48 protein-coding genes, 1 tRNA gene and 1 riboswitch are annotated in these 53741 nt (G+C 70.1%); of the genes, 35 read left to right on the top strand and 14 right to left on the bottom strand.

From position 1 onward, the window contains the following. The first annotated feature begins 529 nt into the window (after positions 1–529). Complete coding sequence (locus FPZ12_RS30770; protein WP_144749214.1) at positions 530–1150, top strand: bifunctional DNA primase/polymerase; 621 nt, start codon at positions 530–532, stop codon at positions 1148–1150. On the opposite strand, the gene FPZ12_RS30775 is transcribed toward FPZ12_RS30770, so the two are convergent. Then, entirely contained in the window at positions 1114–3591 is a 2478-nt protein-coding gene (locus FPZ12_RS30775) for a DEAD/DEAH box helicase (RefSeq protein WP_166462968.1), read from the bottom strand. The genes FPZ12_RS30770 and FPZ12_RS30775 overlap by 37 nt on opposite strands. A 227-nt stretch (positions 3592–3818) precedes the next feature. On the opposite strand from FPZ12_RS30775, the gene FPZ12_RS30780 reads away from it, so the two are divergent. The 3 genes from FPZ12_RS30780 (at position 3819) to FPZ12_RS30790 (ending at position 7702) form a co-directional block, all read left to right on the top strand. Next, a complete protein-coding gene (locus FPZ12_RS30780; RefSeq protein WP_144749215.1) occupies positions 3819–6113 on the top strand; it encodes a sodium-translocating pyrophosphatase in 2295 nt (764 codons plus the stop codon). A gap of 133 nt (positions 6114–6246) precedes the next feature. Next, positions 6247–6918 (top strand): hypothetical protein, encoded by a 672-nt coding sequence (locus tag FPZ12_RS30785; RefSeq protein WP_208026083.1) that lies wholly within the window; start codon positions 6247–6249, stop codon positions 6916–6918. 175 nt (positions 6919–7093) lie between these two features. Beyond that, positions 7094–7702: a hypothetical protein gene (locus FPZ12_RS30790; RefSeq protein WP_144749216.1), complete on the top strand. Its 609-nt coding sequence runs from the start codon at positions 7094–7096 to the stop codon at positions 7700–7702. Here FPZ12_RS30790 and FPZ12_RS30795 read toward each other — a convergent pair. After that, positions 7674–8513, bottom strand: coding sequence for a trypsin-like serine peptidase (locus tag FPZ12_RS30795; RefSeq protein WP_144749217.1), 840 nt, complete (start codon positions 8511–8513; stop codon positions 7674–7676). The genes FPZ12_RS30790 and FPZ12_RS30795 overlap by 29 nt on opposite strands. A 214-nt stretch (positions 8514–8727) precedes the next feature. Here FPZ12_RS30795 and topA point away from each other — a divergent pair, with 214 nt between their 5' ends. From topA to FPZ12_RS30815, 4 genes are all read left to right on the top strand, one after another. Further along, positions 8728–11532: a type I DNA topoisomerase gene (gene topA, locus FPZ12_RS30800; protein ID WP_144749218.1), complete on the top strand. Its 2805-nt coding sequence runs from the start codon at positions 8728–8730 to the stop codon at positions 11530–11532. 118 nt (positions 11533–11650) lie between these two features. Continuing rightward, positions 11651–12160 (top strand): hypothetical protein, encoded by a 510-nt coding sequence (locus FPZ12_RS30805; RefSeq protein WP_144749219.1) that lies wholly within the window; start codon positions 11651–11653, stop codon positions 12158–12160. A 97-nt stretch (positions 12161–12257) separates the two neighbouring features. Further along, positions 12258–14348, top strand: coding sequence for a bifunctional MFS transporter/dTMP kinase (locus FPZ12_RS30810; protein WP_144749220.1), 2091 nt, complete (start codon positions 12258–12260; stop codon positions 14346–14348). Further along, a complete protein-coding gene (locus tag FPZ12_RS30815; protein WP_144749221.1) occupies positions 14349–15536 on the top strand; it encodes a DNA polymerase III subunit delta' in 1188 nt (395 codons plus the stop codon). A 37-nt stretch (positions 15537–15573) separates the two neighbouring features. On the opposite strand, the gene FPZ12_RS30820 is transcribed toward FPZ12_RS30815, so the two are convergent. Continuing rightward, positions 15574–17211, bottom strand: coding sequence for a hypothetical protein (locus FPZ12_RS30820; protein ID WP_208026084.1), 1638 nt, complete (start codon positions 17209–17211; stop codon positions 15574–15576). 117 nt (positions 17212–17328) lie between these two features. Here FPZ12_RS30820 and FPZ12_RS30825 point away from each other — a divergent pair. Beyond that, positions 17329–17402: transfer RNA gene (locus FPZ12_RS30825), tRNA-Thr, on the top strand. A gap of 59 nt (positions 17403–17461) precedes the next feature. On the opposite strand, the gene FPZ12_RS30830 is transcribed toward FPZ12_RS30825, so the two are convergent. Together FPZ12_RS30830 and FPZ12_RS30835 are read right to left on the bottom strand one after the other, a co-directional pair. After that, positions 17462–18754, bottom strand: coding sequence for a cytochrome P450 (locus FPZ12_RS30830; RefSeq protein ID WP_144749222.1), 1293 nt, complete (start codon positions 18752–18754; stop codon positions 17462–17464). Next, positions 18751–19119: a hypothetical protein gene (locus tag FPZ12_RS30835; protein ID WP_144749223.1), complete on the bottom strand. Its 369-nt coding sequence runs from the start codon at positions 19117–19119 to the stop codon at positions 18751–18753. The genes FPZ12_RS30830 and FPZ12_RS30835 overlap by 4 nt, the downstream gene beginning before the upstream one ends. 136 nt (positions 19120–19255) lie before the next feature. Between FPZ12_RS30835 and FPZ12_RS30840 the strand changes: the two genes are divergently transcribed. Both FPZ12_RS30840 and FPZ12_RS30845 read left to right on the top strand, forming a co-directional pair. Then, positions 19256–20443 (top strand): sensor histidine kinase, encoded by a 1188-nt coding sequence (locus FPZ12_RS30840; protein WP_243770111.1) that lies wholly within the window; start codon positions 19256–19258, stop codon positions 20441–20443. After that, on the top strand, positions 20440–21111 hold the full coding sequence (locus FPZ12_RS30845) for a response regulator (RefSeq protein WP_144749225.1): 672 nt from the start codon (positions 20440–20442) through the stop codon (positions 21109–21111). Before FPZ12_RS30840 ends, FPZ12_RS30845 begins: the two co-directional genes overlap by 4 nt. Before the next feature lie 53 nt (positions 21112–21164). Here FPZ12_RS30845 and FPZ12_RS30850 read toward each other — a convergent pair whose 3' ends face one another. The 4 genes from FPZ12_RS30850 to FPZ12_RS30865 form a co-directional block, all read right to left on the bottom strand. Beyond that, positions 21165–21506, bottom strand: a complete 342-nt coding sequence (locus tag FPZ12_RS30850) for a VOC family protein (RefSeq protein WP_144749226.1) — start codon at positions 21504–21506, stop codon at positions 21165–21167. Between the two features lie 71 nt (positions 21507–21577). Beyond that, positions 21578–22450, bottom strand: coding sequence for a carboxymuconolactone decarboxylase family protein (locus FPZ12_RS30855; protein WP_144749227.1), 873 nt, complete (start codon positions 22448–22450; stop codon positions 21578–21580). Beyond that, positions 22447–23676 (bottom strand): RNA polymerase sigma factor, encoded by a 1230-nt coding sequence (locus tag FPZ12_RS30860; protein ID WP_144749228.1) that lies wholly within the window; start codon positions 23674–23676, stop codon positions 22447–22449. The genes FPZ12_RS30855 and FPZ12_RS30860 overlap by 4 nt, the downstream gene beginning before the upstream one ends. Next, on the bottom strand, positions 23673–24074 hold the full coding sequence (locus FPZ12_RS30865) for a YciI family protein (RefSeq protein WP_424923656.1): 402 nt from the start codon (positions 24072–24074) through the stop codon (positions 23673–23675). The genes FPZ12_RS30860 and FPZ12_RS30865 overlap by 4 nt, the downstream gene beginning before the upstream one ends. A 118-nt stretch (positions 24075–24192) precedes the next feature. Between FPZ12_RS30865 and FPZ12_RS30870 the strand changes: the two genes are divergently transcribed. The 4 genes from FPZ12_RS30870 (at position 24193) to FPZ12_RS30885 (ending at position 28216) form a co-directional block, all read left to right on the top strand. Beyond that, a complete protein-coding gene (locus tag FPZ12_RS30870) occupies positions 24193–25659 on the top strand; it encodes a carboxylesterase/lipase family protein (protein WP_144749229.1) in 1467 nt (488 codons plus the stop codon). Between the two features lie 64 nt (positions 25660–25723). Beyond that, complete coding sequence (locus FPZ12_RS30875; RefSeq protein WP_144749230.1) at positions 25724–26305, top strand: TetR/AcrR family transcriptional regulator; 582 nt, start codon at positions 25724–25726, stop codon at positions 26303–26305. A gap of 10 nt (positions 26306–26315) precedes the next feature. Next, the gene (locus FPZ12_RS30880) at positions 26316–26837 is read left to right on the top strand and encodes a gamma carbonic anhydrase family protein (protein WP_144749231.1); all 522 of its coding nucleotides are present in this window, start codon (positions 26316–26318) and stop codon (positions 26835–26837) included. Positions 26838–26844: 7 nt separating this feature from the next. Further along, a riboswitch (ZMP/ZTP riboswitch) is annotated at positions 26845–26930 on the top strand. A 17-nt stretch (positions 26931–26947) separates the two neighbouring features. Next, complete coding sequence (locus FPZ12_RS30885) at positions 26948–28216, top strand: serine hydroxymethyltransferase (protein ID WP_144749232.1); 1269 nt, start codon at positions 26948–26950, stop codon at positions 28214–28216. 64 nt (positions 28217–28280) lie between these two features. Here the strand turns inward: FPZ12_RS30885 and FPZ12_RS30890 are convergent, their stop codons facing one another. Beyond that, positions 28281–28796 (bottom strand): inorganic diphosphatase, encoded by a 516-nt coding sequence (locus tag FPZ12_RS30890; RefSeq protein WP_144749233.1) that lies wholly within the window; start codon positions 28794–28796, stop codon positions 28281–28283. A 164-nt stretch (positions 28797–28960) separates the two neighbouring features. Between FPZ12_RS30890 and dacB the strand changes: the two genes are divergently transcribed. The 12 genes from dacB to folK all read left to right on the top strand — a co-directional run bounded on the left by dacB (position 28961) and on the right by folK (position 41503). Then, entirely contained in the window at positions 28961–31054 is a 2094-nt protein-coding gene (dacB, locus tag FPZ12_RS30895) for a D-alanyl-D-alanine carboxypeptidase/D-alanyl-D-alanine endopeptidase (protein ID WP_341771241.1), read from the top strand. Between the two features lie 20 nt (positions 31055–31074). After that, positions 31075–32130: a zinc-dependent metalloprotease gene (locus FPZ12_RS30900; protein ID WP_424923657.1), complete on the top strand. Its 1056-nt coding sequence runs from the start codon at positions 31075–31077 to the stop codon at positions 32128–32130. Beyond that, on the top strand, positions 32127–33077 hold the full coding sequence (gene tilS, locus FPZ12_RS30905) for a tRNA lysidine(34) synthetase TilS (RefSeq protein ID WP_424923658.1): 951 nt from the start codon (positions 32127–32129) through the stop codon (positions 33075–33077). The genes FPZ12_RS30900 and tilS overlap by 4 nt, the downstream gene beginning before the upstream one ends. A gap of 28 nt (positions 33078–33105) precedes the next feature. Beyond that, positions 33106–33660: a hypoxanthine phosphoribosyltransferase gene (gene hpt, locus FPZ12_RS30910; protein WP_144749257.1), complete on the top strand. Its 555-nt coding sequence runs from the start codon at positions 33106–33108 to the stop codon at positions 33658–33660. A gap of 129 nt (positions 33661–33789) precedes the next feature. Further along, the gene (locus FPZ12_RS30915; protein WP_144749235.1) at positions 33790–34149 is read left to right on the top strand and encodes a hypothetical protein; all 360 of its coding nucleotides are present in this window, start codon (positions 33790–33792) and stop codon (positions 34147–34149) included. Between the two features lie 24 nt (positions 34150–34173). Further along, a complete protein-coding gene (locus FPZ12_RS30920; RefSeq protein ID WP_144749236.1) occupies positions 34174–35526 on the top strand; it encodes a hypothetical protein in 1353 nt (450 codons plus the stop codon). Positions 35527–35597: 71 nt separating this feature from the next. Beyond that, positions 35598–36401, top strand: a complete 804-nt coding sequence (locus FPZ12_RS30925) for an ESX secretion-associated protein EspG (RefSeq protein WP_144749237.1) — start codon at positions 35598–35600, stop codon at positions 36399–36401. Continuing rightward, complete coding sequence (locus tag FPZ12_RS30930) at positions 36395–37216, top strand: ESX secretion-associated protein EspG (protein WP_166462967.1); 822 nt, start codon at positions 36395–36397, stop codon at positions 37214–37216. The genes FPZ12_RS30925 and FPZ12_RS30930 overlap by 7 nt, the downstream gene beginning before the upstream one ends. Positions 37217–37405: 189 nt before the next feature. Further along, entirely contained in the window at positions 37406–39787 is a 2382-nt protein-coding gene (gene ftsH, locus FPZ12_RS30935) for an ATP-dependent zinc metalloprotease FtsH (RefSeq protein WP_144749238.1), read from the top strand. Positions 39788–39811: 24 nt separating this feature from the next. Continuing rightward, positions 39812–40651, top strand: coding sequence for a dihydropteroate synthase (gene folP, locus FPZ12_RS30940; RefSeq protein WP_144749259.1), 840 nt, complete (start codon positions 39812–39814; stop codon positions 40649–40651). Beyond that, complete coding sequence (gene folB / locus FPZ12_RS30945; protein ID WP_144749239.1) at positions 40644–41003, top strand: dihydroneopterin aldolase; 360 nt, start codon at positions 40644–40646, stop codon at positions 41001–41003. Before folP ends, folB begins: the two co-directional genes overlap by 8 nt. Further along, a complete protein-coding gene (gene folK, locus FPZ12_RS30950; RefSeq protein WP_144749240.1) occupies positions 41000–41503 on the top strand; it encodes a 2-amino-4-hydroxy-6-hydroxymethyldihydropteridine diphosphokinase in 504 nt (167 codons plus the stop codon). Before folB ends, folK begins: the two co-directional genes overlap by 4 nt. A 777-nt stretch (positions 41504–42280) precedes the next feature. On the opposite strand, the gene FPZ12_RS30955 is transcribed toward folK, so the two are convergent. The 3 genes from FPZ12_RS30955 to FPZ12_RS30965 are packed head-to-tail and all read right to left on the bottom strand — an operon-like array spanning position 42281 to position 44595. Continuing rightward, positions 42281–43324: a LacI family DNA-binding transcriptional regulator gene (locus tag FPZ12_RS30955; protein ID WP_144749241.1), complete on the bottom strand. Its 1044-nt coding sequence runs from the start codon at positions 43322–43324 to the stop codon at positions 42281–42283. An 18-nt stretch (positions 43325–43342) separates the two neighbouring features. Continuing rightward, a complete protein-coding gene (locus FPZ12_RS30960) occupies positions 43343–43666 on the bottom strand; it encodes a hypothetical protein (RefSeq protein WP_144749242.1) in 324 nt (107 codons plus the stop codon). A gap of 5 nt (positions 43667–43671) precedes the next feature. Further along, the gene (locus FPZ12_RS30965; protein WP_144749243.1) at positions 43672–44595 is read right to left on the bottom strand and encodes a DUF6772 family protein; all 924 of its coding nucleotides are present in this window, start codon (positions 44593–44595) and stop codon (positions 43672–43674) included. A gap of 139 nt (positions 44596–44734) precedes the next feature. Between FPZ12_RS30965 and FPZ12_RS30970 the strand changes: the two genes are divergently transcribed. Continuing rightward, positions 44735–46033, top strand: coding sequence for an MFS transporter (locus FPZ12_RS30970; RefSeq protein ID WP_144749244.1), 1299 nt, complete (start codon positions 44735–44737; stop codon positions 46031–46033). Here the strand turns inward: FPZ12_RS30970 and FPZ12_RS30975 are convergent. After that, complete coding sequence (locus FPZ12_RS30975; RefSeq protein ID WP_144749245.1) at positions 46030–46944, bottom strand: MerR family transcriptional regulator; 915 nt, start codon at positions 46942–46944, stop codon at positions 46030–46032. The genes FPZ12_RS30970 and FPZ12_RS30975 overlap by 4 nt on opposite strands. 52 nt (positions 46945–46996) lie before the next feature. Here FPZ12_RS30975 and FPZ12_RS30980 point away from each other — a divergent pair, with 52 nt between their 5' ends. From FPZ12_RS30980 to FPZ12_RS31010, 7 genes are all read left to right on the top strand, one after another. After that, on the top strand, positions 46997–47458 hold the full coding sequence (locus FPZ12_RS30980; RefSeq protein ID WP_144749246.1) for a DUF3180 domain-containing protein: 462 nt from the start codon (positions 46997–46999) through the stop codon (positions 47456–47458). Positions 47459–47527: 69 nt separating this feature from the next. Further along, positions 47528–49102 (top strand): DUF6779 domain-containing protein, encoded by a 1575-nt coding sequence (locus tag FPZ12_RS30985; RefSeq protein WP_144749247.1) that lies wholly within the window; start codon positions 47528–47530, stop codon positions 49100–49102. An 81-nt stretch (positions 49103–49183) separates the two neighbouring features. Next, complete coding sequence (locus FPZ12_RS30990) at positions 49184–50290, top strand: PrsW family intramembrane metalloprotease (RefSeq protein ID WP_144749260.1); 1107 nt, start codon at positions 49184–49186, stop codon at positions 50288–50290. A 144-nt stretch (positions 50291–50434) separates the two neighbouring features. After that, a complete protein-coding gene (locus tag FPZ12_RS30995) occupies positions 50435–51322 on the top strand; it encodes a Rossmann-like and DUF2520 domain-containing protein (protein ID WP_144749248.1) in 888 nt (295 codons plus the stop codon). Further along, on the top strand, positions 51319–52200 hold the full coding sequence (gene panC / locus FPZ12_RS31000; RefSeq protein ID WP_144749249.1) for a pantoate--beta-alanine ligase: 882 nt from the start codon (positions 51319–51321) through the stop codon (positions 52198–52200). The genes FPZ12_RS30995 and panC overlap by 4 nt, the downstream gene beginning before the upstream one ends. 12 nt (positions 52201–52212) lie before the next feature. Then, positions 52213–52710, top strand: a complete 498-nt coding sequence (gene panD / locus FPZ12_RS31005; RefSeq protein WP_144749250.1) for an aspartate 1-decarboxylase — start codon at positions 52213–52215, stop codon at positions 52708–52710. A 32-nt stretch (positions 52711–52742) separates the two neighbouring features. Next, positions 52743–53513 carry a type III pantothenate kinase gene (locus FPZ12_RS31010; RefSeq protein WP_144749251.1) on the top strand — a complete coding sequence of 257 codons (771 nt, stop codon included), beginning with the start codon at positions 52743–52745 and terminating at the stop codon, positions 53511–53513. The last annotated feature ends 228 nt before the right edge of the window (positions 53514–53741 follow it).

Raw genomic sequence — 53741 nt, forward strand, 5'->3', positions numbered from 1 at the left:
CCCTTCCCCACCCCCTTGCCCGGTGCGTGGTCCTATCCCGCGCCCGTGGTGCTGATCAGTGCTGCCGAACTGGCGCCGACGGGGTCCACAAGGCCCTGCCGTCCACCCCCGGTGACCAGCCGATACCACGGGCGCGCCGACTGGTGGCACCGATCGCGATCGTCCGGTGGGTGTGCCCACTGGGAGTTGGCCGCCGACCGGTGGGCGCTCCCGGCACCGGATGGACGGTCGTCCGCGCGCGCCGAACGGTCGGCCGCGGCTACTCGCAACCGGCGGCCTCACGCAGTGAAAGCCTTGTGTGCCAAGGGAAAACTGTGCCGGAGGTCACTGCGGGGTCATCCGGTCGGGTGCCGCTGGTCGTCGTCCGGTGATCGACAAGTGGCCTTCGGCCCGGGCGGTGCGGGCTGGCGCGCTCGTCGTCCCATAACGGCCGGTTGTCGAGCGCCCACTTCCGGCAGTCTGCAAATTGCCGTTTATTGAAATCGGAAAGCCACCCCGGGCGGTGGAACTAGCAAGGAGTTGTTGAGGGATGTTGGACACGGATTGGTCGGATGGCTGGCGCGGCGCGTTCCGCATCGAGCTGCGTGCGGAAGCGATCGGGCTTGCCTGGCACGGTTGGCCGGTGCTGCCGGGCACCTTTCCGGCTGCCGAAGCCGGTGCGCAGGCGTGGTCCGGGCCGGTGCCCGTGCACGACGACTGGGCGGACCGGCTCGGCGCGCACCCGAACCAGGTCGCGGACTGGTGGACCGGGCAGCCGTACAGCCTGCTGGTCGCGACCGGCCGCGTCGTCGACGCCGTCGAGGTCGACACGGAACTGGGCAAGCGGGCCGCGCGGCTGCTGCGGGCGACCGGGCACCCGGCGCCGATCGTCGCGACCCCGGACGGCCGCTGGCTGTTCCTGACGACCGTCGCGGAGAACCTTCCCGAAGAGCTCGCCACCAGTGGCGCGGTCCGCTGGCACGGCGAAGGCAGCTGGGTTCCGCTGCCGCCCACCCCGTTCCAGCACGGCGTGGTGCACTGGCGGGTCAAGCCCGATGTCTGGGGCTGGACCCTTCCCGCCGCGGACGCGGTGCACGAAGTCCTCGCCAGGGCGCTGGAGCAGGAAGACCGTCATCAGCAGCTCGTCGCGGCAGCCTCCGTCGCGGCCTGATCCACCACGTGGCCGTGCCGGCCGCCGTGCAGACGCACCGCCCCGAGCACAGTGTCCAGTACGGCCACAGCCCCCGCCTTGTCCAGTGGCTCGTTACCGTTCCCGCACTTCGGTGACTGCACACAGGACGGGCAACCCGCCGGGCACTCGCAGGAGACGATGGCCTCCCGCGTAGCGGCCAGCCAAGGGACCAGAGCGGCAAAACCGCGATCGGCGAATCCCGCGCCTCCGGGATGGCCGTCATGCACGAACACCGTCGCCTCCCCGGTGTCAGCGTGCAAAGCGGTAGACACCCCGCCGATGTCCCAGCGGTCGCACGTAGCGAACAGCGGTAGCAGGCCGATCGCCGCGTGCTCGGCGGCATGCAGGGCGCCGGGGATGCGCGCGGGCACCAGCCCAGCGCCCCCCGGCGCCCTGCCACCTTCACCCACGTCCGCCCTGCCACCCACGTCCGCCCTGCCACCTTCATCCACTCCCGTGGCGGCGGCCGCGGGCGCGCCCGCCAGTAGTTCCTCCGAGACCGTGTACCAGACGGCGCGGGTTTCGAGCTTCTGCTCCGGCAGGTCCAGCGCCACCTGGTCCAGGATCTCCCCCGACGGGCGGCGCCGCAGGTAGCCCACCACCTGCGAAGTCACCGCCACCTCACCGAGGAACACGCTCACACCGCCGTAATCCACCCGCTCCTGCGTGGACAGCACGGCGATGTCCGAGACCTCCCGCGCCGACGTGGTCCACTCCGGATCCTCCGTGTGCACGAGCGCGATCCCGGACTCGAGATCCAGCTCGTCGACCACATACGACGAACCCTGGTGCAGATACACCGCGCCCGGATACACCGTGACGCAGGCGGAACCAGGGTCGACGGTGCCGAGCAGGCGCGAAGTTTCCGCCTCAACCACCGCGATCTGCTCGCCGCCCGAGCCGCGGATGTCCACCTCGTACTGCGGCCTGTCCCGCGAAGTCCAGTACCACCCGCTCGCCCTGCGGCGCAGGATCCCTTGCGCCACCAGGGAATCCAGCACCTGCCGCGCCGCCTCGCCGCCGAACGTGGGCAGCTCCGCGGACGTCAGCGGCAACTCGGCGGCGGCGCAAGCGAGCTGCGGAGCCAGCACATACGGGTTCGCCGGGTCCAGCACCGCCGTCTCCACCGGGCGGTCCAGAATCGCCGCCGGATGGTGCACGAGATACGTGTCCAGCGGATCGTCCCGCGCCACGAACACCACCAGCGCCTCATCCCCTGACCGACCGGCCCGGCCCGCCTGCTGCCAGAACGACGCCAGCGTGCCCGGATAACCGGCCAGCACCACGGCATCCAGCCCCGCGATGTCCACACCCAGCTCGAGCGCGTTCGTGGTGGCCACCCCGAGCAGCTCACCGGACAGCAAGGCCCGCTCCAGCTTGCGGCGCTCCTCGGGCAGGAAACCCGCCCGGTAGGCCGCCACCTGCTCCGCCAGCTTTGTGTCCACTTCGGACAGAATGCGCTTCGCGCCGAGCGACGTGAGCTCGGCGCCGCGCCGCGAGCGGACGAACGCCAACGTCCGTGCGCCTTCGATGACCAGCTCCGCCAGAATCCGCCCGGCCTCGGCGCCGGCCGAACGTCGCACCGGGGCCCCGTTCTCCCCGGAGAAATCCTCCAGCAGCGGCGGCTCCCACAGCGCCACCGTCCGTGCGCCGCGGGGCGACGCGTCCTCCGTGACGGCGACGCACTTCTGCCCGATCAGCCGCCCCGCGAACTCCGCCGGGGCCGAGGTGGTGGCCGAGGCGAGCACAAACGTCGGCGAGCTGCCGTACCGCTGCGCGACCCGCTGAAGCCGGCGCAGCAACAGGGCGACGTGCGAGCCGAAGACACCCCGGTACCCGTGGCACTCGTCGACGATCACGTACTCGAGCTTGCGAAACAGCCGCGCCCACCGCGCATGCGAGGCGAGGATGCCGCGATGCAGCATGTCCGGGTTCGTGAACACCCACCGCGCATGCGCGCGTACCCAATCCCGCTCCGCCATCGGGGTGTCCCCGTCGTACGCCGCCGCGCGCACCCCCGGAATGTCCAAAGAGGACACCGAGCGCAACTGGTCGGCGCTCAGGGCCTTCGTCGGCGCCAGGTACAACGCGCAGGCCCGCTCGTCCTCGGAAAGGCCCGACAGCACCGGCAGCTGGTAGGCCAGTGACTTACCGGAAGCCGTCCCCGTCGAGATCACCACGTGCTGCCCCGCGTACGCCTGCGAAGCCGCCTCGACCTGGTGTGTCCACGGTGTTTCGACCCCTGACTTCCGCAGTGCGGCCACGACGTCCGGATCCGCCCAGGACGGCCAATCGGTGAAACCGGCCTCACGAGCCGGTTGCTCCGCCACGTGTGTCACGGGGTTCGCCGACGCCGGGATGCCGGCCGTGACCCGGCGCAAAAGCCGTTGCGCGCGCTCGGTCTCTGCCACGCGCCCCAGGATCGCACAGGTGTACGACAACTCGTGAAAACCGCGTGATGATCATGAACAGTGAGCAGACTCACATGTACGGAGAGTGTTCGTTGTGGGACGCCATGACCGTGGCCGGAGCACTACCAATACACTCCGGCAAACCGGCACCACTTGTGGTGTAGATCCCATGCCAACGTCGGCAAGGCTGTCCGCAGGCGACCCGTCGTTGGTACGCGACGTTTCCAGGAGGACGGATGTCCCGGCAATTCCTCGCGGAGGGTATAGAGCTCTCCGGGGGTGACTACGGCATCGTTGCCGTAGTCGCCGTGGTCGCCCTTGCCGCGCTGGCCATCGGCTACGTCTTGCTCAAGGAAGTGCTGGCCGCTGGCCAAGGCACCGCCAAGATGCAGGACATCGCCAAGGCAGTGCAGGAAGGTGCGACCGCATATCTCAACCGGCAGCGCAACACCCTCTCCATCTTCGGGGTGCTGGTGTTCCTGCTGCTCTTCGCGCTTCCGGCGGACGGGTGGAGCGAGCGTATCGGCCGCTCCGTGTTCTTCCTCTTCGGTGCGTTGTTCTCGTTCACCATCGGCTACCTCGGCATGTGGCTCGCCACCCGCGCGAACCTGCGCGTGGCCTCGGCGTCCCGTGAGCAGGGCGGCCGCGAGAAGGCCACGCGGATCGCGTTCCGCACCGGTGGCGCGGTCGGCATGTTCACCGTCGGGCTCGGCCTGTTCGGCGCCGCGATCGTCGTGCTGGCCTACGCGGGCCAGGCGCCGAAGGTGCTGGAGGGCTTCGGTTTCGGTGCCGCGCTGATCGCGATGTTCATGCGTGTCGGCGGCGGTATCTTCACCAAGGCCGCCGACGTGGGCGCCGACCTGGTCGGCAAGGTGGAGCAGAACATCCCGGAGGACGACCCCCGCAACGCGGCGACGATCGCCGACAACGTGGGCGACAACGTCGGTGACTGCGCCGGCATGGCGGCGGACCTGTTCGAGTCCTACGCGGTGACCCTGGTGGCCGCGCTGATCCTCGGCAGCACCGCCTTCGGTGGCGACGGCCTGCTGTTCCCGCTGATCGTGCCCGCCATCGGCGTGATCACCGCGGTGATCGGTGTCTACATCACCAAGTCGCGCGCGAACGAGAGCGGACTGGTCACCATCAACCGCTCCTTCTACATCTCGGCGGTCATCTCCGCGGTGCTGTGCACGATCGCGGCCTTCGTGTTCCTGCCGAACTCGTTCTCCGGCTTCGGGCAGGAGTTCGCGAGCACCGAGGGCAACCCGGCGGTCATCGCGACCGTCGCCGTGATCATCGGCATCGTGCTGGCCGGGGTCATCCTGAAGCTGACCGGCTACTACACCGGCACCGAGCACGGCCCGGTCAAGAACGTCGGCAAGACCTCGGAAACCGGTGCGGCCACGGTGATCCTGTCCGGTATCTCGGTGGGCTTCGAGTCCGCCGTGTACACCGCGCTGGTCATCGGCGCCGCGGTGTTCGGCGCCTACCTGCTCGGTGGCACGGTCGCACTGTTCGCCGTCGCGCTCGCCGGCACGGGCCTGCTGACCACCGTCGGCGTCATCGTCGCGATGGACACCTTCGGCCCGGTTTCGGACAACGCGCAGGGCATCGCCGAGATGTCCGGTGACGTGGACGAGACCGCCGCGCAGACGCTGACCGAGCTGGACGCGGTCGGCAACACCACCAAGGCGATCACCAAGGGCATCGCGATCGCGACCGCCGTGCTCGCCGCGACGGCGCTGTTCGGGTCCTACCAGGACGCGATCAGCAAGGCGCTGGCCGGCATCGGGGCGACCGCGGACGGCGTGAAGTCGTTCGTCGACACCATCGTCAGCCCGAACACCCTCGTCGGCGTCATGATCGGCGCCGCGGTCGTGTTCATGTTCTCCGGACTCGCCGTCAACGCGGTGTCCCGCGCCGCCGGCGCGGTGGTCTACGAGGTGCGCCGCCAGTTCCGCGAGATCGCCGGGATCATGGAGGGCACGACGCGGCCCGAGTACGGCAAGGTCGTGGACATCGTCACCCGCGACTCGCTGCGCGAGCTGGCCACTCCGGGCCTGCTGGCGGTGTTCGCGCCGATCGCCGTCGGGTTCGGCCTCGGCACCGGCGCGCTGGCCGGTTACCTGGCAGGCGCGATCGCGACCGGCACGCTGATGGCGATCTTCCTGGCCAACTCCGGTGGTGCCTGGGACAACGCCAAGAAGCTCGTCGAGGACGGCAACCACGGCGGCAAGGGCTCCGAGGCCCACGCCGCGACGGTCATCGGTGACACGGTCGGCGACCCGTTCAAGGACACCGCCGGTCCCGCGATCAACCCGCTGATCAAGGTGATGAACCTGGTCTCGGTGCTGATCGCCCCGGCGGTCGTGCAGTTCTCCATCGGGCCGGACGCCTCACTCGGCATCCGGCTGGCGATCTCGCTGGTCGCGGTGGTCATCATCGTGGTGGCGATCGTCGTGTCGAAGCGGCGTAGCACCGTCATCGCGGACACCCCCGCGGAACAGCAGGAACCCGCCAAGACAGCCTGATACAGGCCGGAACGGGCTCGTCGCACATCTCGTGCGGCGGGCCCGTTTTTCGCGTTGTGACCAGCCCACGGTTTGCACAGTGCAACCGGGTCGGTACCGTCGAGAGTGGTTCACATCTTCGGGAGGTGTTCGCGTGCGGCCCGGGAAGGTCCGGTTCCTGGCGATTGTCGCGGGTCTGTGCGTAACCCTTGCCGGGTGCGGGCAGCCACCCGCCGACCCGGCGACCGTCCAGCCCGGTGGTCCGGGCATGTCCAAGGAGCAGGTCGACGCGCAGGACGCGACCTCCAGATGGGCCAACGACTACTGCATCGCCGTGAGCTCGCTCGTGGCCGGGCTGGCCACGATGCCCTCGATCGATCCGAGCACGCCGCGGCGCGTCGTGCAGACCTCCAGCGACCTCCTCGGCTCGATGATCGGCGGGCTGGACAAGACCGTGCAGCAGTTGCGGACGCTGCCGGTGGCTCCGGTCCAGGAGGCCGCCACGGCCAGGGACAGGGCCGTCGCCCAGTTCAGCGGGATCCGCGAGCGCGCCCTCACGGCGAAGCAGCACCTCGATGCCGCAGGGACCGCGCCGACGGTCGACCAGACGACGATGCGTGAGGCGCAGGGCCCGCTGACCGAGGTGTCCGGTGTGGACGTGCTGGCGCAGCTGAACGCCGTGCCCTCGCTGGCGACGGCGGCCGGGCACGCGCCCGCGTGCCAGCAGTTGACGGCGCACGAAGGCCCGGCCTCGCAGACGCCTTCAGTGCCGTCCGCGCCCGCGATGCCGACCACGTCCGTGGGCTCGGAGCCGCCCTTCTCCTAGGGGAGGGCGAAGTTTCGAACGTCCGTTCAGGCGATATTCCCGCAGGTCGTCGGTGTCGTGGTGGGCGGCGCCTTGTTCAGCGTGTGTTGCTGAGCGAAACCGCACGGTAAGCGCTTACTCAGCGTCAACTCCGCGCCTTTGCGTGGAATCGAACTTCTGTTCTACCCTGATCGCCGTGGATCAGCTCTCGTTCTACTCCGCGGAGGCGAACGGCCCCGAACTCGCCGATCTCGCCGGGGTGCTGTGCGGCCGCGGCAGGATCGTCAGCTTCGGGCGCACGGCCGCCCGGCTGTCGGTCACCGTCGGCGAGCCGTGGCGGGCGCGGGCGCTGGTCACCGAGTTCGGCCGCCGCGGGGTCCAGGCCGACGTGTCGCGCGCCGAGGAGGGGCTGCTGGTGCGCACCGCGTTCCGGATCGACCTGATCCGGCTGGCGAACGCCTGGCAGTGCGAGGAGTTGCCGGAGGGCTTCCGGCTCACCGGCAGCGCGCTGCGCCTGTGGGCGCTCGCGGACGGCTTGCCGGCGGAGAACCACTACCTCTTCGCGGTGGACGAGGAAATGCCGGCCAGGCACGAAAAACTGGCGGAGGCCTGCACCCAGCTCGGCGTGCCCGCACGGCTGGTCGGCCCGCGCCACGGCGGCCCCGCCATCCGCGTGACGGGCCGGAAAAGGCTTGCCGCGCTTGAAGAACTGCTGGGTGCCCCGCCACCGGCGGCGGCCGCGGTCTGGCCGCGCACCGCGCCGGTGAAGGACGAGGTCAGGCCGGAAGCGGGATCGGCAGCTTGAGCCCGGCGGGCTTGGGCAGCAGGCAGCCCGGGCGGTCCAGCTCCAGCTGGTTCCCGTAGCCGACGCAGGAGGTGAGCCCGTAGGTCTGCTGACCGTAACTGCGGCCCTGCCGGACGGTGACCACGCCGTTTTCGTCCACCTCGCACGGGTTGTCGAAGGTGCAGGAATAGCCGTTGTCGTTCCCGGTGTTGTTGATTCCGACGATCTGGCCGGTGCCGCGGTCGACGATCGGCGAGCCGGAGGTGCCGTGGCCGGTGTCGCACTCCGGGGTGTACCGGATCGACGCGTGCCACGTCCAGTCGGCCTCCCGCAGCGAGTAGACGATCCGGTCGACGTCGCAGCTCCAGGTGCGGGCGAAGTACCCGGAGCGGATGTCGATGGGGGTGCCGGCGTCGGCGGGCGAGGCGGCCAGCGTGAGCGGTTTCCCGCCGGTGCGGTGGGCGATCTGCCGGTAGCTGGAGTCCAGCCGGTAGAGCAGCACGTCGGTGTCGGTCATCGTGCCGTACACGATCTGCGTCGCCCGGAGCTTGCCGATGCGCGCGCCGTCGGAGCCGAGCAGGTCCATGGTGCGACGGCTCGGCTGGGCGGTGATCACTTCGCCGGGAGCGGGCATGCCGTTCTCGTCGCAGTGACCGTTGGTGAGCACGAGCGCGGGGTCGGAATCGCGGGAACCGGGTAGCCGGACGAGCGAGCCGGAGCAGTTGTCGAGGGCGACGATTCCGGTGAAGCCGGTGGCCGGAGCGGCCGCGGCGGGCGTAACTCCGATGGCGAGCAGCCCGACGGACAGGACGAGGAGGAGGCGGCGCAGCATGACGCCGGAGCGTAGCGGAACGGCTACGCTCCAGCCCCGGCCACCACGTGGCGGCGGTCACGTGCTAGGTGTGGAAAAAGAAACGCCGACCGGGTCGGCGCCGATGCGCTTCACACGAGGTTGGACGGCGTGTTGCGTCACCTGAGCGGACATAACCGGCCAGGGACGTGCACACTGGCTGGTTGAACAAAGCGTCGCCGCCCCGGCGACGGGAATGAGCAGGAGAGCGGACAGCGTGGCAGCACGGACGAAGAAGACGGACGCCGGAGCGAACGGTGCCGGCCGTCGGCGGCTCGTGATCGTCGAGTCGCCCACCAAGGCCCGCAAGATTGCTCCGTATCTCGGCGGCGGGTACGTCGTCGAGTCGTCGGTGGGGCACATCCGTGACCTGCCGCGCGGCGCCGCGGACGTGCCGGCCAAGTACAAGGGCGAGGCCTGGGCCAGGCTCGGCGTGAACGTCGACCACGACTTCGAGCCGCTCTACGTGGTGAGCCCGGACAAGAAGGCGAAGGTCACCGAGCTCAAGAGCCTGCTCAAGGACGCGGACGAACTGTTCCTCGCGACGGACCCCGACCGCGAGGGCGAGGCCATCGCCTGGCATCTGCTGGAGACCCTCAAGCCCAAGGTCCCGGTGCGGCGCATGGTGTTCCACGAGGTCACCGAGCAGGCCATCCAGGCCGCCGCGGCCGACACCCGCGAGCTCGACGCCGACCTGGTGGACGCGCAGGAGACCCGCCGCATCCTCGACCGGCTCTACGGCTACGAGGTTTCGCCGGTGCTGTGGAAGAAGGTCATGCCGAAGCTCTCGGCAGGCCGCGTGCAGTCGGTGGCGACCCGCGTCATCGTCGAGCGCGAACGCGAGCGGATGCGCTTCACGTCGGCCTCGTACTGGGACATCGCCGCGACGATGGACGCCGGTGCCGACGCCACGCCCCGCTCCTTCCCGGCGCGGCTGATCGCGGTCGACGGTTCCCGGCTCGCCACCGGCCGTGACTTCGGTCCGGACGGGCAGCTCAAGTCATCCGCGAAGGACGTCAGGGTGCTCGCCGAGGCGGACGCGAACCGGCTCGCCGGCGCGCTGCGCAACCAGGACTTCAAGGTCGCCAGCGTCGAGGAGAAGCCGTACACGCGGCGCCCGTACGCCCCCTTCATGACCTCCACGCTGCAGCAGGAGGCAGGCCGCAAGCTGGGGCTCTCTTCGGAGAACACCATGCGGACGGCGCAGCGCCTGTACGAAAACGGCTACATCACCTACATGCGTACGGACTCCACGACGCTGTCGGAGACGGCGCTGACGGCCGCGCGTAACCAGGCCACCGACCTGTACGGCAAGGAGTACGTGTCGCCGAGCCCGCGGCAGTACACCCGCAAGGTCAAGAATTCGCAGGAAGCGCACGAGGCGATCCGGCCCGCCGGTGAGGTGTTCCGCACCCCCGGCCAGGTCGCGAGTGAGCTGCGGGCCGACGAGTTCCGGCTCTACGAGATGATCTGGCAGCGCACGATCGCCTCGCAGATGGCCGACGCGAAGGGCACCACGATGTCGGTGCGCATCGTCGGCAGGGCGACCTCCGGCGAGGAGGTCACCTTCTCCGCCTCGGGCCGCACCATCACTTTCGCCGGCTTCCTCAAGGCGTACGTCGAGGCGGTCGACACCGAGAGCGGCGGCGAGGCCGACGACAAGCAGAACAGGCTGCCGCGGCTGGTCGAGGACCAGGAGCTGACGGCGACCGAGCTGAACCCGGACGGCCACACGACCAGCCCGCCGCCGCGCTACAACGAGCCGAGCCTGGTCAACAAACTGGAAGAGCTGGGCATCGGCCGTCCGTCGACGTACGCGTCGATCATCAAGACGATCCAGGACCGCGGCTACGTCTGGAAGAAGGGCTCCGCGCTAGTCCCGTCGTGGGTGGCGTTCGCCGTGGTCGGCCTGCTGGAGCGGCATTTCGAGCGGCTCGTGGACTACGACTTCACCGCCGCGATGGAGGACGAGCTGGACCGCATCGCCTCCGGTGACGAGCAGCGCACGAACTGGCTGTCGCGGTTCTACTTCGGCGGCGAGATGGGCGTGGACGGCTCGATCGGCCGCCTCGGCGGGCTGAAGAAGCTGGTCGGCACCGGCGTCGAGGACATCGACGCCAGGGAGATCAACTCGATCCCGCTGTTCACCGACAGCCAGGGCCGCACGGTGTACGTGCGCGTCGGCCGCTACGGCCCGTACCTCGAGCGCGAGGTGGACGGGCAGTCGCAGCGCGCGAACCTGCGCGAGAACATGCCGCCGGACGAGCTGACCCCGGAGATCGCCGAGGAGCTGTTCGCGACGCCGCAGGAGGGCCGGTCGCTGGGCGTCGACCCGGTGAGCGGGCACGAGATCAAGGCGAAGGAAGGCCGGTTCGGCCCGTACGTCACCGAGGTCCTGCCCGAGCCGGAGGAGCCCGCGGACGGCAAGAAGACCAGCAAGGCCAAGAAGCCGAAGCCGCGCACGGGTTCGCTGTTCAAGTCGATGTCGATCGAGTCGGTCACGCTGGACGACGCGCTCAAGCTGCTGTCGCTGCCGCGGGTGGTCGGCAAGGACCCGGAGTCCGGGGACGAGATCACCGCGCAGAACGGCCGCTACGGCCCGTACCTGAAGAAGGGCACGGACTCGCGTTCGCTGGAGACCGAGGCCCAGATCTTCGACATCACGCTGGACGAGGCGTTGAAGATCTACTCGCAGCCCAAGCAGCGCGGGCGCCGCGGCGCGGCGAAGCCGCCGCTCAAGGAGCTCGGCAACGACCCGGCCACGGACAAGCCCATGGTGGTCAAGGACGGCCGGTTCGGCCCGTATGTCACCGACGGTGAGTACAACGCCACCCTGCGCAAGACCGACAGCATCGAGGACCTGACCCCCGAACGGGCGGCCGAGTTGCTGGCGGACAAGCGGGCGAAGGGGCCGGCGCCGAAGAAGAAGGCTCCGGCCAAGAAGGCCCCGGCGAAGACGGCCACGAAGACCACCGCGAAGAAGGCGCCCGCGAAGAAGTAGCGTCTCGCGGACGGTAACCGGGCCCTTACCCGGATGGGCCAGTCGGATCGGCCGGTCGCCCACTACCCTGGGAGGGAAGCCTGCCTGGAGTGGAGGCCGGCCGACTACGAGGAGTGGTATGAGTCCGTCCAAGGGCGACGCCGATTTTCATGACGGTACGCACGCCGGGACGTTCAGCGACGCGTTGTCCGGCTCGGCGAGTGGAGACGACTCCGACGACTTCCAGCTGACCAGGGTCGCCTCCCCGGTCCGGCCCGGCGGGTCGGCGATCCCGGCGCAGGAAGAGCAGGGCACCGGTGGTTTCGGCGACTTCCTCGACGTCGACGCCCCGGAGCCGGACAGCACGCCGCCCGCGTCGCCGGCGCAGGGGGTTCCGCCCGCGCCGCCGCTGGGCATCCTGCCCCGCCAGCGCAGCCGCCCAGGGCTGCGTTCGATCAAACGCCCCTCGCTGCGGATGCCGCGGCTGCCGACGCCGAGGCTGGGCAGCACCGCGGGCCTCCGGCCCACGCGCCCGTCGAGCGGGTCCACCGGCGTCATCGTCGCGGTCGTGCTGATGATCGTCTTCGCGTTCGTCGCCATCGAATTCCTGTCGAGCCTGATCAGCAGCATTTCGGGGCTGTTCAACTAACCCATACGAGCAACTCTCAGGAGTCCGGAGCTACCCTGGCGACACCGGTCCGGGGACCCGATGGCAGATGCCCTGACGGATGGCCGGTGCCACAGCGATGAGCGGGGTGGGTCGGATCAGCGAGGGCGTACAGACGAAACCCGACGTGGAGGCTCAGGCCGCCCGTGACGGGTCGACGATCTACCGTGCCCGCAGGGTGCTGGCGATCCGGCCGTTCCGGCGCCTGTGGGGCGTCACCTACCTGTGCAGTGTCGCCGACTGGCTGACCCTGCTGGGCGTCACGAGCCTCGCCACGAAGCTGACGTCGAACTACACGGCGCAGAACTTCGCGTTCACCGGTGTGCTGCTGGCGAACCTGCTGCCGGGCCTGATCTTCGCCCCGTTCGGCGGGCTGCTCGCGGACCGGTTCGACCGGCGCAAGGTCATGTTCGTCGCGGACCTGCTGCGCTGCGGGTTCATCGTGTCCATCGCGTTCGTCGGCACCGGCTGGTGGCTCTACATCGCCAGCTTCCTGGCCAGCGCCAGCGCGATGATGTGGATCCCGTCGAAGGACGCCGCGGTGCCGAACCTGCTGCGCAGACCGGACCAGGTGGAGACGGCGAACCAGCTCGGCATGGTGATGACCTACGGGCTGGCCGTGCTCTCCGCGGGTGCGCTCTATTCGGTGCTCACCGGCGTCAGCACCACGCTGCACCTGCCGCCGAACCTGTTCGGCGAGCTGGGTTTCGCCAAGGTCATCGTGGTGCTGATCGGCTGTCTGTACCTGACCAGCGCGATCCTCATCATCACCCGGATCCCGGAGCTGTCGCGGCGGGTGAGCTCGGCCGAAGCCGCCACCGAGGCGAAGAAGAAGGAAGAGGCGGAGGAGCCGAAGCCGGGCTTCTCGGCCCTGGTCCGTGACGGCGTGAAGTTCGTGCGCAGCACTCCGCTCGTGCGGGGGCTGCTGATCGGCGCGGCCGGCGCGTTCGCCGCCGGTGGCGCCGTTGTCGGCTCAGCCAAGCCGTATTCGTCCAGTTTGCTCGCCGGTGACTCGGCCTGGGGTCTGCTGCTGGTGGCCGTGTTCGTCGGGCTGGCCACCGGGATGGCGGGCGCGCCGAAGCTGTCCCGGCGGCTGCCGCACGACAGGTTGTTCGGCATCTCGATCGTGCTCGCCGGACTGGCGCTGATGCTGGTCGCGGTGTCCCCGCATCTGGCCGTCTCGCTGGTGGCCGTCGCCATCGTCGGCGCCTGTGCGGGCGCGGCGTTCCTGACCGGCGTGACGATCATCGGCTCGCAGGTGGACGACTCGATCCGCGGCCGGATCAACGCGATCTACCAGTCGATGATGAAGATCATCGTGTTCGGCTCCACCGCGGTGGTGCCGCTGCTGATCGGTCTCACCAAACCGCGCACGGTCACCGTGTGGGGCAGCCCGATCATCATCGACGGCACCCGCCCGGTGATGCTCGGCGGCGGCATCCTGGCCGCGGTCGTCGGCATCATCGCGTACCGGCAGATGGACTCGCGGCATCCCGAGACGATCATGGCGGACCTGCGGAACGTCATTCGCCGTCGGCCGCGCCGGGCGAACGGCCTGCTCATCGCGCTGGAGGGCACGACGGCGGCGGACACCGCGAACCAGGCCGCGAGGTTGTCGGCTTGGCTCCGCGAGGTGGGTTCGCGGCCGGTGGTGCTGGCCGCGGACCCGGCATTGGACGACAAGCGGCTGACCAAACTGGTCAGCGGCGCTTCGCTGAACGGAGCGCGCGCGCAGGCGTTGGCCGCGGCGGCGGTCCGAGCCGACATCGTCGAGCGGGACGTGCAGCCGGCGCTGGACGGCGGGTCGATCGTGGTGATGGAACGGTTCGTGGACTCGCCGCTGGCGCATCTGTCCGCGGTCGCGGGGCTGGACGCGAAGGAACTGGAAGGGCTGGCGGACTGGGCCACCGGCCGGTTGCGCCCGGACGTCACGGTGCTGCTCGACGCCGACCCCGGCGGAGCGCCGCCTGGGCCGGTCTCGATCGAGGACCAGTGGCGGGTGCAGAACCTGCTCAGCGAAATGGCCGCGGCCGACCCGGACCACTACGTGGTGGTCGACGGCGACGGCAGCGAGGACGAAGTCGCCGAGCGCGTGCAGACGGCGGTGCGGGCCGTACTGGTGGGGCGCCGATCCGGACTGGCGCCGATCGAAGAGGTCGTGGAGGCCTGAGTGAGCGTCTGGGCTGAGCTGGTCGGGCAGGAGCCTGCAGTCGAAGTCCTCTCCGCGGCGAGTGCCGCCGCGGCGAAAATCGTTGCGGGAGAACAGGTTTCCTCCGCCGCGATGACCCACGCGTGGCTGCTCACCGGACCGCCGGGCTCGGGGCGTTCGGTCGCGGCGAGGACGTTCGCGGCGGCGTTGCAGTGTTCGACGGGCACCGGGTGCGGCCAGTGCACGGGGTGTCGCACGGCGTTGCACGGCACCCACGCCGACGTGCGGATGGTGGTCCCCGAAGGACTGTCCATTTCGGTCGCCGAGATGCGCGCGCTGGTGCAGGCCGCGGCCCGCCGTCCGTCCACCGGGAACTGGCGCGTGGTGGTCATTTCCGACGCCGACAGGCTGACCGAGGGAGCGTCGAACGCGCTCCTCAAGGCGGTCGAGGAGCCGCCGGAGCGCACGGTTTTCCTGCTGTGCGCGCCTTCGGACCACCCCGAGGACGTGTCGGTCACGATCCGCTCGCGGTGCCGCCTGGTGAACCTGCGGACGCCGCCGCCGGAAGCGATCGCGCGCGTGCTCGTCGAGCGCGACGGCATCGATCCGGAGCTGGCGCAGTGGTCGGCGGCGGTGTGCGGCGGGCACGTCGGGCGCGCCCGGCGGCTGGCCACGGACGAAAACTCGCGCAAGCGCCGGGAAACCGTGCTGCGGATCCCGCTCGGGCTGCGCCGTCCCGCCGACGTTTTCGCTTGTGCCGACGAGCTGATCGCCGCGGCGGAGGGCGACGCGAGCGAAGAGAGCAAGGCGCGCGACGAGGACGAGAAGGCGGAGCTGCGCAACGCGATGGGCGGCGACGCCACCGGGAAGGGCGTGGCCGGCGCGAAGCGTGCGGCCGAGGCCGCGGTGAAAGCGTTGGAGAAGAAGCAGAAGTCGCGCGCCACGCGTACGCAGCGGGACACTTTGGACCTCGCGCTGGTGGACCTCGCGGGCTTCTACCGCGACGTGCTGGTCACCGGCAGCGGCGCGCGGGCCGTGCTGAACCACCCCGACTACGAGTCGGATGTCCGCGAAGCAGCCCGGCACTGGACGGCGGAAGCCACCTTGCGGCGCCTCGAAGCCGTGCTCGCCTGTCGTGAAGCGATCCTCTGGAACGTGAAGCCGCGCATCGCCGTGGAAGCGATGGTCACGGCTTTGCGCCACGGCTGAAGCCGGGACGCTCTCGAAGGAGCGCCCCGGCCCGCCCTCACTTCTCGCGTGGGAACGGCGAAGGCTTCACGGCGGCCGGCCTGCGGCGACGGTTCGGCATACCCGCCACCAGGATCACGCCGAGCAGCAGCATTCCCGTGCCCGTCCAGAAGAGTGGCACAGCGGAGTACGCGCCGGCCGTGTACGCCAGCTTCTGCGGGACGCCGGGCGCGGCGTTGCCCACGGGCGTCACGGGGTTGGCCGTGCCGCAGACGACGCCGCCCGTCGGCGCGTACGCCCGGCCGATCTGCTCACCCAGCGAAAGCTGGGCGAGCGACGAAGGCAGCGAGTCGGCCGTGCCGGCGGGCAGCATGCTCTTCAGGCCGGAGGTGGGCAGCACCTGCAGGTCGAGCAGGCGGGCCGAAGCGCCGAGCTGGTAGCCGTCGAACGGGTTGGTCAGCTGCTGCGAGTTCTGGTTCAGCTCGCCGATGCTCAACCGCAGCACGCCGAGGTCCAGCACGTTCCCGGTGGTGTTGTTGACCTGCTGCAGGCCCTTGTCCGCGGTCGCGACCAGGCCGCCGACGACGGGCAGGTTCTCCACCGGGCCGAACAGTTTGGTCAGCCCGTCCAGCGGCAGCCCGATCGGGATGTCCTTGGTGGGGTGCGCGGCGTCGAGGGTGTAGAGCACCTGGCCCTGCCGCTCGATGGTGATCACCGGGGCGGAGTACTCGACCTTCGAAGTGGCCTTGTCGCCGGTCGAGGTGACCTTCAGGGTGGGCTGGCTGGCGACCTTGAGCGTCAGCTCCAGCGGGGTGCCCTTGAGAAGTTCGATGTCGGCGGCTTGCAGCGTGGACACCGACTGCACGGCCTTCTTGTCCGAGCCGGGGATGTCCACCAGCTGCATCACCGAACGCGAAGACAGCGTGTTGTTCAGGCTCAGCAGCGAGTTCGTGCCGTCGGCCGACGTCTGCCCGCCGCCGCTGAGCAGGCCGCCGAGTGACTGCAGGCCCTTGGTCGCGTCGAAGCCGCTCGCCAGTGCCGGCAGGTTGGTCAGGCTGTCGAGCGGGAGGTTCGGCAGCGAGGGGATGACGTTGAGCAGTGAAAGGTTCGCCACCGACGTGCTCGCGTCGGAGATCGTGCCGACACACGGGCCGAGCGTGTCGCTCCAGCGCGCGTGCACCTGCCCGTTGAGCAGGCCCACGTTCAGCAGCGGGTTCTGCGGCGCGGTGATCCCGCCGGAGAGGCCGTTCTTGTTGTCCGGCGGCGCTGTCTGCACCAGGCTGCCCGGCGCCTGCGGCGAGTTCCCCTCGACGGCGAGGCCGAGCGGCGAGGACTGCGCGATCGACTTCTCGTAGCTGAGGTACGCCTCGGAGTTCGCCTGCGCGCTGGAGAGCCCCATGCCCGCTTCGAGCGCCGACTGCTTGGGCAGGTTCTCGCCGTAGCCGGGCAGGATCGTGTTCGTGGTGACCGCGTTGGGCAGCAGGCGAAGCACGCCGAGCGCGGCCGCCGCGTCACCGACCGCGTGGCCGAGCGGCTGCGGGCCGATCGGGGCCGAGATCGGCGCTTGACCCGTGCCGGCTGGCTGCGGGATCGGTGTCGTGGGGATCGTCGAATCCGCGACCGCCGGTGTCGCCGACAGCACGACGAAGGCAGCGGTCACCGGCAGAGCCAGCGCACGAGACAGACGTTGACGCATGCGTGAAGTCCTCCACGAACGAGCAGGGCCGGGCCGCTGTGACCGGCGTCAAACAGACTAACGAGGACGGGGGTGGATGGTGACGTGGGCCATGCCGCTACACTTGATTCTGCGTTCGCCGCCTTAGCTCAGTCGGCCAGAGCGGCTCACTCGTAATGAGCAGGTCAGGGGTTCGATTCCCCTAGGCGGCTCCGGCGAACACCAGGGCCTCCCCGGATTTGCGGGGAGGCCCTGGTTCGTTTTCCGGGTCCTATGAGGACAGTGGCAGGGCTTGGTAGCCGCGCAGGACGCGGGTGCCACGCCGGGTGGGGGCGCCGGCCGCCGAGAGGCCGGGGAAGCGTTCGAACAGCGCGCGGAGTGCGATGCCGGCTTCCAGCCGGGCCAGCGAGGCGCCGAGGCAGTAGTGGATACCCGCGGAGAACGCGAGGTGGTCCCGGGCATTGCCGCGGGTGACGTCGAAAGTGTGCGGATCTTCGAAAACGGCCGGGTCGCGGTTGGCGCCGCCGAGCATGACCAGGACGTTGCTGCCCTCTCGCACCCGAACCCCGGCCACTTCGGTCGTGCTGCGCGCCGTGCGCACCGTGACCTGCACCGGCGAGTCGTAGCGCAGCACTTCCTCGACGGCGTTGTCCCAGCCCGAGGGATCCTCCCGGAGGCGGGCGAGCTGTTCGGGATGCTCCAGCAGCAGCGCCACGGCGTTGCCGATCAGGTTGACCGTCGTCTCGAAACCGGCGCCGAGCAGGAGTAGCGCGGTGGCGCGCAGTTCGGTGTCGGTGAGGCGGTCGCCGTCGTCGACGAGGTGCACGAGATCGCCGAGCATTTCGTTCGACGGAGAGCGGCGCAACGACGCGATGTGTTCGGCCAGCCAGCGATGGCTGGCCCGCAGCGCCCGCTCGGCGCTCCGGTAGTCCCGCCAGGACAGTCCGGGGTCCAGCGTCAGCGCCGCCTCGTTGCCCCACGCGAGGAACTGGCGCCGCATCGCAGCCGGGACGCCGATGATCTCGGCGATCACCGTCACCGGCACCAGCGCCGCATAGGACTCGATCAGGTCGAACGTGGGGGCCGTCCGGCCTGCGATGTCGTCGAGCAGTCCGTCGGCGATCTCCCGGATGCGCTCGGTGAACCCGCTGACCGCCCGCGCGGTGAACGCCCGGCTGACCAGCCTGCGCAGGCGGGTGTGGTCCGGCGGCTGGATGGCCAGGAGCGACGGCGGATCGGTCGGCCCGAGCGCGCGCGGATCGAGGGCGGCGGCGGAGAGAACGCCCAGCCAACTGGTCGGCGCGGCGCTCGGTGCGACGAGGAATTCCTCGCTGCGCAGCACGGCGCTGGCGACCGAGTGGGTCGCGGTCGCGTTGACGACCCGGTTGCGCACCAACGGCCCCCGTGCGCGGATCGCGTCGTAAGCGGGGAACGGGTCAGCCCGCACCGCCGGGTCGGCTGTGGTGCCGGCGATCAGGTCGCCCCGGCGGGCGGCGGTGCGCAACGCGAGGCCGGGCACGCCGTAGCGGATGGCCCAGACCAGTGCCGAACGAGCCGCGTTCATGCCGCACCTCCTGGCAGGACGCACAAAGCCTTTTCCCCGGGCGTCAGGCCCGCGGTGCCGTCGAGATCGTCGATCGCGGCCAGCATCTTGCGGTGCCGCATGGCCAGCTCGCGCAGTTCCGCGCTGGGCCGATGCCCGTAGTCGAGCGGCCGCTCGACCTGTGCCTCGACCAGCAGCCGCCACCGTCGGCGCAATGCGAGCAGCAGCCCGGCCCGGTCGCCGAAGATCTCGGCGTACTCCTCGCGCCAGGGCAGGGTGTCGACGCCGTCGTCGAGTTCGGCGACCACCGCGCCGAGCGCCGCGTAGTAGCGGTGCGTCTCGTGCCAGCCCACCGGGACTCCCCTCGTCGACGGTCTGTCGATCATGCGCCCGACGCTATTACCGGCCGGCCCCGCCGCGCTTCGTGCCGTGGTACCGGAAATGGCCTCCTACCGTGGTAGGAGACGGCCCACCTTCCGTCGGCGGATGGCGTGGGGCGCGTTCCTCCTTATCCTTGTCCGCATGGTGCTGGCCAGGGTCAAGGCGCGGATCGAGGAGTCGTGCGCCGAGATCGGCCTGCCGTATCCGTGGTGGATCCCGCTGTTCTCGACCTCCGCGACAGTGGTGATCACGATCGGCGCCCTCGTGCAGCGGCACGCCCTGTTCCCACCCACGCCCATGGCGCTGGGCGGGCTGGTGGCGATCGCGCCCTTGCTGTTGTGGGTGATCAGGCGCCGGATGATGCTGCCGCTGATCGAGGCGCTCATCGTCTCGGCCGCCGCGGCGATCCTGCTGCTCCAGCCCGCTTCGGTCGACTTCGCGCCGTTCCTGCTCATGGTGATGGTGGCCGAGATCGCGGCGGTGAGCCCGCTGTCGACCGCGTTCGCCGTGACCGCGCTCGGGGTCGTCATTCTCGTGGCCGCCACGGTGCACGGAACGTTGATCGGCTTGTCGCTTTACGTGGTCGGCCTCTTGCTCGGGCTGGTGGTCGGGATCGGGTTGCGCTGGCAGGCTCGCGCGCTGGAAGCGGAGCGCGCCAACCAGGACATCCGGCAGCAGCAGGCGGTTTCCGAGGAACGGCAGCACATCGCGCGTGAGGTGCACGACGTCATCGGGCATTCGCTGAGCATCACGCTCTTGCACGTCACCGGCGCCCGGCACGCGCTCCAGCACGACCGCGACATTGCCGAGGCCGTCGAGGCGCTGGAAGAAGCGGAGCGAGTGGGGCGGACGGCGATGGGCGACATCCGCCGCTCGGTCGGGCTGCTGGCAGACGGCCCGGCGGCGACCGCGCCGGTACCCGGCATCGAGGACGTCGCCACGCTCGTCGAGCGCACCCGTGCGGCCGGAGTCGATGTGCGCTACCGGCAGGCCGGCGATCTGTCCTTTGTGGACATGACGCACGGGCTGAGCCTGTACCGCATCGCGCAGGAGTCGCTGGCCAACATCGCCAAGCACGCGGCGACCGCGGCCGCCGAGGTACACCTGGACGCCGGGCCGGACGGAACGAGGCTGACCGTCCGCAACACGCTCCTGTCCCATCAGGCCGAGTACACGCCGGGGGCGGGGCTGAACAGCATGACGACACGGGCAGGCCAGCTCGGCGCCGTGCTGCACGCGGGTCCGCGCGGCGAGGATTGGGTCGTCGACGTGACCGTTCCGCTCGCCACCCCGCGGTCCGGCTGCCCGATCCGGCCGGTGGTGTCATGACCGAGACCTGTGCCGACGAGATCAGGGTGCTGCTCGTTGACGACCAGGACCTGATCCGGTCCGGCCTGCGCCGGATCCTGCGGCGCCGCGCCGGTTTCCTCGTCGTGGACGAATGTTCCGACGGCTCCGGGGTGATCCCGGCCGTGACCGCGAACGAGGTCGACGTCGTCGTGCTGGACCTGCGGATGAAGACGGTCGACGGGATCGAAGCGACCCGGCTCCTGCGGCAGCGCGGCGATCACCCGCCGGTACTCGCCCTGACCACATTCGACGACGACGAACTGCTTTCCGGCGCCCTGCACGCGGGCGCGGCGGGGTTCATCCTCAAGGACTCGCCCGCCGAGGACCTGATCCGCGCCGTGCGCACCGTCGCGGCCGGCGGCAGCTGGCTCGACCCGACGGTGACCGCGCGAGTGCTCGCCACCTACCGTCGCGCCCCCGACATCGCGCCGGCCGCCGCGCCCAAGGAGCTCACGGGCCGCGAGCACGACGTGTTGCGGGCGATCGGCCGTGGCCTCACCAACGCCGAAATCGCCGAGACGCTGTACATCTCGGAAGTGACGGTGAAAAGCCATGTCGGCCGGATCTTCGCGAAACTCGGCCTCCGCGACCGAGCGGCGGCGATCGTCTACGCCTTCGATCACGACATCGTGCAGCCCGGTGGGTGATCGGCGCAGGTGAATCCGAGGGCCTCCCTGTGAAGGCCCTCGGATCCCGTGATTCAGCTCCGCGGCGCGGGTTCGAAGAGGCTGAACGGCACGCCTTGGTCGTCGTGGCAGTGCGCGATCCGGCCGACGCCGGGCACGGGCTGCACTTCTTCGCTGGTGCCGCCCAGTTCGTGCACACGCTTGACGGCCGCGTCGACGTCGTCGGCGGCGAAATACACGCGCGGGTGCGTGAACCCGTCCCCGCCAGGCGCGATCGCGCCTGCCGGGCCGTTGTCGATGACGTGGTAGTTCTCGCTGAATTCGCTGGTGCTCCAGCCGAACAGGCCGCCGTAGAACGTGCGGGCCCTGGCGGTGTCGGCGGCGGGCAGTTCGAGCCAGTTGATCTCTCCGGACATTTCGCGATCCCTTTCGGTGGGGCGGTGCGGACATACCGGAGGACGAACGGCGGCCGTGGTTCTCGACAGCGTCAGGCGGCTCCGAGCGCGCGACTCCCGGCGTCGAAGCTGTGCAGCGCGGCGCCGACGGCCGCCGCCACCGTGATCTCGAAGATCTCGCCCTCGCCCAAGCCCGCGGTGACGAGGCGGCCGAGGTCGGCGTCGGTGATCTTGTACGACGCGTCGCGGACGGTGCTCGCGTAGGGGCCCCACGGTTCGGGAAGCGGGTCGCCCGCCGCGGCGGCGGCGCGCAGGGCGGGGTCGGTGATCGCGGGCGCCACCAGCACCGCGTGACGCAGGTTGGCCACCGCGTCACCGTGGTCGGTGAACTCGCCCTCGGCGAGCAGGAAAGCCGGGAAGCGGTAGCCGAACCGGTGCAGCGCACGGGTTCCGCTGTGCAGCTGGCCGTCACGGAGGACGAAACCGAACGCGTTGGCCAGGCGGTTGACGATGTTCCACACGAGGTTGACGCGGAGCGCTTCGGCGACCGCCTCCCCGGGCAGGTTCGCGATGTCGGTCGTTGCCACGTGGTCCGGGTTCCGGGTGACCTCGTCGAGGAACTCGCGGACCGCGCGCAGTTCGGACCTGGCCGAGGCGGGATCGTCGGGCGAGATTTCGCCGTTTCCCGCGATGCGCGTGAGTTCGGCGTGCGAGTCGATGCAGAACGGGCACCGGTGCAGTTGCGCCGTGCACATGGCGAGGTATTCGCGTTCCCCGGCTGTCCAGTACGACGGCCCGCGCATCGCGTCGGCTGTCAGGTCGAGCAGCGCGCGGGTGAGGAAACCCGGGCGGTACAACAACATCTTCACGATGTCCGGACTGTCCACACGCGACATCGTGGACGTCGCCGTCAGGAACAGCTTCGCGCGAAAACGCTGCCCGTCATCCAAAATAGACAGTCTCATCGGGACTCCTCGGCGTCGAGTCGGTGCAGGCGGCCGGCGAGGAACCGGCGGTCGGCGGGGTTCGTGGCGAGTTCGTGGGCACGCCGGTACGCCGCCGCGGCCTCGGCGTTGCGATCGAGGCGGCGCAACAGGTCGGCGCGCGCGGCGTGGAGGAGGTGGTAGCGGTCGAGCCCGTCGATCTCGTCGATGAGCGCCAGCCCCTCGTCCGGGGTGGTGGCCATGGCGACCGCGACGGCGTGGTTCAGCGCCACGACGGGCGACGGGGCCACCGCGAGCAGCTCGGCGTAGAGGGCCGCGATGCCTGCCCAGTCCGTGTGTTCGGCCGACACGGCTTGTGCATGCAGCGCGGCGATTCCGGCCTGTAGCTGGTACGGGCCCGGCCGCCCGACGCGCAGCGCCCGGTCCAGCACCCCGATCGCCTCGGCGATTTCGGCGCTGTCCCAACGAGAACGGTCCTGGTCGTCGAGGAGCACCACATCGCCGGACGCGTTGTAGCGCGCGGCGCTGCGCGAATCGTGCAGCAGCAACAACGCGACGAGCCCGAGTGCTTCGGGCTCGTCGGGCATCAGCGTGGCGATCAGCTTGCCGAGCCGGATGGCCTCCTGGCGCAACTCGGGTTGGTCGTGCGCGGCGGTGTAGCCACGCGTGAAGATCAGGTACACCACGGCGAGTACGCCGGAGAGCCGTTCGGGCAGGCGGTGGTCGGGCGGCACTTCCAGTGCGATACCGGCGTCGCGGATCTTCCGTTTCGCGCGCACCAGTCGTTGCGCCAGCGTCGCTTCGCTGACGAGGAACATCCCTGCGATCTGCCCCGCGGTCAGGCCGGCCACGGCCTGCAGGGTCAGCGCGACGCGTGCCTCCTCGGCCAGCGCTGGGTGGCAGCAGGTGAAGATCAGGCTCAGCCGTTCGTCGCCCATGCCGCGCAGGCTTTCTTCGCCGTAGTCCGTCATCGTCACCGCCTCCGGCGGCCCGCCGAGCCGGGCGAGTTTTTCCCGGCCGAGCCGGGCTCGGCGAAGCCGGTCGACAGCGCTGTTCCTGGCCGCGGTCAGCAGCCACGCCACCGGATCTTCCGGTGCTCCACCGGCCCAGCTGCGGAGCGCGCGGGCGCACGCGTCCTGCAGCGCGTCCTCCGCGAGCTCGAAGTCGCCGAGGACGCGGATCAGCGCGGCGAGCATCCGGGCGCGATGCTCCCCGTAAACCCGCTGCAGGAGCGGCGCGGGGTTCATCCGTCGGTGGCCGCCAGGCGCGACGGGCTGTGGGCGAGGCCCGGCACCCCGGCGATCGGCCGCACCTCGATCGAACCCTGTTCGGCCATCGGGCAGAGCGCGGCCAGTTCGAGCGCCTCGTCGAGATCGCGGCAGTCGAGGACATAGACGCCGCCGAGGTGCTCGTGGGTTTCGGCGAACGGGCCGTCCGTCACCAGCGTGCGGCCCTCGCGGACGCTGACCGTGGTGGCGGTGTGCTCGCCTTGCAGCGGATGACCGCTGACGAACGCGCCACGGCGGCGGCACTCGTCGGCGAAGGCGTTCACCCTGGCCAGCGCTTCGGGGAAGGCCGGATCATCCGGTTCCGGCCGTTGGCAGTCGAAGATCAGCAGCATGTACAGCACGGGTCCTCCAGGCATCGGACGTGGTCTCTCGAAGAGGAAGACGAACGAACCGACCGTAACTCGACAACCCGTTGTCCGCCGTACACCGGGATCGCCGGTTTTCGGTGGCGCGTCACCGGCTATCTTTGCGCCGATGGGGAAACGACGGCTGGCCGCGGCACTTTCCGCGCTGCTGCTGGTGACCGCCTGCGGGGCGGGCGCCGCGGCATCGCAGACCGAGGACGTCGTGCGCACCTCGGACGGCCTGGTGCGCGGCATCGTGGCCGGCGGGCACCGGTCGTTTTCCGGGATCCCGTACGCCGCGCCGCCGGTCGGTCAGCTCCGCTGGCGTGCGCCGCAGCCCGTCCAGCCGTGGGAAGGGGTTCTCGACGCCTCCCATCCCGCCGCCGCGTGCGCCCAGCCCGGGAAACCCACCAGCAGCGAGGACTGCCTGTACCTCAACGTCACCGCGCCCGAACATCCCGCCGCGAACCTGCCGGTCATGGTGTGGGTCCCCGGCGGCGGGTTCATCGAAGGCGCGGGCAGCGACTACGACCCGTCCGCGATGGCCACGCAGGGCAACGTCATCGTGGTGACGCTCAACTACCGGCTCGGCGCGCTCGGGTTCCTGCTCGCCGGTGACGATCCGGCGGCTGGCAACTTCGGGCTGGCCGACCAGCAGGCGGCGTTGCGCTGGGTCCGCGACAACATCGCCGCGTTCGGCGGAGACGCGGGCAACGTCACGCTCTTCGGGCAGTCCGCCGGCGCGTACAGCGTCTGCGGCCAGCTCACGTCGCCCGCCGCGAAAGGGCTGTTCGGCAAGGCGATCATCCAAAGTGGACCCTGCGGCAACTCGTTCATGACCGTCGACGACGCGCGAGCCCGTGCGGAGAAGGTCGAAGCCGAGCTCGGCTGCGCCGACGTGGCCTGTCTCCGCGCGAAGCCGGTAAGCGCTTTCACCGGACTCGACGACGCCGAGGTGTACAGCCCCACCGGCCGCCTCCAGGACATGGCATGGGGGCCGGTCGCGCAGACGGCGGTGGTGCCGCGGCAGCCGCTCGAAGCGCTCGAGAACGGTGCGGCGAAAGGCATCCCGCTGATCCAGGGCACCACGCGTGACGAGCTGCGCTCTTTCGTCGCGCTCGGCTATCCCGAGCCGGTGACGGCCGACGGGTACGTGGCCGCCGTGCGCCGGGTCTTCGGCGACCGGGCCGACGCGGTGCTCGCCGAGTATCCGGTCGACCGCTATCCGAGCCCGGGGATCGCACTGTCCACTGTGCTCGGTGACTGGGGCGAGAAGCTCGGCGCCTGCACGGCGTTGCCCGCCGACGACGCCGCCGCGCGCAGCACTCCCGTGTATGCCTACGAGTTCGCGCAGGACGACGGCAAGAGCCTCGCCGGGCTCCCGCTCGGCGCAACGCATTCCGCGGAGCTGCCCTATCTGTTCGGTTCCGGTGGGCAGCTCGGGCAGACGATGATTCGCTACTGGACCGATTTCGCCAAGACCGGTAACCCCGGCTGGCCCGCGTACCGGCAGGGCGGCCCGGTGCTGTCGATCTCCGCGGGCAAGATCGCCGAAACCGATTTCGCGGGCGGGCACCACTGCGGCTTCTGGCGGTGAATGTGCGGGACGGGTGTCCTGATAGCTAGGCTGACCGTCCGGACTACTTCTGGAAGGAAAGACCTTGCCCGTCACGCCGCCGAGTCACCGCGACCGGCTGTCGCCGAACCAGCTCGCCAAGCAGGAACAGATCGTCGAAGCCGCGCGCGCGGTGCTGGCGACCGAGGGCCTCGCCGGCTGCACGGCCCGCGCCATCGCCGACGCCAGCCCGCTCACCAAAAGCGCCATCCACTACTACTTCGCCGACATCGACCTGCTGATCGACCGCGCGATGGCCGGGCACGTCAACGCGTTCCTCGACCACCTCCGCGAGGTCGCGTCCCGGTACGAGGAACCGGCGCCACGGCTGTGGGCGGTGCTCGAGGCGTACCTCGACGTCTTCGCCAGCAACCCGAACTCGGCCTTCGTGTGGTTCGAGTACTGGGTGGCCGTCGGCAGGGCGGGGCACCCGCAGGCCGCGGAGGCGATGCTCCGCTCGATCACCGAGTTCCTCACCGACCTGCTCGCCGACCTCGGCATCGACGACCCGCGCGCCAGGGCGAGGGCACTGCAGTCGTACTTGCTCGGCGCCATCGTGCAGCAGCGTGTTCGGCGCCGCGCGTTCGCGACCCTGCGCGAGGAGATCGAGCTGCTCTGCCTGGCTTAGGGTGCGGAGCATGCCTCTGTACTCGTTCGAGGGCGTCAGCCCGACTGTGCACCCCGAAGCCTGGATCGCCCCCACCGCGACGCTGATCGGAGACGTCGTAGTCGAGAAGGGCGCCTCGGTCTGGTATGGCGCGGTCATCCGCGCGGACTACGGCCGGATCGTCATCGGTGAGGGCGCCAACATCCAGGACAACTCGGTGATCCACTCCGGCACGGAGCCCACCGAGATCGGCCGCAACGTGACCGTGGGCCATCTGTGCCTCGTGCACGACTGCACGGTCGGCGAGCAGGCGCTCATCGGCAACGGCTCGACGGTGCTGGACCGCTCGGACATCGGTGCGCGCGCGATGATCGCGGCCGGTTCCACCGTGACCCCGAACACCCAGGTGCCCGCCGAGCACATGGCGATGGGCAGCCCCGCGAAGAAGATCGTCCCGCTGTCCGATTCGGCCCGCGGCTGGGTGGACTACAACGCGGCCCTGTACCAGGAACTTTCCCAGCGGCACGCCAAGGGCACCAAACCCGTCGACTAGGATTGACCACGCCAAATGCGACTGGCGCCGTAGAGGTGGAGCACCACCGGGAAGCGACCGACGAGGCCGGCACCGCGCGCCTGGGTGTGGCCGGAGTCAGGAGTAGGGACATGACTCACCAGCCAGCCATTCCGACCCTCACCGCCGCCGATCCGCAGATCGCCGGGATCGTCGAGGACGAGGCGCGTCGCCAGGCCGAGAAGATCCGCCTGATCGCGTCGGAGAACTACGTGTCGCAGGCGGTGCTCGAAGCCACCGGCACGGTGCTCACCAACAAGTACTCCGAGGGCTACGCCGGCAAGCGCTACTACGAGGGCCAGCAGTTCATCGACCCGCTCGAGGAGCTGGCCATCGAGCGGGCCAAGGCGGTGTTCGGCGTTGACCACGCCAACGTGCAGCCCTACTCCGGTTCCCCGGCGAACCTCGCCGCGTACATGGCGGTCGTGAAGCCGGGTGACACGGTGCTCGGCATGGGCCTGCCCGCCGGCGGCCACCTGACGCACGGCGCGAGCGTCTCGGCCACCGGCAAGTGGTTCAACGCCGTGCACTACGGCGTGCGCAAGGAGACCGGCCGCATCGACTTCGACCAGGTCCGCGACCTGGCCAAGGAGCACCGGCCGAAGCTGATCATCGCCGGTGGCACGGCGATCCCGCGCACCATCGACTTCCCGGCCTTCGCCGAGATCGCCCGCGAGGTGGGCGCGGTGCTGGTCGCCGACATCGCGCACATCGCGGGCCTGATCGCCGGTGGCGCGCACCCGTCACCGGTCGGGCACGCCCAGATCATCACCACCACCACGCACAAGACCCTGCGCGGCCCGCGCGGCGCGATGATCCTGTCGGACGCCGAGCACGCCAAGGCCGTGGACAAGGCCGTGTTCCCCGGCCTGCAGGGTGGCCCGCACAACCACACGACGGCCGCCATCGCCGTCGCGCTGGGTGAGGCGAGCAAGCCGGAGTTCCGCGACTACGCGCACGCCATCGTCGCGAACGCCAAGGCGCTGGGTGACGCGCTCACCGCGCGCGGTTTCGACCTCGTCTCCGGCGGCACCGACAACCACCTGCTGCTGGTGGACCTGACCAGCAAGCAGATCGGCGGCAAGCCAGCCGCGAAGGCGCTGGACAAGGCCGGTATCGAGCTCAACTTCAACGCGGTCCCGTTCGACCCGCGCAAGCCGTTCGACCCCTCGGGCATCCGGCTGGGCACCGCGGCGATCACCACCCGCGGGCTGACCCCCGAGCACCAGCCGCAGATCGCCGAGTGGATGGACCGCACGATCGCCGCGGCCGCGAGCGAGGACGAGGCGGCGCTGGACAAGATCGCGGGCGAGGTGCGTGACCTGCTCACGGCGTACCCGATCCCGGGTTACCGCGCCTGACCTGACCGAACGACGAAGGCCCCCGGCTCAAGCCGAGCCGGGGGCCTTCGTGTGTGCTGAGGAATCAGTGCTCGCCGGCGTCGGCGGCTTCCTTGGCGAGGCGGTCCTTCTCACGCTCGTAGGAGCGCTTGATCTCGGCTTCGGCCTCGACGCGGCCGACCCAGTCCGAGCCCTCGACGCTCTTGGCGGGCTCGAGGTCCTTGTACACCTGGAAGAAGTGCTCGATCTCCAGCTTGTGGAACTCGTTCAGGTGGTGGATGTCGCGCAGGTGCTCCAGCCGCGGGTCGTCCGACGGCACGGCGAGCACCTTGTCGTCCGGGCCCTTCTCGTCGGTCATCCGGAACATGCCGATCGCGCGGCAGCGGATCAGGCAGCCGGGGAACGTCGGCTCCTGCACCAGCACCAGCACGTCCAGCGGGTCGCCGTCCTGGCCGAGGGTGTCGTCGATGAACCCGTAGTCGGCGGGGTACTGGGTGGCCGTGAACAGAGTGCGGTCCAGCCGGATACGCCCCGTCTTGTGGTCCACTTCGTACTTGTTGCGCTCCCCCTTGGGGATTTCGATGGTGGCGTCGAACTCCACGGCCGTCCTCGCTGAACTCGTCTTTTGAAGCCGCACTGGCGGCTTACGGTCTCACTAACTTGTCTTCACTAGTGTGGACCACGCGCCGTTGGGAAGTCGCACTGATGTTGTCTTGACGACAGTGAGTGTGTCCCCTCGGCTACCGGAGCGACGAGGAGGGGTGCGTGCCGCCGCACGAAGAGGAGCCGATGTGGCCGTCCGACGACTCGGACACCACCGGCGCGAAGGGCGACGGAAACGACAGTGCGTCGGGTCAGCTGCCGACTCCTCCGGAGGAGCAGCCCAAGCAGGCGTCCCTGGCCAACCAGGAGACGGTCTGGGTGCGGCACCCGAAGGGCGAAGGGGAGGCCTCGCCCGAACGCGAGGAGTCGCAGGCGTCCGAGCAGACGGTGAACGTCGAGGCGCGGCGACAGCCTTCTGAACAAACGGTGAACGTTCAGGCTTCGCAGCAGCAGACGCCCAAGCCGCCGCCCTCCGAGCAGACCGTGCACGTCCAGGCTCCGAAGCAACAGCAGCCGCCCTCCGAACAGACGGTGCACGTCCAGGCGCCTCGGCAACAACAGCCCAAGCCGCCGCCGTCCGAGCAGACCGTCCAGGTCCGGCGCCCGCCCCAACCGCCCGAGCCCTCGGCGGCCGAGCAGACGCAGATCGTGCCCCTGCAGCCGATCGCGCCCCCGCCGCAGCAGCAGTACCAGCAACAGCAACAAATGCCGTGGCAGAACACGCCGCCGCCGCAGCCGATCCCGCCGGCCGGAAACATGGTCGCGCAGCCGATGCGGATCGAGCCTTCCGGCGAGGTCCACCCCGTCGAGGCACCGAGCGAGGAGCAGCCCCCGCCGGAGGCGCCGGACGCTCCGCCCAAGACCGGGCGCAAACGACGTGGCCTTGTCTTCGGCGGTGTCGCGGTGGTGCTGGTGATCGCCGTCGGGGTCGCGCTGGCCGTGCCGTACGTGTCCAACAGGCTCGGGCTGCCCTGGGCGCCGAACGTGCCCAAGGGCGACGAGCCCGAACCCGCCGCGGTCACGCTCTCGCTGCAGCCGCCCAGCGATTCGGCGCCGACGCCGAGCAGTTCGGGGGTGAACTCGGCGCTTTCCGGCCCGGCGAGCAACCCGGCGCTCGGCACGGTCGCCGGAACGGTGATCGACCCGGCGACGGGAAGCACGCTGTGGAACCACAATGCGACCCAGCTGCTCACCCCGGCCTCGGCGACGAAGCTGCTCATCTCCGCCGCCGCGCTGCTCAAGCTGGACCACGCGATGCAGCTGACGACGAAGGTCGTGCAGGGCGCTTCGCCGGACACCGCGATCATCGTCGCGGGCGGTGACCCGACGCTGTCCTCGCTGCCCGCGGGCAAGGACTCGGTGTACCCGGGCGCGGCCCACCTCGACGACCTCGTCGCGCAGGTCAAGGCGGCCAGCGGTGGGAAGATCACGAAGGTCCAGATCGACCTGTCGATGTACACCGGCCCGACGTCCGCCCAGGGCTGGGCTCCGGACGACGCGCCGTCCATCTCCGCGGCGCCGGTTGTCCCGGCGATGCTCGACGGTGGCCGTCAGGACCCGACAGTGGACTACTCGATGCGTTCGGCCAACCCGGCGCTGAGCCTGCTGCAGGAGTTCTCGTCGCGGCTCGGCGCTTCGGTCGCCCCGACCACCACGGCCACCGCCACGCAGGGCGCGAAGGTGCTCGGCGAGGTCAAGTCGGCCCCGCTCACCGAGCTGATCAACAACCTGCTCAGCATCTCCGACGACAACCTCGCGGAGGCCGTTGCGCGGCAGCTCGCGATCGGTGCCGGTGCGCCAGCCTCGTTCGAGGGTGGCGCGCAGACCGCGCTGAACGTGTTGGCGCAGAACGGTTTCGACACCTCCGGCGCGGTGCTCAACGACGGCAGCGGACTGTCCACTTTGAACAAGGTGTCGCCGAAGCTGCTCGCGCAGCTGCTGTCGGTGGCGGCCGCGCCGACCGGTAAGGACCCGCGCACGGAGAAGCTGCGCCCGTTGCTGGAAGGCCTCCCTGTCGCGGGCGGCAGCGGCACGCTGTCCGACCGGTTCGACGCCCCGAACGCGAAGGACGGGCGTGGCTGGGTGCGCGCCAAGACGGGCACGCTTTCCGGCGTGAACACGTTGGCCGGGGTGGTGCTCGACAAGGACGGGCGGGTGCTCGTGTTCGCGGTGATGTCCAACGGTTCCGACGCGAACAGCGCGCGCCCGGCGCTCGACGCCGTCGCCGCCACGCTACGTGGCTGCGGATGTGGTTGACGCCAGGTAGCTTCGAAGAGGTGAGCACTGTGAGCGCGGAGAAAACCCGTCCCGTCGTCGATTGGTCGCTCGCCGCTTCGACGGGCGCGTTCCTGGTGCGCGGCGGCCCTGCCGTTCCCAAGGAGGAGGCGCAGCTCGCCGTCACCGAGCTGCGTGAGCTCACGGTCGACGCGGAGGCGCACGTCCGCGAGCTGACCGGCCTCGGCGCCGGGCTGCCGCTGTTGCCGGGCGAGGTCGTGGACCGGCCCGGCTGGGTCCGTTCCGCCGCCGCGGGGCTGGATGCGTTGACTGCCAAGGCTTTGCGCACACTTCCCAGCAACCCGCTCAGCCCGGTGCTGGCAGGCGGCGCGGGCGTGCAGACCGGCGTGGTGCTCGCCTTCCTGGCCTCGCGCGTGCTCGGGCAGTACGACCCGTTCGGCGGGGGCGAAGGAAGACTCGTGCTCGTCGCGCCGAACGTGGTCACCGCGCAGCGCGCGATGGACGTGGACGGCCGGGACTTCCGGATGTGGGTCTGCCTGCACGAGAGCACCCACCGCCTGCAGTTCACCGCGGTGGACTGGCTGCGCGACTACTTCGCCGACGAGGTGGAGCGGCTGGTCAGCGGCCTCGCCGACGACGAGGACGGCATTACCGACCTGTTCGGCAGGTTGCCGGAGGCGTTCCGCGAAGCCAAGCGCAACAAGGCGGACGGCGTGCTCGCGCTCGGCCAGCTGCTGCGTTCCCCGAAGCAGCGCGAGGTCTTCGACAAGCTGCTGGCGCTGTCCACGTTGCTCGAGGGCCACGCCGATTACGTGATGGACGCCGTCGGGCCCGCTGTGGTCCCTTCGGTCGAGACGATCCGCGCCCGGTTCACCGCGCGCCGCGAGGGCGGCGGGCTGCTGGACAGGGTGCTGCGCGCGCTGCTCGGCATCGACGCGAAGATCCGCCAGTACGCGCAGGGCTCGGCGTTCACCACCAGGGTCGTGGAGCGGGTCGGTATGCCGGGGTTCAATGCCGTGTGGACGTCGCCGAACACCCTGCCGAGCCGGGCGGAGATCGCGGACCCGGACGCCTGGGTCCGCCGCGTGCACGGGTGAGCCTGGAGCTGGTGCGCCGCGCGGTCCGGCGGTTCCTGGCCGGGCAGCCCCGCCAGGATTTCGCGGTCGCCGTCTCCGGCGGTGCCGATTCGCTCGCGCTCGCCGAGGCTTCTGCTTACGCCGCAAGGAAAACGGGCGTCCGCGTGCGCGCGCTCGTCGTCGACCACGGGCTGCAGGACGGCTCCGCCGAGGTCGCCGCCGAAGCCGCGGAAAAGGCGCGCGGGCTCGGCGTCGACGAAGCGGAGGTGCTGGCCGTAGAGGTCACCGGCTCCGGCGGGATGGAGGCCGCGGCGCGGCGCGCGCGGTACGCGGCGCTGTCCCGTTCGGGCAGCGGTCTGGTCCTGCTCGGGCACACTCGCGACGACCAGGCGGAGACGGTGCTGCTCGGCCTCGGTCGTGGTTCCGGGCCGCGGTCGATCGCCGGGATGAAGCCGCTGGACCCGCCGTGGGGGCGGCCGTTGCTGGATGTCCCGCGTTCGGCCACCAGGCAGGCGTGCGTCGAGCTGGGCGTGCGCCCATGGGAGGACCCGCACAACGCCGACCCCCGGTTCCGGCGCAGCCGGCTGCGGGCGGAAGTGTTGCCGTTGCTGGAAGACGTGCTGTCGGGCGGCGTCGCCGCCGCACTGGCGCGCACGGCGGCGCAGGTTCGCGAAGACCTCGAAACGCTCGACGCGCTCGCAGCGGAATTACGCGGCGAAGGGGACACGCTCGACGCGAAGGCGTTGGCGGATGTGCCCGCGGCGTTGCGCCGCAGGGTGCTTCGCAGCTGGCTGCTGGACGCCGGCGCGTGTGATCTCACTGACGCGCATCTGCGTTCGGTGGACGATCTCGTCGGGAAATGGCGCGGTCAGGGTGGTGTCTGGCTGCCGGGCAGCTTGGTGGTCGAGCGGTCGCATGGCAGGCTGGCCATGAGTCGTCGCGAGCGGCGCGAAGCCCGCGGCGAATGAGTGTGTCCCGGCCTAGAGGGGAATGACCGTGTACGAAGGCGAGATCGCCTCCGTGCTCGTTACCGAGCAGCAGATCCAAGACAAGATCACCGAACTCGCCAAGCAGATCGCGGCGGACTACGAGAAGGAAGGTGTCGCCGGAGATCTCCTCCTCGTCGGGGTGCTCAAGGGCGCGGTCATGTTCATGACCGATTTCGCCCGTGCCCTGCCGATGCCGGCGCAGCTGGAGTTCATGGCCGTGTCGTCCTACGGTTCGGCCACCTCGTCTTCGGGCGTCGTGCGCATCCTCAAAGACCTCGACCGCGACATCGCGGGCAAGCACGTGCTGATCGTCGAGGACATCGTCGACTCCGGGCTCACGCTTTCCTGGCTGCTGAAGAACCTCGCGAGCCGGAACCCGGCCTCGCTCGAGGTGTGCTCGCTGCTGCGCAAGCCGGAGGCGGTCAAGGTGGACGTCCCGGTCCGGTATGTCGGGTTCGACATCCCCAACGAGTTCGTCGTGGGGTACGGGCTCGACTACGCGGAGCGTTACCGCGACCTGCCGTACATCGGGACACTCGACCCCAAGGTGTACGGGTCCTGACGGATCCGGAAATTGCGGAACCCGGTGTCCCGAGAAGGCGTCATAGAGCACGTCCGAGTGCGTTAACCTAAGCGAACGAGGGTAGCCGCGCCGCCACGCACGGCATCGACTTGGGGCAGGAGAATACCGATGGGGAACACGGATGCCGCCGCGTTCAAGAACGCGGCGGTGAACGGCCAGCTCGGCGTCGACCCCGACGCCGCGCAGAACGTGCTCAAGAAGATCCGCACGGGCAAGGACTCGGTGGAGAACCTGCTGCGCAACGCGGGCTCGCTGGCCGAGGCGCCCAAGCTCGGCGCGAACCCGGTCGGCGACGCCATCGCGGCGAAGTTCTCCCAGCGCGCGGACGGTGGCGGCGACTCCTACGCGCAGGCGCTGCAGAACCTCTACGGCCAGTACCAGCAGGCCGAGGACGCGATCGTCGCGGCGATGAGCCACTACCACCAGATCGAGCAGGACGCCTCGGACGCGCTGTCCGGCCGGGCCTGAGCAACCAGGGGGGCATGAGCAGTCATGGGTAACCAGAGCGAGTCGCCGCAGAGCGCTCCGTCCAGCGTGCGGCTCGGTGACAACGGTGAGTCTGCGGCCATCGTGCAGCAGGCCCGCAACTCCGCCGGCGGCTTCGACTACGGGTCCGACCGCGCCATCGCCAGCCCGCCGAACTGGGCCTCGCAGGAGAGCACCCAGCTCTACCAGGGCGCCACGGTGAACAACGACCCGGCGACGGCGGAGGCCACCGGCCAGCTGTGGGGCAGCCACGGGGACGAGCTGCACCAGGCTGCCAACGACCTGTACAACGCGGTCAGCGAACTGGGCAACGCCTGGGTCGGCAAGGGTGCCTCTTCCGCGCAGGGCGCGCTGGTGGGCATCGCGAACTCCAGCCAGCAGGCCGGGGACGCGGCGCACACCATGTCGAGCCGGATGGCGCAGCAGGCCGTGGCGGCGGCCGAGGTCAAGAAGATGCCGCAGCCCAAGGAGTTCGACCCCGCCAAGCAGACGGCGGCGATGCTCGCCGGCGGCCCGGCCGCGATGGTCACGGACATGAAGCAGCAGTCCGATGAGGCCAAGGCGGTGCACGCCCAGCAGGTCCAGTACTTCAACGCCTATACGCAGGCGATGTCCGACGTGGACGACTCCACGCCGAGCTTCGGCCCGGAGTCGCTCGGCCTGCCCGCGGACGGCAGCATCGGCTCCACCAAGGCGTCGTCGGTCGGCGCGAACACCGGCGGGACGGTCGGCGTGCTCGGTGGTGTCTCCGGCGGTCCGGCGCTGGGCGCGAACGGCGGAGCCGACGGCTTCGGCGGCGGCAACCGGTCCCAGCTCGGCCAGATCGGCGAAGCCGGTCAGGTCGGCGCTCCGGGTGCGCAAGGTGCTCCCGCTGCTCCGCCCGCTCCGGCGGCGGGCACGGCCGCGCCCGCGTCCACCGGTGCCAGCGCGGTGCCGACGTCTTCCTCGGGTGGCGGCGGTTCCAGTGCCGCGCTCGCCGCGGGCCTCGGCCTGGCCGGTGGCGGCCTCGGCGTCGGCGGGCTCAAGGCGGCGCTCGGCCGTGGCAGCAAGTCCGGCGCGAAGAAGGACGGCGACAGCACGGCCGCGGCCAGCACCGACGGTGCCGAGCAGCAGGGCCACGGCGCCGCGCAGAACCAGGGCGTGATGTCGGCCAACGGCACCATCGGCGGCTCGAACACCACGGCCGCCACCCCGGGCATGGGCGGTATGGGTGCCGGTGGCGCGCACGGCGGCGAGGAGGATCAGGAGCACAACCGTGCGTCCTTCCTCATCGAGGCCGACCCGGACGAAGCGTTCGGCGCCAACGTGGCCACCGCGCCGCCGGTCATCGGGGCCTGGTCGGACGAAGACGAAGACTGAGTCGCAGGTGCAGGAGAGCCGGGAGCGCTTGCTCCCGGCTCTCGTCCGGCCTCCGGGGTTAGGGGACAGTAGTGACACGAGCGGAGCTGCTCACTCCGCTGGAGCTGGACTTTCTGTGGGAGTCGTTCGGGCAGGGTGAGCTGCCCTACCCGCTGGAGGTCCGTTCCCACGGGGCGACCCTCGACGAACGCGCGCACCTGCGCGGGCAGGTGCTGAACGAGCTGGGCAGGCGTGGCGTCGTGGACGGCCGCGGCCGCCCGGAGCCACACGTCGAGGAGTTCTTCGAGATCCTCAGTGGCGCCGAGGTCAGCCTCGACTCGGTGCACATCGCCGCCCCCAGCACGCCTCCGCTGCTCGCGGTGTGCGCCGCGCTGGGCGGGCAGGCCGTGCTCACGGTGCACGACGAGCGCGGGTTCCACTTCCACCCGGTCCCGGCCGACGGGCTGGCCAGCGCGATGGTCTCGCTGATGCCCGCGGCGCCGCGCGGCTCGGAGAAGTCGATCACGGTGCCGCTGGAGCAGCTGCTCACCGGTACCGGCGCGGACTTCCTCCAGCGCCGGGTGCCCGACGCCGACGGCAAGATCAGCGCGGACGCCGACCGCAAGGCGCTCGCGAGGCTGCAGGCGCAGCCGCGCCTGCGTGGCGGACAGATCGGCGCGAACGCTCGCGGCCGCTCTGGCGGCAAGGTGCGCACACCGGTGCTGAGCTGGTTCGACACCGACGCCGGCCGGTACTTCACCCAGGCCAGTCGCGGGCACGACGGACGTGACTGGATCACCATCGCACCGGCGGACGCGGCGTCGCTGCGCGCACGGCTCAATGAGATGCTTTCCGGTGCCGCCAGCACGAGCATGGCACCGGGAGGAGCATGGTGACCCGGCCTGAGTTCTTCACGCCGTTGACGTTCGACTTCGTGTGGGAGTCGATGGAGCTCGGCGAGCTGCCCTATCCGCTTCGGGTGCGTTCGCACGGCGCCACCGTGGACGAGCGCGCGGCGCTGCGGCAGCGGGCGCACAACGAGCTCAAGGCGCGCGGCCTGCGTGATCACTTCGGCAGGCTGGAGCCGCACGTCGAGGACTGGTTCGGCCTGCTGGCCCGGCCGACGCTGAGCATCGACGCGCTGCACATCCCGGAGTTCCAGCACCCGCCGGTCGGCATCCTCGCCGCCTCCGACGGGCAGCAGGGCGTACTCGCGATCCAGGACGCGGACGGCATCTGGATCCGGCCCACCTTCGCCGAAGGCCTCGCCTCCGCCGTGGTGGAACTGCTGCCGCCGAGCAGCCGCGGCACCGAGCCTTCCGTCACGTTGCCGGTGGAAGAGGCCATGCGCATCCCGCCGAGCCGGGTGACGGTGCCCGTCGGCGGTGGCGAAGCGCCGGCGAAATCCGCGAAGTCCGGTGGCCGGCGCCGGCAGGCGCTCAGCGAGCAGGCGGCCGACCCGCGTGAAACGTATGCCCGGATTTCCGGCCAGCCCCGGCTGCGCGGAGGTCAGCTTGCAGCGAACACGCGGAGCGAGATCAACGGCCGCCGCCGTTCGCCCGTGCTCGCCTGGTTCGACACCTCCACCGGCCGCTACCTCAGCCTTTCCCGGGCAGGCACGGACGGGCGCGAATGGGTGACGGTGTCCGGGGCGGACGCGAAGACGCTGCGGAGCAGGCTGGGCGAGATGGTCGCCGGACTCGGGGGCTGATCCCGGGAACACCGGACCTTGATCGGCCGTTGACCAGCCGGAGACTCGTGCAGGTGTCCACGTCGGCCGGACTGTACCCTGGTTGGACGGGTGTCCCTAGTACACCGTCAGTCGTTGTTACACCGTGACGGCGGATGTCACCATCTACCGCCTAACCAGGGAGGGTCAAGGCCAGCACGGCCGAGGCATATGGACCGGAAGCGCCTGCTCAGGAACCCACTGCTGTGGATCGTCGCGGTTGTGCTGCTCTTCTTGGCGTACAACACCATCTTCGACAGCGACCGCGGCTACACCCAGGTCCCGACTTCACAGGCGATCGCGCAGATCAGCGCGAACAACGTGAAGGAAGCGAACCTCGAGGACAAGGAGCAGCAGCTCAAGCTGTCGCTCAACAACAAGATCGACGTCGACGGCCAGCAGGTCGACCAGATCATCACGCCGTACCCGGCGGACGCCACGGCGGACATCTACAACCAGCTGATCAAGGCGCCGAACGTCAAGTTCACGACGTCGGTCACGCAGCAGTCCTGGCTCCAGTCGGTGCTCGTCTACCTCATCCCGCTGGGCATCCTGCTCCTGTTGTTGATGTGGATGATGAACAACGCGCAGGGCGGCGGCAACCGGGTCCTCAACTTCGGCAAGTCCAAGGCGAAACAGCTCAACAAGGACATGCCGAAGACCACCTTCGGCGATGTCGCGGGCGCCGACGAAGCGGTCGAAGAGCTGTACGAGATCAAGGACTTCCTGCAGAACCCGGCCCGCTACCAGGCGCTGGGCGCGAAGATCCCGAAGGGCGTGCTGCTCTACGGCCCGCCCGGTACCGGTAAGACGCTGCTCGCGCGAGCCGTCGCCGGTGAGGCCGGGGTGCCGTTCTACACGATCTCCGGTTCCGACTTCGTCGAGATGTTCGTCGGTGTCGGTGCCTCCCGTGTGCGTGACCTCTTCGAGCAGGCCAAGCAGAACGCGCCGTGCATCATCTTCGTCGACGAGATCGACGCGGTCGGCCGTCAGCGTGGCGCCGGCCTCGGCGGTGGGCACGACGAGCGCGAGCAGACGCTGAACCAGCTGCTGGTCGAGATGGACGGGTTCGACTCCCGCGGCGGGATCATCCTGATCGCGGCCACGAACCGGCCCGACATCCTGGACCCGGCGCTGCTGCGCCCCGGCCGGTTCGACCGGCAGATCCCGGTGTCCGCGCCCGACCTGATGGGCCGCCGCGCGATCCTGCAGGTGCACTCGAAGGGCAAGCCCCTTGCGCAGAACGTCGACCTGGACGCGCTGGCCAAGCGCACCGTGGGCATGTCCGGCGCCGACCTGGCGAACGTGATCAACGAGGCCGCGCTGCTGACCGCCCGCGAGAACGGGCACGTGATCAACGATCACGCGCTTGAGGAGTCGGTCGACCGCGTGATCGGCGGCCCGGCGCGCAAGAGCCGGATCATTTCCGAGAAGGAGAAGAAGATCACCGCCTACCACGAGGGCGGGCACGCGCTGGCCGCGTGGGCGATGCCGGACCTGGAGCCGGTGTACAAGCTCACGATCCTGCCGCGCGGGCGCACCGGCGGGCACGCGCTGATCGTCCCGGAGGACGACAAGCAGCTGATGACCCGGTCGGAGATGATCGCGAGGCTGGTGTTCGCGCTCGGCGGGCGCACCGCCGAGGAGCTCGTCTTCCACGAGCCGACCACCGGCGCCTCGTCCGACATCGAGCAGGCCACGAAGATCGCGAAGGCGATGGTCACCGAGTACGGCATGAGCGCCCGCCTCGGCGCCGTGAAGTACGGCCAGGAGCAGGGTGACCCGTTCCTCGGCCGGTCCGCGGGACGGCAAGCGGACTACTCGCTCGAGGTCGCGCACGAGATCGACGAAGAGGTGCGCAAACTCATCGAGACCGCGCACACGGAGGCGTACGAGGTCCTCAACACCTACCGGGATGTGCTCGACAACCTGGTGATGGAGGTCCTGGAGAAGGAAACCTTGCAGCGCAAGGACCTGGAGCGGATCTTCGCCTCGGTCGAGAAGCGCCCGCACATCACCGTGTTCAACGAGTTCGGCGAGCGGATCCCGTCGGACAAGCCGCCGATCAAGACCCCGGGCGAGCTGGCGATGGAGCGCGGTGAGCCGTGGCCCCCGCCGCAGGAGGAGAAGCCGGCCCGTCGTCCGGAGCCCACTCCGGTGGGTACCGCGCCGGGTGGTGGCGACCTGCCTGGCGGGCCGCCGTACGGCAACCAGCCGGAGCCGCCGTCGAACCCGTACGCTCCGCCGCCCTCGGGTGCTTACCCGCCCAACGGTGGTGGCCGTCCGTACGGTCCGAACGGCACCGGCCAGTGGCCGCAGCCTTCGGGTGGGCAGCAGTCCGGGCCGCCGCACTACGGCGCCCCTCCTGGATGGACCCCGGCCACCCAGCCGGGCAACCAGCCGTGGCGTCCGCCCGCCGACGAATGGCGTCAGGGCAACGGCCCCGGCACCGGCGGCGACGAGCAGCAGCGCCCTGGTTGGTTCGGTGGATCCGGTGAAGGTGGTCAGCACCGCCAGGACCCGGACGACCAGGACGGCCAAAATCGACAGTGAGCTGACGGCGTGGACGGGCCGGCGATGAGCGGCGGCCTGCCCACGCCGGGCCGCTGTGCGGTGATGGGCGTTCTCAACGTCACCCCGGATTCCTTTTCGGACGGTGGCAGGTACTTCGATCTGGATGCCGCGCTGGCGCACGCGCACGAGATGTGGGAGCGCGGCGCGGATGTCATCGACGTGGGCGGTGAATCCACCCGCCCCGGGGCCGCGAGGGTGGACGCGCAGACGGAGATCGACCGCGTGCTGCCGGTGGTGAGCGCGCTCGCGTCCGATGGTCTGTGTCTTTCCGTGGACACCACGCGGGCTGCCGTGGCTGAGGCCGCGCTCGACGCGGGCGCGAAGATCATCAACGATGTTTCGGGCGGTCTCGCCGATCCGGCCATGGCGAAGGTCGCGGCCAGCACAGGCGTTCCGTGGGTGCTGATGCACTGGCGCGGGCACAGCAAGGACATGAACGCGTTGGCCAGCTACGAAAACGTGGTCGCCGATGTGCGCGCGGAGCTCACCGAGCGGGTCGACGCGGCGCTCGCCGCCGGAGTGGCGGAGTCGAGCATCGTCATCGATCCGGGGCTGGGCTTCGCGAAGCGCGCCGAGCACGACTGGGCGTTGCTGCACGGTCTTGGCGAGTTCGTGGGGATGGGGTTCCCGGTGCTCGTCGGCGCTTCGCGAAAGCGCTTTCTCGGCCGTTTGCTGGCCGACGAGAATGGTGATCCGAGGCCGCCCTCCGGCCGGGAAGTGGCCACGGCCGCGGTCTCGGTGCTGGCCGCCGCGAACGGTGCCTGGGGAGTGCGGGTGCATTCCGTCGGGGCGTCGCTGGACGCGGTCACGGTCGCGGCTGCTTGGCAGCGTGGGCATGGCTGACCGGATCACCCTGACCGGGCTGCGGGTTTTCGGGCGGCACGGGGTTTTCGAGCACGAGAAGCGGGATGGGCAGGAGTTCGTCGTCGACATCACGGCCTGGCTGGATCTCACCAAGGCGGCGGAGACGGACGAGCTGAAGCAGACCTTGCACTACGGCGAACTGGCCGAGCTCGCGGCCGGCATCGTCGGCGGCGAGCCTTATGACCTGATCGAGAGCGTCGCGGGGAAGATCGCCGGTGAGGTCATGCGGGACGAGCGGTTGAGCGCGGTGGAGGTGACGGTGCACAAACCGTCCGCCCCGATCCCCCTCACCTTCGACGACGTGGCTGTCACGGTCCGGCGGGAACGGTGAGCCGCGCGGTGCTTTCCCTGGGGTCGAACCTCGGGGACAGGTTGGGGCATCTGCAATCCGTGCTCGACGGGCTGGGCCGTGCCGTGCTGGCAGTGTCCACTGTGTACGAAACCGAGCCGTGGGGCGTGACGGATCAGCCGGATTTCCTCAACGCGGTGTGCATTGTGGACGATCCGGCCCGGGACCACTGGGCTTGGCTGCGCGCCGGGCAGGAGCTGGAGCAGGCGGCGGGCCGGGTGCGCGAGGTGCGCTGGGGCCCGCGCACGCTCGATGTCGATGTGGTCACCGTGGACGGCGTGACTTCGGACGATCCGGAGCTGCTCCTGCCGCACCCGGGCACGCCGGAGCGGTCGAGCGTCCTGGTGCCCTGGCTGGAGATCGAGCCGGAGGCGGTGCTTCCAGGACACGGCTCGGTGCGGAGCCTGCTGATGGCACGTCCGGTGGAAGATCGCGACTCGGTGCACCCACGCCCGGACCTGCGCCTGTTCCGCAAGGGCTAGGCGGGTTCGGAGGGGCCGGTCTCTGAAGGGTCGGCGGCTTCGGGCGGCGCAACCGATTCCGAGGGGGCAGGCGGTTTCGGAGGGCAAACCAGTTCTGGAGGGCTACACGGTTCCGGGGCGGCCAGGTGCTTCGGTGGGCCAGCGGTGCCGAGGGCAGGTGGGATCCGGACGTAACCGTTCGGAAGGGCTCGGCGGTGCCGAGAGCAGGCGGATCCGGACGTAACCGTTTGGAAGGGCTCGGCGGTGCCGAGGGCAGGCGGTTCCGGAGGCAACCGTTTCGAAAGGCTCGGCGGTGCCGAGAGCAGGCGGTCCCGGAGGCGCAACCGCTTCGAAGGGCTCGGCGGTGCCGAGGGCAGGCGGCTTCGGGAGGCAACCGTTTGGAAGGGCTCGGCGGTGCCGAGGGCAGGCGGCTTCGGGAGGCAACCGTTTGGAAGGGCTCGGCGGTTCCGGCGGCAGGCGGTCCCGGAAGCGCAACCGCTTCGAAGGGCTCGGCGGTGCCGAGGGCAGGCGGATCCGGAGGCAACCGCTTCGAAGGGCTCGGCGGTGCCGAGGGCAGGCGGATCCGGAGGCAACCGCTTCGAAGGGCTCGGCGGTGCCGAGGGCAGGCGGCTTCGGGAGGCGCAGGCGTTTCAAAGGGCCGGGCCGTTCCCAGAAGGCCTAAGCCGTCCCGAAAGGCCTAAGCGGTTTCGGTGCGCTGGAAGCCGTAGGCGCGCTCGACCTTTGCCACCCGCACATGGGCAAAGGGTTTCTGCGGGCGAACAGAACCAGACCCCCAGCTCAGCCCCGTGCAACCTTCGCAGCAGCCGTCGAATCGCGTTCTACCAGGGGGGCCTCCAGCAGCACCGTCTCCCGGGGCCGGGTGTGGTCCGCGATCCGGCGCAGCAACAGGTTCACGCCCGCGGACCCCACTTCATCCGCGGGCAGCTGGATCGTGCTCAGGCTCGGCTCCAGATACGCGGCGAAGGGGTGGTCGCCATACCCGAGAATCCGCACGTCTCCCGGCACGCTCAGCCCGCATTCCCGCACCGCGCGATAAACACCGAGCGCGAAATAGTCATTGCCGGTGACGATCAGCTCCGGGTGGTTCTCCCGCGTCAGTACCCCCGCCGCCAGCCGGTACGCGTCATCCGGGCGCCACGGCAGACTGGCGCCCGCCGTCCGGCGGGTGGGGACCTTCAGTACCAGCGAACGCTCCGGATCCCCGATCGCACGGTGGAAACCGGCGATCCGCGCCGTCACGGTGCTGATCTCCAGATCCTCCTCGAACAGCCACGCCCGCCGCGTGCCGCTGCCCACCCGGCGCACCGCGTCGGTGATCGCCCGCTCCACGTCGAGGCCCACGAAGTCCAGCCCCAGCGCGGGAATGTCGCGGCTCAGCAGCACCGCCGGGATCCCCGCATCCGCGAGCTGCTCCCAGCCCGCGCCGCGTTGCTGGATCGGCACCCCGAGGACGCCGTCCACGCCGTAGCGCAACAGCTCCTGCAGGGCCCGCTCCTCGTTGTCCTCCGACTCCTCGGTGACGAGCAGCAACACCGAGTACCCCTCGGCCCGGCACTGCCGCTCCACCGCCGAGATCAGCGCCGCGTAGAAGGGGTTCGACGGGTTCGTGATCACCAGGCCGACCACCATCGTGGTGCCCGAGACCAGGGAACGGGCATGGCTGTTCGGCACGTACCCCAGCCGGCGGGCCTCGGCGACGATCCGTTCCCTCGTGGCCTCACTGACCTGGTCCTTGCCCGCCAGCGCGCGGGACACCGTGTTCGCCGAGAGGCCGACGCGGTCCGCGACATCCCGCAACGTGACCCGCTGGTTCCGCGACACCCGTCGGCCCCTCCCGTCTCAGCCCTTGCCCACCAGGTAGATCCGCACCTTCGCGACCGCGCCGGGGGCCACTTCGCAGCTCAGCCGCAGCCACTGCCCGAACCCGGTCACCGGCCAGCTGGTCAGCCCGGCCGCGTCCACCCGGTGCCGATTATCGTCGAGCGGGCACCAGTGCAGCCCGTCAGGGGAGATCTCGGTGCGGAACTCCACCGAACCGGTCAGCTCCAGTGCCTGCACGAAGAACCGGGCTTCGCCCGCCCACGGGAGTTCGTACGGTTCGGTGCGGAAATCCTCGCGCACCACCGTGTTGCGTTCCAGTACCGCGGTCATCGTCGAGCGCATCGGCCTCACCAGTCCACCGAGATCAGCACCGAGTCCAGGAACAGGAAGTTCCGGATCGCCGCGTGCGTGCGTACCGAGAAATAGAAGTTGAGCAGGTTGTCCAGGGTCGAGTACCGGTCCGGGTACACCGGCACCGGCACGTCCCGCATGTCGACCACCCTGTCGTTGAGCTGGAACTCCACATTGGACCGGGTCGCGGTGTCGATCTCCCAGCGCAGGTAGTGCCAGTTGATCTTCGTGGGCACCTCGTTGACGCACAGCTCCTGCGGGTCCGTCAGATACCGCCAGTCGTCCGGGTCGGGCGCGGTGAAGTCGGCCGCGTACGGCAGCGCGAACCTGCCCTCCTGGTGATCACGCGGCGTCGGCTCCGGCACCACCGGGTACATCCACTGCCTGGTGAGCTCACCGTCGAGGTTGGTGTTCTGGTAGCGCAGCACGTTGTGGTAGCGGATCCCGTTGTCCGCGCAGATGTCGGTGGCCACCGTGAAGGCACCGAACTGAGACTCCGCCGGATGCCGGTTGCCGTCCCAGTCCACAGTGGACGGAAGCTCGGCGCCGACGACGGCCTCTGCCTTGAAGGCGAAGTACGTCTCGATGCGCACGCGGCCCCGGCCGGCCATCGTCAGCCGCCGGATGCCGGTGGCGGTGTGCCCCTTGTGCGGCCGCGTCGCCAGTTTCAGCGCGTAGTCCCCGCTCAGCGTGCCGTGCGTGCCGACGTCGAAGAACGAGCACGAGGACAGCTGTGGCGGCCGGAAGTCCCGCATGTGGTCGTCGACGGTGTCCAGGTCGCCGCGTCCGTCGTAGTTGCCGATCAGCTCGGTCCACCCGTGGGTGGTCGAGGAGAACCGGTCGAAGCACAGGATGCGGTCCAGTGGATTGAACTTCGCCAGCGCGGGATCGCCGGGCGGCCGGATGGCCGTCGTGCTCATCGCCTCGTCCTCTCCAGATTAACGTTCATGTTGGTGACGACAAGGACGCGTTCCTTGACTGTTGGAGCGAGGAGATCGTAGCCTGTCGTCGCCATTAACGTTAATGGTCAGAGCTCAATGACGCAATGAGGGGTCATCGATGGCACTTCGGATCAGCCGGGCGACGGTCGCTTCGACCGTGGGCACCGCCTTGGAGTGGTACGACTTTTCGCTGTACGGCACGGCCGCCGCGCTGGTGCTTCCGCAGGTGTTCTTCCCCTCCGGGAACCCGCTCGCGGCCACCCTGTCTTCGCTGGCCACCTTCGCCGTCGGCTTCTTCGCGAGGCCCGTCGGCGGTGTGCTGATCGGCATCTTCGGCGACCGCGTCGGCCGCCGGACGATGCTCTTCATCACGCTGCTGCTGATGGCGGTCGCGTCGACGCTGATCGGCGTACTTCCCAGCTATGCCACGGCGGGTGCCTTCGCGCCCGTCGCGCTCGTGGTCCTGCGGGTGGTGCAAGGGCTCGGCGCCGGCGGTGAATACGCGGGCGCGATGCTGATGTCCGCGGAGCACGCCGAAACCAGGTCGCGTGGGCTCAACGCCAGCGCGCCCACGCTCGGCAACGCGGTGGGCGCGCTCGTGGCCACCGGCGTCTACTTCCTCGTGCAGAGCACGATGTCCAAAGAGGACTTCCTGAGCTACGGCTGGCGGATCCCGTTCCTGCTCAGCTGTCTGGTCGGCGTGGCGGGCGTGATCGTGCGGCTCAAGGTCTCCGACAGCCCGGAATTCAAGCAGGCCAAGGAAGAAGGCCGCTCGACCCGCGCGCCGCTGCGGGAGCTGTTCGCCTCCTCCGGGCACAAGATCATCCCCGGCATGCTGGTGAGCGTCGCGCCGAACGTGATCAGCTACCTGCCCTCGGTCTACGCGCTGACCTACCTCACCAAGCACGTCGGCGTCGCGTCGTGGGTCGGGCTCGTCGGGATCGTGATCGCGAACGCGGTCAAGTTCGTGACCGTGCCGACCGCGGGCTGGCTGTGCGACCGGTTCGGCAGGCGGCCGGTGATGACCATCGGCGCGATCTCCGCAGCGGTGCTGTTCTATCCCTTCTTCTTCATGCTCGACACCGGGACGCCGGTGGTCATCTGGGCCGCGTTCGTGCTGATCTACACCTTGTGCAACGACCTCACGCTCGCCTCGCAGGCGACGATGATGTCGGAGCTGTTCGACGTCCGGTACCGCTACACCGGCGTCACCTTCACCCGCGAGATCGCGGGCGCGATCGTCGGCGGCTGCATCCCGTTCGTCGCCGAGGCGCTCAACGACGCGTCGGGTGGGAAGACCTGGCCCATCGTGCTGGTGTCTTCCTTGCTGTGCCTGCTTTCCGTGGTGGGCGCGCGGTTCATCAAGGAGCCCGAGCACCTGCGGGCGCCCGCGGTGGCCCGGACTCCCGTCGCTTAGCCGCGCAGAGCCGAGACGAGATAAGCCATCCCGTCGGCACGACTCGGGATCGGCGGCCAGCCGTTCATGATCCCCAGCAGCTGCCAGTAGCGCTCGGCGCGCGCGTCGTTGTGTTGCTCGATCCGGTCGGCCAGTTCCGGCCGGGTCAGCCCCACCGCGGCGCGCTCCAGTTCGCCCGCCAATTTCTGCGCCGCCTTCGACGACGGCGGTGTGCCCGCGTCGCGCAAGGCTTGTGCCCTGTCAGCCCAGCTGTGCAGTTTCTCTTGGTGCACCGGCAAAGGCTGCGGGTTGATCCCGGCCGCGCGCACCTCGGCGTGCCGCTCGCTCATGCTGCGGACCGCTTGCCGGTACGCGGGATCCTGGATCAGCTCCGCGAACTCCACCCACGCTTCGACCTGTTCCGGGCTCGGATCGTCGGGCAGCGTGGGTTTCGCCGACCGCATCCGGTCGTAGAACCCGGAATCCACCTCCAGCCCCTCGGTCATCTCCGTCCAGAACTCGTCGACGAGCCGGGCGCGTTCGTCGTCGGACATCGAGGCCAGTTTGTTCATCAGCTTCACTTCCTCCAGCTCGGATTCGCGCTTCACGACCGCGCGCAGCACCGCCCGGCGCAGCCGGAGCCGGTGGATCTGCTCGTCGAGCGCCGCCACGTGCCGGGCGGCCAGCCGCGGCACGGTGGTCTCGCTGGCCAGCACCTGCGTGATCTCGGCGAGTCCGAGGCCGAGCTCCCGCAGGGTGCGGATCAGCTCGAGCCGGGCCAGCGAACGGGCGTCGTAGAGCCGGTAGCCGGACGGCGTGCGGTCGGTGGGCGGGAGCAGTCCCTCATCGGAGTAGAACCGGATGGTCTTCACGGCCAGCCCGGTCCGGCGCGCCAGCTCGCCGATGGTGAACGTCCTGCTCACGTCGTCCATGCTGTGGTCTCCAGCGGCTGGAGGGTCAAGCTGTTACCGGTACGGTAGGCGCATGCACTTCACGCGGCCCCGTGAGCTGGTGACCGCCGGGCTGATCGGGCTGGTGCTGGCGTACCTGGCGTTCGAGTTCGCGTACGGCTCGTTGCCCGATCTGCCGCGTTTCGGCGGGGTCACGCTGCTCGTGATCGCGGTCATCGAAGTGGTGCTGGCGTGGTCGATCCGCGGCCGGATCAAGGAGGGCCGACTCGTGGGCGCGATCGCCGTCGCGCGGGCGGTGGCGCTGGCGAAGGCGTCGTCGTTGCTCGGAGCGTTGTTCACGGGTGCGTGGTTGGGCGCCCTAGTGGCTCTGCTGCCACGTGTCAATGAGGTTTCGGCGGCCGCCGGTGACTCACGCAGCGCGATCATCGGGCTGATCAGTGCGGCGCTGCTCGTACCGGCGGCTTTGTGGCTGGAGCATTCCTGCCGAACACCTGACACGCGTGATCAGGATCGCGATAATCACCCGACCGGTTAACGCGGGGAAGCTACCGCTCGAAGTACCGACTAGGTCTCAGACGGATAACTAGAGGGTACGGTGTTCGGCATGACTGGCGTGGGTGACGACTCGCGCGGCCGCCTGGTGGGCAGGCCGTGGTTCGTCGTCGGCTTGGCCCTCGCCCTGGCCGCGACTCTGGCGCTCGTGCTGGCCGACGACATCCGCTACCTACGGTTGGGCATCGTCGCCGCGCTGTGGGCCGCCCTCGTCGGCGCGTTCCTCGCGGTCAGGTACCGCAAGCAGGCGTCCAGCACGGAAGACGCCGTCGCGCAGGCGCAAGAGGTCTACGAACTGGAACTGGAACGGGAGATCGCGGCCCGGCGGGAGTACGAGCTGGAGGTCGAGGCCGAAACCCGTTCGCGGGTGCAGGCCGATTCCCGGAACGAGCTCGACGCGCTGCGCGCCGAGGTGAGTGCGCTGCGGGACAACCTGCAGTCGCTCTTCGGCGGAGAGGTCCTGCTGGAACGGGTCGCGCTCACCGCGCAGGCCACGAGGATGCGTGCCCTTCGCGAGGAGCAGCGCATCGTCGAAAGCGGACCGGGCAGCAACGGGAACGGCAACCGCTCCCCGGCGCAGCTGACGGCCGCACCGACGCCGCCGTCGAAGGAGCGGCCGACGCAGTTCATGGACCGCGTCCGGGAAAAACAGTCGGCGCGGGCCGGCGGGCGTCCGGCCGCGCCGGAACCACGCCGCCCCGAGCGTTCGATGGATCTGCCGCAGCGCCGCCCGCCGAACGAGGCGCCGTCCCGTGGCAATGGCGCGGCGGCGAGCGTCGCGAAGGCCGCCGCCGATGCGCGTGCGGAGCAGACCAGGGTTCAGCAGGCGGCCGCGCTGCCGCGTGAGCAGCGGCGGGACACGCGCGCCGAGTCCACCCGCCCGGCGTTCAGCCCGTCCGAACGGGCGCGCCGCGCGAAGGCGGAGAAGCCCGCGCAGCCGCCGGAGCCGGTCGAGGAACCGACCAAGATGTCCAAGCCGGTCGACGCCGACTGGACGCCTTCGTGGGAGGGCCGCTTCAACCGCGATCGCGGCGACAACGGCAACACCGCCCCGAAGACCCCGGAACCCCAGATCCCGCCGGCGCCGGAGCCGGTGGCGGCCCGGCTGGAGCCGCCGCAGGAGGAGCTCCCGCCGCCGAGCAATCCCACCTTGCCCGTCGAGGTGCGGCGTGCGGCGCAGGAAGCCCGTGGTGGCGGCCGTCGTCGCAGGTCCGAAGAGGAGTCGCCCGCGGAGACCTCCGCCGGTGGTGGACGTCGTCGGCGCCCGGAAAACGAAGCGCCGTCGTGGGGCGCCGCCCCGGGTGGGCAGCATTCCGGCAGCCACGCGCGGCCGGACGTGACTCCCGGCCGCCCCGGTGAATCCTCGGGATACCAGGAGCCTGTTCGCCGGTCCGGTGAGGCGTCGGGTTACCGCAACCCGACGCCGCGCCGCTCCGGTGAGTCGTCCGGCTACCGCTCCGCGCCGCAGTCTGGCCGTCGCTCGGACGAGTCCTCTGGCTACAGGCCCGCGCTCGAGGAGAGCACCCCGACCGGCTCGCACGCGTCCGGCCGCTCGGTGAGCGACCTGCTGAAGGCACACGGCACCACCGACGCGATCCCGCGCCGGCGCCGCCGCGCCGAGGACTGAGGCGCCCGCCACAGGCATTTCCGGAGTGCGTGGAGCGTCACCGTAGAGTGCCGGGCTGTGACGGCACCTCGCAGGATCACCGTGCTCTTGCCCGTGCTCGGCCTCGTCGTGGTCGCGATCTGCGGGCTGACGCTGCTTGCCCTGGTCACGGTCCGCGTCGGCCCATTGGCCGTCGCGATCGGCGTCGCCGCCGCGCTCGTGCCGGTCGCCGTGGTGGTGGCGACGTTCCTCTGGGTCGACCGCTGGGAGCCCGAGCCCGCGAAACTGCTGCTGCTCGCCTTCGCCTACGGCGCGTGCATCGCGACGCTCACCGCGCTGCTGATCAACAACACCGCGGAGACGGTCGGGGATCTGTTGCTGGGCAAGGGAAACGGCAGCCGGATCAGCGCGCTGGTCTCCGCCCCGCTGGTCGAGGAGGCGGCGAAGGGCTCGTTCGTGCTCGCCATCCTGTTGCGCCGCAGCGACGAGTTCGACGGGATCGTCGACGGCATCGTCTACGCCGGACTCACCGCGGCCGGCTTCGCCTTCACCGAGAACATCTACTACTTCGGCCGCGCCTTCTCGGACTACGGATTCGGCGACGGCACCAGCGCGGGCGTGATCGCCGCTTTCGTGCTGCGCGGGGTGCTTTCGCCGTTCACACACCCGTTGTTCGCGACGCTCACCGGGATCGGGCTCGGGGTGGCGGCGCGGTCCACGTCGAAGTCGGTCCGGATTCTGGCGCCGCTCGGCGGCTACGTCGGGGCCGTGCTGCTGCACGCGTTGTGGAACGGCGCCGCGACGCTCGGCGGCGCCAAGACCTTCCTCAACGTGTACTTCCTGATCTTCGTGCCGATGTTCATCGCCGTGTTCATGCTGGTGCTGCTGCAACGACGGCGCGAACAGCGGATCATCGTCGCGGCGCTGCCGAGGATGGTGGCGGACCGCTGGATCGCGGCGTCGGAGGTCGAGCTGCTGTCGAGCCTGGCAGGCAGGCGGCAGTGGCGCCGGCAGGTGCGCAAGCAGTCCGGCTCCCGCGCGGCGCGCGCCGTCGGGGCGTATCAGGCCAACGTCACACAACTGGCGTTCCTGAAGCGGGCCAAGCCGACCGTCCAGAGCACGGACCGGCAGCGGGAGCTGCTGAACAGCCTTCGTGCCTCGCGTGCCGAGGCTGTCCGGCTGGCGGGTGACAAAGCACAGGCGGGGTGACCCGGGACGGGTGAAGCTGGTCACCAAGGCCCGGCGGCCGGCCCGGCGCCGAGCTACTCTCGCGCCGTCGTCCGGTACCCGAAACCGATCGGGACTGGAACGAGTTGAGGAGCTTTCTGCCATGTGCGTCCACAGGGGCACGCCATGAGGCCCGCCCGGCTCGCCGTCGGGGTGGTCTCCGCGGGCCGTGTCGGCAGCGTATTGGGCGCGGCGCTCGCCCGCGCCGGACACAATGTCGTTGCCGCTTCCGGGATTTCCGCCGCTTCCGTCGAGCGCGCCGAACGGCTGCTGCCCGGTGTGCCGTTGCTGCCGCCGGACGAAGTGCTCGAGGCCGCCGATCTGGTGCTGCTCGCCGTCCCCGATGACACGTTGCCCGGCCTCGTTTCCGGCCTCGCCGCGACCAAGGCCTGGCGGCCGGGGCAGATCGTCATCCACACCTCGGGCGCGCACGGCGTCGGGGTGCTCGATCCGGTCGCCGAAGCCGGCGCCCTGCCGCTCGCGCTCCACCCGGTGATGACCTTCACCGGCCGCGAAGAGGACTTACAGCGGATGGCCGCGTGCACGGTGGGGATCACCGCGGCGCCGGACGACGAGGCCGCCTGGAACGTCGGCGAAGCGCTGACGGTGGAGATGGGCGGCGAGCCCGTGCGGGTGCCCGAAGCCGCGCGCCCGCTCTACCACGCCGCGCTCGCCCACGGCGCGAACAACCTCGTCACGCTCGTCGCGGATTGCCTCGATCTCCTTGGTGGGGCGGGGATAGCCAATGCGGAGCGGATGCTGGGCCCACTACTCTCGGCGGCACTGGACAATGCTTTGCGCCACGGCGACCGGGCGCTCACCGGACCGGTGGCGCGCGGCGACACCGGAACCGTCCGCAAGCACCTCGCGGTGCTCGCGGAGGCGGCGCCCGAAATCGAACCCTGCTACAGCGCGCTCGCGCGGCGCACCGCGGCCAGGGCTTCGGCGGCCGGCCTGCTCGGCGCCGAAGCGGCCGCCGAACTCTCCGAGCTTCTCGACGAAGGACCGAAGTGACCCCCACCCCGAAATTCACCCGCGGGCAGCTGAACGTCTTCCAGACCCCGGACGACGTCAGCCGAGTCACCGCCGCGCTGCACTCGGTCGGCCGGAAGGTCGCGCTGGTGCCGACGATGGGCGCGCTGCACGCCGGGCACCTGGAGCTGATCCGCCGCGCCAAGCGGCTGCCGAACACCGTCGTCGGCGCGTCGATCTTCGTGAACCCGTTGCAGTTCGGCGAAGGCGAGGACTTCGACGCCTACCCGCGCCCGCTGGAGCGCGACCTGGACAAGCTGACCGAGGCGGGCGTCGAGCTGGCGTTCGTGCCCAAGGCGGGCGATCTGTACCTGGAGGGGCACGCGGTGACCGTGCACCCCGGCCCGCTCGGCGACGAGCTGGAGGGCGTGCACCGGCCCGGCCATTTCGCCGGGATGCTCACGGTGGTCAACAAGCTGTTGAACATCGTGCGCCCCGACTACGCGTTCTTCGGGGAGAAGGACTACCAGCAGCTGGTGCTGATCAAGCGGATGGCCGCGGATCTCAACCTGGGCACCAGGATCATCGGGGTGCCGACGGTGCGCGAGAGCGACGGCCTGGCGCTGTCCTCGCGTAACGTCTACCTTTCGCCCGAACAGCGAGCCGACGCCGTGGTGCTGTCCGCGGCGCTGGCCGCGGGAGCGCACGCCGGGCCGCGTGGGGCCGGTGCCGTGCTGACCGCGGCGAGGGAGACCCTGGCCGCACGGCCCGAGGTTTCGCTCGATTATCTCGAACTGCGTGGAACCGATCTCGGTCCCGCGCCCGTCGATGGAGAGGCAAGGTTGCTGATCGCGGCCAGGCTCGGCCAGACCCGGCTGATCGACAACGTCGCCGTCCTCCTCGGCACCGCAGGGGAATGAGGGAGAGTCACCATGTTCCGCACGATGCTCAAGTCCAAGATCCATCGGGCGACCGTCACCCAGGCCAACCTGCACTACGTCGGGTCGGTCACCGTGGACCGCACGCTGATGGAGGCCGCCGACCTGCTTCCCGGTGAGCAGGTGTCCATTGTGGACATCGCGAACGGGGCGCGGCTGGAGACCTACGTGATCCCGGGTGAGCCCGGCAGCGGCGTGATCGGGATCAACGGCGCCGCCGCGCATCTGGTGCACCCCGGTGATCTGGTCATCCTGATCTCGTACGCGCAGATGACGAACGCCGAGGCCGCGGCCTTCGAGCCGAAGATCGTCTTCGTCGACGCGGACAACCGGATCCAGCACCAGGGCGGGGACGCCGGCTACGTGCCCGAGGGCTCGGGCCTGATCAGCGGCTCGGTCAGCATCGCCCATGCCGAGGGCGAGCCGGCCTACCCCACCGCCGAGACCGTCGACGCCGCCCGGCTCGACGCTCTGCTGCACGCGGAGAGCTAGGTGGCCGACGGACGCGTGCCGCGCGAGCAGCGATGTTGCTAGCGATCGACGTCGGCAACACGAACATCGTCCTCGGCCTGTTCCAGGGGGAACGGCTCGTCGGGGACTGGCGGATGCGGACCGACGCGCAGATGACCGCCGACGAGCTGTCGCTCACCATGCGCGGGCTGCTCGGCTCGTACGCCGACGAAGTGACCGGGATCAGCGCGCTGTCCACGGTGCCCGCGGTGCTGCGCGAGCTGCGCGTGATGCTGGGCCGCTACTACGCGGACGTGCCGAAGGTCGTGGTGGAGCCCGGTGTCCGCACCGGGGTGCCGCTGCTGGTGGACAACCCGCGTGAGGTGGGCGCGGACAGGCTCGTGAACACGCTCGCCGCGCACCACCTGCACGAAAGCGCTTGCGTGGTGGTGGACTTCGGCACGTCCACGAACGTCGACGCCATCTCGGCCAAGGGCGAGTTCCTCGGCGGCGCGTTCGCGCCCGGGATCGAGATCTCGGTGGACGCGCTGGCGGCCCGCGCGGCGGCGTTGCGCAAGGTCGAACTGGTCGCCCCGCGGTCGGTGATCGGCAAGAACACCGTGGAATGCCTGCAATCCGGCATCCTGTACGGGTTCGCGGGACAGGTCGACGGGCTGGTGCGGCGCATCGTGAAGGAGCTGTCCACCGACGGCCCCGTCGCGGTGCTCGCCACCGGCGGCCTGGCCCCGCTGGTGATCACCGAGTCCGAGACCATCACCGAGCACGTGCCCGACCTGACCCTCCTCGGCCTGCGCCTCGCCTACGAACGCCAGCTTTCGCGCTAAGCCTTCCTCGGGCGTGTTTGCCGCTCCCGCGGGCGTGTTTGCCCCTGGCGTCGGTGTGTTTGCCGCCGGCGTCGGTGGGTTGGCTCGTGGTGTCGGTGGGTTGGCCGCTGGCGTGGGGCGCGCGGGTGAGAACGGCCGATTCCCGGGCGGAAGGGGGCGAACTCGTGGACGGGAGGGGCAAACATGGCGACGGGAGGGGCCAACTCGGCGACGGGAGGGGCCAACATG

The organism is Amycolatopsis acidicola (genome assembly GCF_007713735.2).
Taxonomy (GTDB): domain Bacteria; phylum Actinomycetota; class Actinomycetes; order Mycobacteriales; family Pseudonocardiaceae; genus Amycolatopsis_E; species Amycolatopsis_E acidicola.

Excerpts from the sequence above, each read along its gene's own strand:
- FPZ12_RS30810 (WP_144749220.1), top strand. The coding sequence starts at position 12,258 with ATGAGCGGGGTGGGTCGGATCAGCGAGGGCGTACAGACGAAACCCGAC.
- FPZ12_RS30795 (WP_144749217.1), bottom strand. The coding sequence starts at position 8,513 with ATGCTGCGCCGCCTCCTCCTCGTCCTGTCCGTCGGGCTGCTCGCCATC.
- FPZ12_RS30845 (WP_144749225.1), top strand. The coding sequence starts at position 20,440 with ATGACCGAGACCTGTGCCGACGAGATCAGGGTGCTGCTCGTTGACGAC.
- FPZ12_RS30820 (WP_208026084.1), bottom strand. The coding sequence starts at position 17,211 with ATGCGTCAACGTCTGTCTCGTGCGCTGGCTCTGCCGGTGACCGCTGCC.
- FPZ12_RS30850 (WP_144749226.1), bottom strand. The coding sequence starts at position 21,506 with ATGTCCGGAGAGATCAACTGGCTCGAACTGCCCGCCGCCGACACCGCC.
- FPZ12_RS30885 (WP_144749232.1), top strand. The coding sequence starts at position 26,948 with ATGACTCACCAGCCAGCCATTCCGACCCTCACCGCCGCCGATCCGCAG.
- FPZ12_RS30840 (WP_243770111.1), top strand. The coding sequence starts at position 19,256 with ATGGTGCTGGCCAGGGTCAAGGCGCGGATCGAGGAGTCGTGCGCCGAG.
- FPZ12_RS30970 (WP_144749244.1), top strand. The coding sequence starts at position 44,735 with ATGGCACTTCGGATCAGCCGGGCGACGGTCGCTTCGACCGTGGGCACC.
- FPZ12_RS30855 (WP_144749227.1), bottom strand. The coding sequence starts at position 22,450 with ATGAGACTGTCTATTTTGGATGACGGGCAGCGTTTTCGCGCGAAGCTG.
- FPZ12_RS30830 (WP_144749222.1), bottom strand. The coding sequence starts at position 18,754 with ATGAACGCGGCTCGTTCGGCACTGGTCTGGGCCATCCGCTACGGCGTG.
- FPZ12_RS30870 (WP_144749229.1), top strand. The coding sequence starts at position 24,193 with ATGGGGAAACGACGGCTGGCCGCGGCACTTTCCGCGCTGCTGCTGGTG.
- panD (WP_144749250.1), top strand. The coding sequence starts at position 52,213 with ATGTTCCGCACGATGCTCAAGTCCAAGATCCATCGGGCGACCGTCACC.
- folB (WP_144749239.1), top strand. The coding sequence starts at position 40,644 with ATGGCTGACCGGATCACCCTGACCGGGCTGCGGGTTTTCGGGCGGCAC.
- FPZ12_RS30865 (WP_424923656.1), bottom strand. The coding sequence starts at position 24,074 with ATGCCTGGAGGACCCGTGCTGTACATGCTGCTGATCTTCGACTGCCAA.
- FPZ12_RS30915 (WP_144749235.1), top strand. The coding sequence starts at position 33,790 with ATGGGGAACACGGATGCCGCCGCGTTCAAGAACGCGGCGGTGAACGGC.
- FPZ12_RS30960 (WP_144749242.1), bottom strand. The coding sequence starts at position 43,666 with ATGCGCTCGACGATGACCGCGGTACTGGAACGCAACACGGTGGTGCGC.
- FPZ12_RS30780 (WP_144749215.1), top strand. The coding sequence starts at position 3,819 with ATGTCCCGGCAATTCCTCGCGGAGGGTATAGAGCTCTCCGGGGGTGAC.
- FPZ12_RS30930 (WP_166462967.1), top strand. The coding sequence starts at position 36,395 with ATGGTGACCCGGCCTGAGTTCTTCACGCCGTTGACGTTCGACTTCGTG.
- ftsH (WP_144749238.1), top strand. The coding sequence starts at position 37,406 with ATGGACCGGAAGCGCCTGCTCAGGAACCCACTGCTGTGGATCGTCGCG.
- topA (WP_144749218.1), top strand. The coding sequence starts at position 8,728 with ATGAGCAGGAGAGCGGACAGCGTGGCAGCACGGACGAAGAAGACGGAC.
- FPZ12_RS30770 (WP_144749214.1), top strand. The coding sequence starts at position 530 with ATGTTGGACACGGATTGGTCGGATGGCTGGCGCGGCGCGTTCCGCATC.
- FPZ12_RS30980 (WP_144749246.1), top strand. The coding sequence starts at position 46,997 with ATGCACTTCACGCGGCCCCGTGAGCTGGTGACCGCCGGGCTGATCGGG.
- FPZ12_RS30920 (WP_144749236.1), top strand. The coding sequence starts at position 34,174 with ATGGGTAACCAGAGCGAGTCGCCGCAGAGCGCTCCGTCCAGCGTGCGG.
- FPZ12_RS30860 (WP_144749228.1), bottom strand. The coding sequence starts at position 23,676 with ATGAACCCCGCGCCGCTCCTGCAGCGGGTTTACGGGGAGCATCGCGCC.
- FPZ12_RS30975 (WP_144749245.1), bottom strand. The coding sequence starts at position 46,944 with ATGGACGACGTGAGCAGGACGTTCACCATCGGCGAGCTGGCGCGCCGG.
- FPZ12_RS30880 (WP_144749231.1), top strand. The coding sequence starts at position 26,316 with ATGCCTCTGTACTCGTTCGAGGGCGTCAGCCCGACTGTGCACCCCGAA.
- FPZ12_RS30995 (WP_144749248.1), top strand. The coding sequence starts at position 50,435 with ATGAGGCCCGCCCGGCTCGCCGTCGGGGTGGTCTCCGCGGGCCGTGTC.
- FPZ12_RS30835 (WP_144749223.1), bottom strand. The coding sequence starts at position 19,119 with ATGATCGACAGACCGTCGACGAGGGGAGTCCCGGTGGGCTGGCACGAG.
- FPZ12_RS30985 (WP_144749247.1), top strand. The coding sequence starts at position 47,528 with ATGACTGGCGTGGGTGACGACTCGCGCGGCCGCCTGGTGGGCAGGCCG.
- FPZ12_RS30805 (WP_144749219.1), top strand. The coding sequence starts at position 11,651 with ATGAGTCCGTCCAAGGGCGACGCCGATTTTCATGACGGTACGCACGCC.
- FPZ12_RS31010 (WP_144749251.1), top strand. The coding sequence starts at position 52,743 with ATGTTGCTAGCGATCGACGTCGGCAACACGAACATCGTCCTCGGCCTG.
- FPZ12_RS30965 (WP_144749243.1), bottom strand. The coding sequence starts at position 44,595 with ATGAGCACGACGGCCATCCGGCCGCCCGGCGATCCCGCGCTGGCGAAG.
- folP (WP_144749259.1), top strand. The coding sequence starts at position 39,812 with ATGAGCGGCGGCCTGCCCACGCCGGGCCGCTGTGCGGTGATGGGCGTT.